The organism is Microbispora sp. NBRC 16548 (assembly GCF_030268985.1).
GTDB lineage: Bacteria > Actinomycetota > Actinomycetes > Streptosporangiales > Streptosporangiaceae > Microbispora > Microbispora catharanthi.
This window is the reverse complement of the sequence record NZ_BSSF01000001.1, coordinates 800,288-857,421: the sequence shown is the minus strand read 5'-3', so window position 1 is coordinate 857,421 and position 57,134 is coordinate 800,288. Positions and strand designations below refer to the sequence as shown.

The window sequence follows — 57,134 nt, the reverse complement described above, 5'->3', positions numbered from 1 at the left end:
CCGTCGCGCGGGCCGAGGGAACGGACGAATGCGCAGGTCACCGAGGATCGGCCAAGGGCGGCTCCCATGACGGCCACACCGGCGCGGCGGGCGCATTCCCTGGTTCGGCGCGGTGTACGGTTCGCGAGTTGCACGTCACGAGCCGTAAGCCCATGTCCCGCCCCGGGAGCCTCTCATGCCCAAGCGTCTCGTCGTGGCGCTCGCGACCGCACTCAGCGCGGTGACCGCCGCCGCGGTTCTCGTCGCGATCCGGGCGGGCACCGCGGACGCGGCCACCGACGGATACGACTTCGCCCACCCGCAGGTCGTCACCACGGGACTGCGTGCACCCTGGGGGATGGCCTTCCTTCCCGACGGCAGCGCCCTCGTCTCCCAGCGCGACACGGCGGACATCATGCGGGTGCGCCGCGGATCCGCGCCCGTGAAGGTGGCCACGGTCCCGAACGTGACGCCCGGGGGTGAGGGCGGCCTGCTCGGTATCGCGGTCTCCCCGGTCTACGCCCTGGACCAGTGGGTCTACGCGTACTACACGAGCGCCTCCGACAACCGGGTGGTCCGGTTCCGGCTGAGCTCGCCCCAGACACAGCAGCCGATCCTCACGGGCATCCCCCGCGCCCAGACCCACAACGGCGGGCGGATCGCGTTCGGACCGGACGGCAGGCTGTACGTGGGCACGGGCGACGCCGGGAACTCGGCCAACGCGCAGAACCTGAACAGCCTGGGCGGCAAGATCCTGCGCATCAGGCCCGACGGCACGGTGCCCGTGGACAACCCGTTCGCCGGCTCGCCGGTCTACAGCTACGGGCACCGCAACGTCCAGGGCCTCGCCTGGGACGAGGACGGCCGGCTGTACGCCACGGAGTTCGGCCAGAACACCTGGGACGAGCTCAACCGCATCCTCCCCGGCCGCGACTACGGCTGGCCGATCTGCGAGGGCGTGTGCTCGGACCCGCGCTTCACCAATCCCCTGGTGACCTGGAGCCCCGCCGAGGCGTCTCCCAGCGGCCTCGCGTACGCCAAGGGCACGCTCTTCGCCGCGGCCCTGCGCGGGACGCGGCTGTGGACCGTGCCGATCAGCGGCGGCACGGCGGGCACCCCGGTGGCCGAGTTCCAGGGGACGTACGGGCGGCTGCGCACCGTGGCCGTCGGGCCCGACTGCTCGCTCTGGATCGCGACGAGCAACCGCGACGGCCGGGGGACGCCGTCCGCCGACGACGACCGGATCATCCGCGTCCGGCCCGCGGCCCGCTGACCTGCCATCACCGCCGCGGAGTCTGAAAGTTTCCTCACCCGGGCCCCGGCGGCGGACGAACACGCAGGCCGGTGGGCGGGCCCGCGCCGGTCCATTGCCTCGGGCGCGGGCGACGCTTTCGATTGAGCCGGTAGCCCCGTCCGCTCCCGGGAGCGTGTGATGCCCAAGCGCCTGTCCGCGGCACTCGCGGCCGTCCTCTGCGCCGTGACCGCCGCCGCGGCAGTCGTCATGACCCGGCCGGTCGCCGCCGGAGCGGCCACCACCGGATTCGACTTCACCAAACCACAGGTCGCCGTCACGGGGCTGCTGACGCCTTGGGGGATGGACTTCCTGCCGGACCGCAGCGCCCTCGTGACCGAACGCGCCACCGCGAACATCTGGCGGGTGTATCCGGGGTACACGCCCACACTGGTGACCACCGTCAAGAACGTGTACGCGGTAGGCGACGGCGGCCTGCTCGGCATCGCCGTGTCCCCCACCTTCACGCAGGACCAGATCGTCTACGTCTACTTCACCACCACCTATGACAACCGCGTGGTCCGGTTCCGGCTGAACTCACCTCAGACACAGCAGGTCGTCCTCGCCGGCATTCCCCGGGGCCCGTCGGACAACGGCGGGCGGATCGCGTTCGGTCCCGACGGCATGCTGTACGTCTCCACCGGCGACGCCGGCAACCCCGCCAACGCGCAGAACGGCACCCTGGGCGGCAAGATCCTGCGCATCAGGCCCGACGGCTCGATCCCTCCGGACAACCCGTTCTCCGGCTCGCCGGTCTACAGCTACGGCCACCGCAACGTCCAGGGCCTCGCCTGGGACACGGGCGGCCGGCTGTACGCCACGGAGTTCGGCGAGGACGCCTGGGACGAGCTCAACGCCATCGTCCCGGGAGGCAACTACGGCTGGCCGGCCTGCCAGGGTATGTGCGGCGACACACGCTGGCGCGACCCGATCGTGACCTGGCACCCGGCCGAGGCGTCTCCCAGCGGCCTCGCGTACGCCAACGGGACGCTCTTCGCCGCGGCCCTGCGCGGGGCACGTCTGTGGACCGTGCCGATCAGCGGCGGCACTCCGGGCACCCCGGCGGCCGAACTCCAGGGAAGGTTCGGACGGCTGCGCACCGTGGCCGTCGGTCCGGACGGCTGGCTCTGGCTGGCGACGAGCAACCGCGACGGCAACGGGACTCCCGTCTCGGGCGACGACCGGATCATCCGGATCCCGCCCGTCATCGGCTCGCCGCCGTCCGGCCCGTCGCCCTCAGCGTCGGGCGGCCCGTCGGTCTCACCGTCGCCCTCGCCGTCCGGTGGCGTCTCGCCATGCCTCTCCCCTTCGCCCGGCCCTTCACCGACGCCGTCACCCAGCCCCTCACCGTCGGTCAGCCCCTCACCGTCGCCCAGTGCCTCCTCTTCGCCCAGCCCTTCACCGTCGCCGTCACCCAGCCCCTCACCGACGCCGTCGCCCAGTGCCTCGCCGTGCCCCTCCCCCACGCCCAGTCCTTCACCGTCGCCCAGTCCTTCACCGTCGCCCAGCCCGTCGCCGTCGGTCAGCCCCTCACCGTCGCCCAGCCCGTCGCCGCCCGCGGGCACACGCTCGTGCGAGGCGACGATCCGTTTCATCCTCACGTGGACGGCGGCCTCCCGGGGCGAGCTGACGGTGCGGAACACGGGAACCCTGCCCATCTCCTCGTGGATGGTCACCTTCAAGGTCCCCAACGGTCTTAGCTACGTGTTGTGGAACGGCGGCTACAGCACGCCGGGAGCCACGGTGACCATCACCAACCAGCCCTGGAACGGCGTGCTGCCGCCGGGCGCGGCGGTGACGACGGAATTCGCGGTCGGCTGGTCTGGTGGCACCGTCGAGGTGCCGTCGCCCATCACCTGTACGGCCGCCTGACGCCTCGGCTACGGGATCAGGCGGTCCGGGGCTCGACGAAGAGGGTCTGCGTCGCCGTGCCGACCTCGCCGGACTGGTCGAACAGCGTGGTGCGGGTGAGCCCGCGTCCCCTGGGGCCGATGGTCGTGGCCGCGTCCAGGCAGATCCACTCCCCCTCCGGGGCGCGGAACAGAGAGATGGTGAGGTCCACGTTGGCGAACAGGTAGGCGCCGAAGTCCAGGACGCCGCTGATGCCGTTGCCGCTGTCGGCGAACATCGCGAGCCGTTCCAGCGGCGTGATCTCCTCACCTTCGACGAGCGCCACCCGTGCCCTGCCCCACGCCACGGCGGGCCCGGCCTCGTCCGGGGAGCCCTTGACGAACCGCCAGTCCGTGGCCCTGCCATACCCGAAGCCCCGCGCGATCCACGACTCCGCGTCGCCCGGGGCCGGCGGCGGGACCGGCGCGGGCGGCGGCGCGGCCTCGCTCGCCGGGCTGCCGGCCTCCCTGATACGCCACGCGGTCGCCCTGACCAGCTCGCGCCCGCCGGAGGTGAGGGACGCGCCGAGGCACTGCACGCGCCTGCCGTCCCTGATCATCTCGGCGCGTACCTCCACCTCCGCCACCGGGACGGGGGCGAACACGTCCACCGCCAGCCGGGCCGGAGGAAGACCGGGGGAACGGCCGGGGACCCGGGCGAACTCGTGCACCAGCAGCGCGGTGACGGGTCCCATGTGCTGCTGCCGTGGATCCCACGGCCCCTGGGTGTGCTCCGTCGCCTGGTATCGGCCCTGACCGAGGGGGACGTACATCGCCATGGAACAAGATTCTAGAGGCGGCTCCGCGGGTCCCCTCGGCCGATGCGCCGCACCGCCAATCGGAGGTCCGCCCGCTGACCCGGCCCGGTCCCGGCCGCTACGCGGAAGCCGTGCCGGAGACCGCATACCCCGAAATCGACGGCCACCGGACGGTGAGCACCACCGACTCCTCTTCGGCGTGCCAGGAGTGATCGACCCCGTGGCCCCACACCACGTAATCGCCCTGATTCGCCAACAGCACGCTTCGCCCAGGGAATTCGACACGAAAACGGCCACTGATCAGTACGAGGAGCGCGGTGCGTTTCTCGCCCGTCACCCATTCCGCGCGCCGGTCACCACGAGGATGCACGTACCACTTGATCTCGACGTCCTCGCTGTGCCTCACATCGTCAGCGGGTTTGAAATGCCCCAGCAGCCACCCGCGGTCGGCGACCGCGTCCAGATGAGCGTTCCCCACATACACGTTCTCCGCCACACCCCCGCACGCTAGCGAAGACGTCACGACCCGCGGACGGGTTTCGGCGCGGTTCTGCGGTGAATGGGCCCGCCGGGGGCGTACCAGCCCGCTTTCTTGCGTACGGCGGGTGACGGGTCGTCGTCGCGACTGCGGATCAGGGCGGCGAGGGCGTCCGGGTGATCGTGCACCCAAAGACCGACGAGTTCGGCCGCCATGGCCCGGACGTGCGGATCGGGATCATGGTGCAGGAGCCGGATGCCGCGAGGAGGGAGCGCACCACGGGCCGAGGGGCGGCGAAAGACCGCGGCGTACGACCGGCTCGTTGAGCACATCATGACAATCGCCTTACCCGCGAACGGCACACAGAGCACTATTTTCGAAATTGTCAACCGCACACAGAGAAGGCATCCGAGAGCTGCCGTCCGCGGAAAAGTCAACAGGATTCTTGGATTTGTTCTCCTACATAACGCGTGATATCCAATTGGTCGCCGATTTCCACCGGCCCGCGCGGAGGGACAACGTCATGAACGAGCACCCGGCCGAGGCCGTCTGGCACGTCGATGACCGCTGCACCAACTGCGACGTCGCCCGGCAGCTCGCACCGGACCTGGTCGCCGAGGTCGACGGCCGCTCCTCGGTCGTCCGTCAGCCGCGCACGGACGCGGAGGAGGACGCGTTGTACGCCGCGGCTTTCGCCTGTCACACCCGATCGATCCGGCGCGGCGCGCGCGGACCGGACCCGGCGCTTGACCCCTTCCCATTCCGCCTTTCCGAGCACGTGCACCTGTGCGGGCACAACTCGCGGCACACCGCGGGCGCGAATTCCTACCTGCTGCGCCGGCCTGCCGGAAACCTCATGATGATCGACACGCCGCGCTGGAGTTCCGCCCTCGCCGCCAAATACGCCGCCCTCGGTCCGATCACCGATGTGCTGCTCACCCACCGCGACCACGCCGCGCACGGCCGCGAATACGCCGACCGTTTCGGCGCCCGCCTGTGGATCCACGAAGGAGACCTGGCCGCCGCGCCGGACGCCGACGGCGTCCTCCGGGGCGCCGAGCCGATCGGGATCGCCGACGGAGTGACAGCGCATCCGCTGCCCGGGCACACCGAGGGCAGCGTGCTGTATCTCGCCGACGAGACCTACTGCTTCAGCGGTGACAGTTTCTACTGGTCCCGCACCGACGGCGACATCGCCGTCGCCGAGTCGGTCACCTGGTACTCCATCACGGAACTGGCCGCGTCGCTGGCCCGTACGGCACCGCGGGTGCGTTTCGAATGGCTGCTGCCCGGCCACGGCGACCGCAAGCGGCTGCCTGCCGACGAGTTCACCCGCCGGATGCACGCCCTGGCCCGCCGCGCCGGGCGGCTCTCACCCCGGCCGATCGACTTCACCGCCCTGCGCTGGTGACTCGCCCCTCTCCCCACCGAGCGGTGCGCCGCCGGCAGCCGCGCCGACAGGCACCGGCGTGCCATACCTAATACTCCAGCCGTAGATGGCGATCTTGCGCGTGGGCTGGTGGCGGAGATGGGGACGGCCACCGCGATCATCGAGTGTTGTGCTGACAATCAAAGATCGGGCGGTGGCCGCAAGCGGTAGCGTAGCGGCCTCGCAGTGGCAGGCGATGTTCGATGAGCTCACCGGCCGGATCGGCAGCAGGTTCTCCCGGGTGGAGCCGCGGCGGCGGGTCCGGGCTCTGCTGGGCGGGCTGCTGTCGGAGTTACCGCGTAAGAATTGCTGGACGCTGGCCGAATATGCCGGAGACCCGTACGCCGGACGGGATGCAGCACCTGCTGTCGCGGGCGGTATGGGACGCCGACGCCGTGCGCGACGACCTGCGCGGCTACGTGGTGGAGCACCTCGGGCAGGACAGGGCGGTGCTGGTGGTGGACGAGACCGGCGACCTGAAGAAGGGCATGAGCACGGTCAGGGTGCAGCGCCAGTACACCGGCACCGCCGGACGGATCGAGAACAGCCAGGTCGCGGCCTTCCTGGCCTACTCCACCCCGGCCGGTCACGCGTTCATCGACCGGGAGCTGTATCTGCCCCGGGCGTGGACCGACGATGCCGGGCGGTGCCGGAGGGCGGGAGTACCCGCCGATCGCCAGTTCGCTACCAAGGGTGAGCTGGCGACGCGGATGGTCGCACGCGCTCTGGACGCAGGCGTCCAGGCGAGGTGGTGACCAGTGATGAGGTGTACGGCCAAAGCCCGCACCTGCGAGCGGAGCTGGAAGCCCGCCAGGTCGGGTACGTGCTCGCGGTCGCCTCCAGCCACAGGGTGACCATCGGCGCCGGGGTCTGCCGAGCCGATCAGGTGATCTTCTCGGTGGCGCAGGCGTCCTGGCAGCGGCTGTCGGCCGGCACGGGCGCGAAGGGGCACCGCTACTACGACTGGGCCGTCGTCGAGATCGACCGCGAAGGGCCAGCACGGCACTGGTTACTGATCCGCCGCAACCGGCGCACCGGTGAGCTGGCCTTCTACCGCTGCTACGCACCGGCCCGGTTCCGCTGGCGGTCCTGGTCATGGTGGCCGGCCGTCGATGGACCATCGAGGAGTCCTTCCAGACCGGCAAGGGCCTGACTGGTCTGGACGAGCATCAAGTCCGCCGGTGGACATCCTGGTACCGGTGGACCACCCTGGCCATGCTCACCCACGCCCTCCTCGCCGCGGTTACCGCCCAAGAACGCGCTGCCCAGCCGGCCGAACCCGAACTGGCGCCGCTGACGCTCGCCGAGATCCGGCGTCTGCTCGTCCCGGTGCTCATCCAGACCGCCCACAGCATGACCCACCTGCTCCGCTGGTCCCGCTGGCGGCGACGCCACCAAGCCCGCGCCCAGGCCAGCCACTACCGGCGGCAAGCTCTTTACGAGCCATGATCAGGAACTACGGCTGGGTACTAGGCCCCGCAAGCAGCGCGGCCTTGCCCAAGGTGACAGTGCCGACATTCAGGCGGACCAGCGACGCCCGATCGAGTGCCTCGAGCACCCGCTGGGCCTCCTCCTCGTCAGGCCGCCCCTCGACGAGCTCGCCGAGGGTTGCGCTGCGCGCCACCTCCTCACCGTCCCGCACGTCTATCAGGCGCAACAGCAGGTCGCGTGCCACCTCGCGCTCGGCAGCGCCGCGTACACCTGCTCGGCGACCACGCCGAGCGCGGGCCCCGCTGCCAGGGAGTCCGGAGGCCGTACGCCCGCGGCGGCCTGCGCGCCGTCGGTCAGCAGGGCGCTTCTCGGCGGGAGAACAGCTCGGGTGCCATGTAAGTGGGGGTGCCCATGAGTCCTTCGGTGATGCCGGCCGTGACCTCGGCCGTGCGGGCGATGCCGAAATCGATGACCCGGGTTGTGCCCGAGCATCCGGGCGGTGCAGAACGGCGGCACCCGCCCGGCCGCCAGGACGTCCTTGGCGAAGCGCCGCCGCAGGGAATGATCCCCGGCGAGGTAGGCGTGCGGTGCTGACCGACAAACGCTGCCGCTTCTCGCAGGCAAAATCAGGCCGCTCAGCTGCACAGATTGCAGCGGTTCAATCTCTGTAGCCGGCCCGCCATGCGCAGCACCTCAACGGCCCGACTAAGTCAATTGCGAGGTTGCGCCGGCATCTGCAGCGGGACACCGACTCGGTTGAAGGCGTTCATCAGAGCCACCTGGACGACCAGCGCGCCGAGTTCCTCGTCGGTCATGAGGTCGCGGACGCCGGCCCAGACCTCGTCGCTGACGCCGTGCGGGGTCAGCGTCGTTGCGGCCTCGGTGTACTCGAGCGCCGCCCGTTCCGCCGGGGTGAACAGCGCCGATTCGCGCCACGCGGACAGCTGGATGATGCGGTTCAGCGATTCGCCCTGCTCCAGCGCATCGTGACTGTGCAGGTCGATGCAGTGCACGCAGTGGTTGATCTGCGAAGTACGCAGCTTGACCAGTTCGCGGATGGTCGGATCGAGTGGCGAGGTGAGAATGGCCTGGTCCGCGGCGTACAGCGCCTTGGCGGCCTTTGGGGCGGCCGTCCGCAGGTCGAGGCGGGGCTCACCGGTGTGCACGTGGGTGGTCATGATTTCTCCTTCAGGCGTGGATATCGCGTTGTTGAGCCAGGCGTGTGCTGGCGGGGGTCACGAGGACTGAGTGGCTGACCAGTCGTCGAAGGTGGTGCGCCCGATCCGGGCGACACCGAGCGGAACCAGCGAGTCCCGCACGATCGGTACGCCGAAGTAGCCGGCGCCGGCGTCCGGCTTGAGGGGGCGCTCATCACCTCGCGCGGCAAGCGCCGAACCGATGAAACGGGCGAACGCCGCGCGCTCCGGCCCCGCGACCTCGACCACGCCGTCGAGCGGGGCGGAGGTGGCTACGTCCACGAGCGCGGCGGCGACGTCGGCCGCAGCGACCGGCTGAAGGTCCGCGGTGGGTGGCACGATCACGTCGTCCTGGGCCATGCCGGCGCCCATGGCCGTCAGGTTCTCGAAGAACTGTGTCGCCCGCACGATGGTGAAAGGGGTGCCCGACTCGGCGACGAGCCGTTCCTGCGCGGCCTTGGCCTCAAGGTAGCCCGGGTGCAAGAGCCGGTCTACACCGACGATCGACAGCACCACATGGTGCCGCACCCCGGCTTCCCGCCCGGCGTTCAGCAGGGTGCGGGTGGAGGTGGTGAAGAAGTCGAGGATCGGCTCGGGTTCGAAGATCACTTTATTGGTCACGTCGACGACCACGTCCGCGCCCTTCAGCGCGTCGGCGACGCCGCGGCCACTGATCGTGTCCACGCCGGTTCCCGGCGCGGCCGGAACGACGTCGTGACCCAGCATCTGCAGCGACTCGACGACTTTCGACCCGATGAGTCCGGTTCCCCCGGCAACGACGATGCGCATGTCCCACTTCCGAATTCGGATAACCGTTGTCCGAGATTCTATTCGGACAACAGTTGTCCGAGTCAAGTAGGCTGGGCGAATGAAGATGTCAGGCGGGGTCGAGTGGGGCTTGCACTGTTGCGTCGTGCTCAGTGGGGCGGGCGCGCCGGTGACGGCGGCCAAGCTCGCCGAGCTGCACGACGTCTCACAGAGCTATCTGGCCAAACAGCTGCAACTGTTGTCCCGCGCAGGCCTTGTGCGCTCGACGCTGGGCCAGTCCGGCGGCTATGTGCTGACTCGGGCTGCGAACGAGATCACGGTGCTGGACGTGGTCGAGGCGATCGACGGCGTCCAGCCGGCGTTCCGGTGTACAGAAGTGCGTCAGCGAGGCCCGATGGCCGTGCCGGCGGAGCGGTGTGACACTCCCTGCCCGATCGCCCGCACGATGGATTCCGCCGACCGCGTCTGGCGGGAGTCGCTACGCAGGGTCACCATTGCCGACCTGATCGCCGACGTCAACCGCACGACGCCACCTGAGATACTCGCGGGGGCCAGGGAGTGGCTGCGCGCCTGAGCAACGGCGACGAGCCGTACATGGCCGCGAACCCATCCGGCTCCGGCACTGCCAGCAGCGAGAGTGTGTCCCGTCAGTGTTGTATCTCGATCTTGTTTGCTTAACTCAACGTTACTCGCCGGAGCAAGCCAGGAGCCAGCGCTCGAGCAAGACCAGCCCGCGGTGAATCCCTACGACCTGGCCGAACACGACACCACTCAGGACTCCCATGCTCGTGGCGGCCACCTATGCGGCCGGTACCCACAGACCGACGATGCGCGAGCGGAAAAGGCTGAACGCATGTAGGCCAGCGGTACGACGACGCCGACGACGTCCATCCTGCCTTCAACGCGTTGTTCGAACCGACCTCCGGAGTGGGAGGGGCCTGAGCCCGACTACCTTAGGTACTACAGCCAGACTTCGTGATCTAAAGTTCTGGATCATGAGTGGGTTGAGTGCGGGCGACCTTCAGCAGTGGGTGGACGGCCTGGATGCGTTGTTCGCGCGGGTGGCGGGTCGGTTCGGGCGGGTGGAGCCGCGGCGTCAGGCGCGGGCGTATCTGACTGGCTTGCTGGCTCCGGTGGAGCGGAAGAACGGCTGGCAGCTGGCCGAGGCGGCTGGCGACGCGACGCCGGATCGGATGCAGCGGTTGCTGGTCAGCGCCCGCTGGGACGCTCGGGGTGTGCGGGCGGATCTGCGGGCTTACGTGGTGGAACACCTCGGGCACCGGGATGCGGTGCTGATCGTGGACGAGACCGGCTTCATCAAGAAGGGCACGAAGTCGGCGGGGGTGCAGCGTCAGTACTCAGGTACTGCAGGCCGGATCGAAAACTGCCAGCTCGGCGTGTTCTTGGCCTATGCATCCCCGCTGGGCCGGGCCCTGATCGATGCGGAGTTGTACCTGCCCAAGTCCTGGCTGGCCGACCGCCAGCGGTGCGCGCAGGCCGGCATCCCTGACGAAGTGGAGTTCGCCACCAAGCCGATGCTCGCCCGGCAAATGTTGGCACGTGCCTTGGAGGCGGGCCTGCCGGTGTCATGGGCGACGGCCGATGAGGCCTACGGCATGGACTACAAGTTCCGCTCTTTCCTGGAGCGGCGCGGTGTCAACTACGTGGTCGCCGTCCCCAAGAACCAGATCGTCGCGGGTGCCACCGTGCGCGCCGATACCCTCGTCGCGGGCGCCCCGCCCGAGGCATGGAAGCGCCTGTCGTGCGGCGATGGGGCCAAAGGGCCCCGGCTTTATGACTGGGCGCTGGCCACTGTGCATTACGAGACCGAGCCCGGCTATCGGCGCTGGCTACTGGCCCGACGCTCCCTGGTCCCAGGCGCCAAAGGCGAACGGGAGATCGCCTACTACCTGTGCTACGCCCCAGTGGGAACGACGTTGGAGGACCTCGTCCGCGTGGCCGGAGCCCGCTGGGCGATCGAGGAATGCTTCCAGACCGCCAAGAACGAGACCGGCCTGGACCATTACCAGGTCCGCCGGTTCGATGCCTGGCACCGCCACATCACCCTCGCGATGCTCGCCCACGCCTACCTCGCCGTCACCGCCGCACACGCCCCAAAAGCCCAGGCGGCCTGGTCCGCCTCACACGAGCAGAAATTCGCCGTCTCCTGGCACACGTGATCGTCCCTGCCGCACGCGCTCTTGATTCTGTATTGGCCTGGTCAACTCACCGACGTGACCATCAGACCCGCGCCCGTCACAGTCACTATTGGCGACGATGGCTACGACATAACGAAGTCAGGCTGTAGTACTAAGCGGCATGGCACGGCTCAGTCTCTTGATCAGCCCTCGGGCATCACATCACGTGAGATCCCGAGGCTAAGGACAGCTGGAAGCGGACTGGGCCTGCACTTCGGCATAGCTGGCATCTTCCACCTTGACGTAGGTGGGCGAAGACAGGCCTATCCGGTTATAGGTCACGGTCTACACCTTTCCCCACCAATTGATGAATTTGATCTTGTAGCACCAACCGGCGTCCACCCGGACGACGTCCCAGTCCCGATTCGCGGGCGTGTGCGCACCCGGGCTGAGGTAATACAAGTCGCCTCCCGCGCACCCCGTGTTGGCGGTGCCGGTCATACCGGAGTCGCACGTCCAGTTGTGCACTGCCGTGACGCCGTCATTGCCGGCGTTGCCGACCTCGGAACACGCGCTACCGCTGCAGTTGGGTCCGGCATAGGCCGCGCCGGTAGTCAACGTATTGGTGAGCGTTGTCGCAACGAGTGCGACAGAGGCGCCTGCGGCCAGCCTCGATGTCCACTTTTTCATGACGGGTCCGATTCCGGAGAACCAGCCTGGCGCCGATCCCGGGAGAAACGCCATTGGATGCTGCCAGAACAATGTCAGGACATGACGAAAGGCGCAAGACTCCCGATTATGGAAGCAATCGGGCGCTTCCCAATTCGATTCCACCGTCCCGGCCGTCCCTGCCCCCTTGGTCGGCCCCCCCGCTCCGCGCACGGGCGGGCACCCGTCCCGCCCGGCGAAGTGATGGGGCAAATGGGGTACTGCCATGGAGTATCGACGACTTGGCACCACCGGGATGAAGGTCAGCAGGATCTGCCTGGGCATGATGAGCCACGGCGAACCGGCCAAGTGGGGCGGCTGGGTCTGGACCACTATGTGCTGGCCACCAAGGTCTACTTCCCGATGGGCGAGGGCAGGAACGACTACGGCCTGTCCCGCAAGCACGTCATGTCGGCCATCGACGCCTCCCTCGCCCGCCTCGGCACCGACTACGTCGACCTGTACCAGATCCATCGGTGGGACGACGAGACGCCCGACGTGCTCATCGCAGTAGGCCCTCATGGGGCGAGCGCGGCCGGACGATCTTCTTGCAGCCCATCGGGACGACAAGGCCGCATACCTCGACCCCCACGGGAGATCGTCACTATAAATCCATAAATGTCCCAAAAAGTGAGTATTAGTCAATGGATGCGTTGACTCGTGGTTGATAAGAGCTGAAACACATGGTCCGAGAGTGACTGTCTGTTCTTAGCCGTAGGCATGGTGCTACGGTGTGTGCCGGTTCACGCTCTGCTGTGAGACGGCACCGCATGGCCGTCCCGTCTTACAGGGAGAACAGCAGGTTCGACGCGGCCTTGTCATGCTCTGCCGCCACCCCGAGGACGCTGATGTCAGTAGATGTACCCCACCGGGCACGGAGAAGGTTTTCACCGAGGGAACTGGTGGTCCTCGCCTTTCTCGGCACCATGATCATTACGGCCTGCGTGTGGTTGTGGGCGATGTCCGCCGCCCCTTATGAGGCCAGAGAGCTGATGGCGCTCGTCGGCGGGGTCTCGGCCGTACTCCTGGCCGGCGCCGTCGCGGCCGCTGTCCACTACTCCGGCACCGGTCGCCGGCTACGTGAGCGGGCCGAGTGGGCCGGCGCGCGGTTCACCTGGCTGGAGCGGGAAACGCTGCGAGTGGCCGAGGAGTCGCTGCCCTCGCTGGGACGTCAGGTGCGGGACGGCGCCTCGATCGCCGACGCGCTCTCCCAGATACCGCAGCCTCCGGACGGCCCGCTGCGGCACCTGCTCGAAGCGGCCGGGCACGAGCTCGAACTGCTCGAACGGGAGCGCGCCGCCGCCCGGACGTCCCGCGATGCGACCGAGGGCGAGATCTCCCGGCTGATCGACGACGCGCTGCCGGAGCTGTTCCGGCGGATCCAGACGGACCGGATGTCGGTGAGCGCCGCACTGGCCGAGATACGCCAGCCGGGGCAGGAGCCGCTACGCGACCTGCTGCGCGAGACGGCGCGGCAGCTCTCCGAGAGCGAGCGCAGGGGCACCGCCGTGATGGCGGCGTGCGCCGGGGCCGCGGCCCGGGTGCAGGCACAGGCCACCAGCCTGCTCGCCCGGCTGCGCGAACTGGAGGAGCAGTACGGCGAGCATGAGGAGGTGTTCGCCGACCTGCTGGACCTGGACCACCGCGTCTCCCAGATGAGCCGGCTGGCGGACAACATCGCGTTGCTGAGCGGCGGCCGTTCCGGGCGGCGATGGACCCGGCCGATCGTCATGGAGAGCGTCCTGCGCGGCGCGATGGGCCGCATCAGCGCCTACCGGCGCATCCGGCTGCACTCCACCAGCACCGTCGCCGTCGCGGGGTACGCGGCCGAGGGCGTGATGCACGCGCTGGCCGAGGTGATGGACAACGCCGCCACGTTCTCGGCGCACGGCACCGAGGTCCACGTGTACGTGGACGAGGAGGACGCCGGCGTCGTGATCACGATCGAGGACAGCGGCCTGGGGATGCGCCCGCGCGAGCGGCAGCACGCCACCAGGCTCGTGTCCGAGCCGCTCGACCTGCGGACGCTGTCCGGTACCCGGCTGGGCCTGGCGGTCGTGGGACGCCTGGTCGACAAGTACGGCCTGACGGTCAGCTTCCGGTCATCCGCCCGCGGTGGCACGGGGGTCGTGATGCTGATCCCGCGTCTGCTGATCACGCAGCCCCTGTCGGCCACCGTGCCGCCCGACGCCGAGGCGTCGGTCCGCCATCCCATGCAGCCCGCCATGCAGGCCGCCGCACAGGCACCGGCCGTACCCGCGCAGGAGGGGCCGGCCGACGAGTCCGAAGATCTGCTGCCCAGGCGGCGCCGGGGGCAGACGCTGGCCGAGGCGACCAGGGCGCGGCAGGCATCGCCGGCCAAGCCCGCGCGCGAGGGGCCTGACTCGGCTGCGAGGTTCGCCGCGTTCCGCCAAGCCGGCGGCCGTGGGCGTACTTCCTCCTCAGCCCCTCCCCCGGCCCCGGGCGACTCTTGACACGCGTCCGCCGACCACCGGACATTTTTGGATTCACAGATGAGGAGGCAGGGGGCGTCCCTCCCGCGCCGAAGGGGCACCCCGTCGTTTCTATGAGCACAACCGACGCTTCGCACACCACCGATCGTGACTTCGACTGGCTACTGGAGAACCTCAAAGAGAAGACCCCAGGGATCAGGCATGTGCTGGTGCTGACCAGGGACGGCCTGAAGATGTGCTTCACCGCCAGCCTCGACCTGGACGGGGCCGACCAGCTCTCCGCTCTGGCCGCCGGGATCCAGAGCCTTTCGCTGAGCGCCTCCGCCGAGTTCGGGGACGGCATCGGAGCAGGGCAGGCGATGGTGGAGTTCGCCGGCGGACTGCTGCTCATCGTGCCGGCCGGGGACGGCGCCCACCTGGCCGTGGTGGCCGAGGAGGACGGCGAGGTGGGGCTTATCGCGCACAACATGAACGAACTGGTGGAGCAGATCGGGGTGTACCTCACTGCGGCGCCGCGGCAAACGGAGAACAGCGACGACCGCGGATGACACGGCGAGCCATCGACCAAGAAGACCCTGACCGGCTCTACACCGTCACCGGTGGGCGTACCAGCGCCGATGAGAAAGCCTTCGACTCCGTCTCCCTCATCGTCAGCGAGTGCGCCCCCACCCCCGGTATGCAGTCCGAGCACATCAAGATCCTACGGATGGCCCAGCGGCCGACGGCGGTGGTGGAGATCTCAGCGGAACTGCGACTGCCGGTCAGCGTGGTGAAGATCCTGCTGTGCGACCTGCTGGACACCGGTCGCATCACCGTCCGTCATCCGTCGATCGCCGCACAGGCCGGACGACCGGATCCCGAAATCCTGAGGCAGGTGCTCGTTGCGCTCCACAACCTCTGACCAGATGGCGGCCACCACGCGAACGCCCCTACGCACGACCGCCGCGGACGCCCTGAAAATCGTGATCGTCGGAGGGTTCGGGGCGGGAAAGACGACCATGGTCGGCTCGGTGAGCGAGATCCGCCCGCTGAGCACCGAGGAGGTCATGACCCAGGCGAGCGTGGGCATCGACGACGCCAGCCGGGTACGGACCAAGTCGACCACCACGGTGGCCTTCGACTTCGGCCGGATCACGCTGAACGCGAGCAAGGTCCTCTACCTGTTCGGCGCGCCCGGTCAGCAGCGGTTCTGGTTCGTGTGGGACCAGTTGTTCGCCGGCAGCCTGGGCGCGGTCGTCCTGGTGGACGCCCGCCGCCTGGAAGATTCCTGGTACTCCATCGACCGGCTGGAGCACCACCGGACCCCGTTCGTCGTCGCGGTCAACCGCTTCACCGACGGGCCCACCCTGGATTCGGTGCGCGAGGCGCTGGCACTCTCACCCGAGGTCCCGCTCATCGACTGCGACGCGAGAGAGCGGTCCTCGTCCAAACACGTGCTGATCACGCTCATCGAGCACCTCACCCGCACCTACGACCAGTTGCCCGCCCGAGAGAGCATGCCGTGACGAACTCCCCTCCCCTGCCCGGCTCCGCAGACCCGTCCGCCGCCTCGCCCGCATCGCAGCAGGCCGAGCAGAGACGGGAGCCGCTGAAGGGATACGCCGACCACGCCGATGCCGTACGACTGCACGCGTCACTGATCGGCGACGACCCGACCGCGCTGTTCCAGGAGATGCGCCGCGAGCACGGCCCCGTCGTCCCGGTTCTCCTCGACGGCATGCCCGTCTGGTACGTGATCGGTTATCGCGAGCTGCACCATGTCACCAGCCAGCCGCGGTTGTTCAGCCGCGACCCCAGGCGCTGGAACCTGCAGGACCACCTCCCCCCTGACTGGCCGGCGCGCCCGTACGTGACATGGCAACCGTCCGTGATGTACACCGAGGGGGCCGAGCACCAGCGGCGGATCGGCGCCATCAGCGACGCGCTGGACAGCGTCGACCGCACCGAGCTCGCCCTGATCTGCGAGCAGATCGCCGACCTCGCGATCGACGAGTTCTCCGGAGACGGTCAGACCGATCTGATCTCCCAGTACGCCGACCGAATTCCGGCTCAGGTCATCACCCGGCTGTTCGGGCTGGCGGAGACCGACCTGCCGGAGCTGGTCGAGGACGTCAACCACGTGCTGAGCGGGGGCGAGGAGGCCCTCTCCGCGGTTTCCCGAATTCTGGACAAACTAAGCCGGCTCATCGCCGACAAGCGCGCCCTGCCGGGCCACGACCTCACCTCGCACATGCTGGCACACCACGCGCGGATCAGCGACGAGGAGATCGTCCAAGACCTGATCATGACGATGATCTCCTCCCATGACAACTGCCGCAACTGGATCGGCAGCACCCTGCGGCTGATGCTGATGGACGACCACTTCTCGATGAGCCTGCAAGGCGGCCGCAGCAGCGTCGGCGAGGCGCTGAACGATGTGCTGTGGAAGGACCCGCCCACGCCGAACATGCCCAATCGCTGGGCCGTGCAGGACTGCGAGCTGGCCGGGCGGCGCATCCGCCGGGGCGACATGCTGGTGCTCGGTATCGCCGCGGCCAATGCGGATCCGCAGGTGCAACCGGCCGCCCATGCCGGCTCCGGCGCCAACCGGGCGCACCTGGCCTTCGGCCACGGCGAGTATGGTTGCCCCTTCCCCGCGCCCGAGCTCGGCGGGATCATCGCCAAGACGGCCGTGGAGGTCCTCCTCGACCGGCTGCCCGACGTCTACCTCGCCGTGAAACCTGACGCGCTGCGCTGGCGCCCTTCGCTGTGGGTTCGCAGCCTGGAGGCCCTGCCCGTACGGTTCAGCCCGACCGTGCCGACGGGCCAGGGCCCGTCGAACACCTGGAACGCCTCCAGGTGAGGTCAGGCCGGAGCGGAGTCCGGCGACCGATGCGCGGCGAAGCCCGTGGCGGACAGGGAGAGCAGACGCTCGAGCCACCGCTGCCGCGCTGACGGTGAGTTGGGGTGAATAGGGTGCTGCCATGGAGTATCGACGACTTGGCACCACCGGGATGAAGGTCAGCAGGATCTGCCTGGGCATGATGAGCTACGGCGAACCGGCCAAGTGGGGCGGCTGGGTCCTGGACGAGGAGCAGGCCGAGCCCATCGTGCGCAAGGCGGCCGAGGGCGGCGTGACCTTCTTCGACACCGCCGACGTCTACTCGGGAGGCGTCAGCGAGGAGGTCACCGGGCGGCTGCTGCGCAAGATCTTCCCCCGGCGCGACGACTACGTGCTGGCCACCAAGGTCTACTTCCCCATGGGCGAGGGCAGGAACGACTACGGCCTGTCCCGCAAGCACGTCATGTCGGCCATCGACGCCTCCCTCGCCCGCCTCGGCACCGACTACGTCGACCTGTACCAGATCCATCGGTGGGACGACGAGACGCCGATCGAGGAGACCATGGAGGCGCTCAACGACATCGTCCGGGCCGGCAAGGCCCGCTACATCGGCGCCTCCAGCATGTGGGCGTGGCAGTTCGCCAAGGCCCAGCACGCCGCGGACAAGCACGGCTGGACCCGGTTCGTCTCGATGCAGAACCACTACAACCTGCTGCACCGCGAGGAGGAGCGGGAGATGATCCCGCAGTGCCTCGACCAGGGGGTCGGGCTCATCCCGTGGAGCCCGCTCGCACGCGGCCTGCTCGCCCGCGCGGGCAAGCCGGCCGACACCGTACGGCAGGTCGGCGACGGCGCCAGGCAGGAGCAGCTGTACGGCGGGCCCACCGACGAGGCGATCCTGGAGCGGGTGGCCCGCACCGCCGAGGAGCGGGGCGTCTCCCCCGCGACCCTCTCCCTGGCGTGGTTGCTCAGCCGCCCGGCCGTGACCGCTCCGATCGTCGGCGCGACCAAGGCGCACCACGTGGACGACGCGCTCGCCGCGGTCGAGCTGAAGCTCAGCGAGGAGGAGATCGCCTTCTTCGAGGAGCCGTACCAGGCGCGGCCGCAGCAGTTCTGATCGAGAGGCCCCACGCTCGCCGGGCCCGGGAAAGGGCTCGGCGAGCGAGACACAGGGCGGGGTCGTCAGCCGTCGGTGGTGCGGCGGCGCCGGGCGCGGCGCGGGTAGGCCTTCGCCGTCTCTGCCAGCCGCGCCGCGTGCTCGGCCTGCTTGCGCCAGTGCCCGTAGGCGTCGCCGCGCTGCGCGAGCCGGTCCAGCTCACGCATCGTGGCCAGCGGGATGAACGCGGGCTCGGCGTCCCGCCACGGCGTGCCGGGCAGCGGCATGAACGTGTGGGTGTGGATGCGCGCCCCGAGATCCGCGAGGTCCGCGGCGAGCCGCAGGGACGCGTCCTGGTCCTCGGATGACTCGCCGGGCAGGCCGAAGATGAAGTCGACGTTCGGGCGGAAACCGTGTTCCACGGCGATCCGCACGGCGTCGCGCACCGGCGCACTGCCGTGGCCGCGACCGGCCGCGGCCAGCACGCGGTCGGAGCCCGACTGCGCGCCGATGATGATGTTGTCGTTCGCCACGTAACGCTTGAGGAGCCGCATCGCCTCCGGCGTCACGTGCTCGGGACGGATCTCGGAGGGGAAACTGCCGAAGAACACCCGCCCGTTCGCCGGCAGCTCCTCTTTCACGCCCGCCAGCAGCTCCTCCACGGCGTCCAGCGCCGGCTCCGTCCCCTGCGTGCCGTACGAGAGGGAGGTGGGGGTGATGAAACGGACGTCGCGCAGGCCGTGGGCGGCCATCCGGCGGACGTGCTCGCGCACGCTGTCCACGCCGCGGTGCCGGAATTTGCCGCCGAACATGAAGGGCGTCTGGCAGAAGCGGCACGTGTAGGCGCAGCCCCTCGTGATCTCGATGGGCCCGAAGTGGCGGCGCCGGTCGGGGAAGGACGGGAAGGCGTCCAGCGGCAACTGCGGGGCCGGTGGCGTGCGCAGCGCCATGCCGTCACCGTCGCGCACCGCCAGCCCGGGGACGGTGGTGAGCGGCCGGTCCGCGCGCAGCGCCTCGACCAGGGCGACGATCGTCGGCTCCCCCTCGCCGATCGCGGCGAGGTCCCAGCCGGCGTCGATGACCTGCTGCGGCTCGGCGGTGGCGTGCACGCCGCCGGCGATGTGCAGGACGCGCGGGTCGTCGGCCAGGGCCCGTACGGTGGCCAGCTCGGCGGCCATCGCCTCGGCGTCCGGCGAGTAGAACGACCAGAGGACCAGGACACGGTCCGCGGGGCTGGCCGCGATGTGCTCCGCGGTTTCCCCGGGGGTGGTCCCGAGCCGCAGATCGCACTCGGCCTTCGCGGTCTCGAGCGCGCCGAGCAGCGCGTTCACGCCGTACGTCACGGCCTTGCGATAGCGGACCACCACGGACACTTCCACGCTCACCCTGGCAGGGTAGTGCCATCGCCCTCCTCTCCCGCACCGCCGATCGGTGATCGAGGTGCCCGCACATCGGCCGAGCGTCTTCCGAGCCGGCGGACGACCGAGGCGGCGGCAAGCCGCCGTCGTCGATGGCTGTGAGCGTTCACAACGCGTCTTCCGATCGGCTCTCCTCTCCATCGGGGTGCTTGGAGGTGGTGTGGGGCGGAGCCAATACGAGGCGGAGAACCGTTGTCAAGGGCCTTGATACGCGTTCGCGTCGCTGTCAGGGGTCTGGGTGTGGCCTGACTGGGCGTTATCGCGACGGCCCACGAGACCGGCGAGAGGCCGATGTTGAAACTTTCATTACCTCTCTCCCGTCCAGCCTACGGTCACCGAAACTTTCGGCCCGCAGATGCCACCTACTTAACCGATTTTGCACACATACCTTGGCCAGGTAGGCCGAAAGTTTCCGTAGAAGCCTTGACAAGTTTCGGGGAGGTTTCCACACTGATCCTCCGAGGCGGTCCCCCGCTCCGGGTGGTGGTGCACGTGCAGGGGGCCGCCGATCACGACGCCCTGGTGGTGTGCGTCCTCAAGCGACGAGGCGCGGCGTCGTTCTCACGGGAACTTGCACGTTCCCCCTTGGTGATTCAGTTATGGAGGCTCAGACATGGGCGAAAACGTCATGTCCCCGCCCGGAACCCGGCTGCGCCGGGCTCTGGTCGCCGGCGCTCTCGGCGTACTCACCGCGGCCACCGCGGTGGTGGCGGTGACGGTCCCCGCCGACGCCGCGGCGAGCACGCTCGGCGCAGCTGCCGCTCAAACCGGCCGCTACTTCGGCACCGCCATCGCCAGCGGCAAACTCGGCGACGGGAACTACACCGGCATCGCGAGCCGTGAGTTCAACATGGTGACGGCCGAGAACGAGATGAAGATCGACGCCACCGAGCCGAACCAGAACCAGTTCAACTTCACCAACGCCGACCGGGTCTACAACTGGGCGGTGCAGAACGGCAAGCAGGTGCGCGGGCACACGCTGGCCTGGTACTCCCAGCAGCCCGGCTGGATGCAGTCGCTGTCGGGCAGCGCGCTGCGCCAGGCGATGATCAACCACATCAACGGCGTGATGGCCCACTACAAGGGCAAGATCCCCTACTGGGACGTCGTCAACGAGGCCTTCGACGACAGCACCGGCGGCCGCCGCGACTCCAACCTGCAGCGCACCGGCAACGACTGGATCGAGGTCGCCTTCCGCACCGCGCGGGCCGCCGACCCCGCGGCCAAGCTGTGCTACAACGACTACAACATCGACAACTGGACCTGGGCCAAGACGCAGGGCGTCTACAACATGGTCAAGGACTTCAAGTCCCGCGGCGTCCCGATCGACTGCGTCGGCTTCCAGTCCCACTTCAACGGCCAGAGCCCCTACCCCGGCAACTACCGCACCACCCTGCAGAACTTCGCCGCCCTCGGCGTGGACGTGGCCATCACCGAGCTGGACATCCAGGGCGGCTCCGCCTCCACCTACGCCAGCGTGACCAACGACTGCCTGGCCGTGCCGCGCTGCGTCGGCATCACCGTGTGGGGCGTTCGCGACAGCGACTCCTGGCTCGGTGCGAACACCAGCCCGCTGCTGTTCGACAGCAACGGCAACAAGAAGGCCGCCTACACCTCGGTCCTGAACGCTCTCAACTCCGCCACGCCGAGCACCTCGCCCAGCCCCGGCACCTCGCCCAGCCCTGGCACCTCGCCCAGCCCCGGCACCTCGCCCAGCCCCGGTGGCGGGAACGGTAGCGGGCCGATCAGGAGTGTCGGCTCCGGCCGCTGCCTCGACGTGCCCAACGCCAGCACCAACGACGGCACCCAGCTGCAGATCTGGGACTGCAACGGCCAGACCAACCAGACCTGGACCTCCACCTCCGCCGGCGAGCTCCGGGTGTACGGCAACAAGTGCCTGGACGCCGCCGGCACCGGCAACGGCGCCAAGGTCCAGATCTACTCCTGCTGGGGCGGCGACAACCAGAAGTGGCGCCTCAACTCCGACGGCTCCATCGTCGGTGTTCAGTCCGGGCTGTGCCTGGACGCCGTCGGACAGGGCACCGGCAACGGCACCCAGATCCAGCTGTACTCCTGCTGGGGCGGAAACAACCAGAAGTGGACCTTCACGCAGTGAGCCCGGCGGGGCCGCTGACCCAGTCCGGCTCCACCTGCTGACCCTTTCCCTCTAGCCGCAAGCGATGGCCTCCGGTGCGCGCGCCGCGCCGGAGGCCATACGCGGGACCGTACGTGTGCTTCTCGGCCCTCCATCAGGGCTTCGCCGCGATGGCGCCGTAGGCCCAGGCGTGACCTCCGGGAATTCGCTCCCGGTCTTTGTACTCGTCAGGCCGCCAGCGCACCACCTCGACCACGCCCGGGTCGATCACCTGCCAGCCCTCGAAGAACCGCAGCACCTGGTCGTGGGTGCGGGGCACCATGGGCGCGGTGCTGTTGTCGTAGGGCTTGGTGAAGTCCTCCTGGCTCACCTGGGGGGCGAAGTCGAGCGTGATGTGCGACAGCAGCAGGTGGCTGCCCGAGGGCACGGCGGCCTTGAAGGTCTCGACCAGGCCGTACGGGTCCTCCTCGTCGGTGACGAAGTGCAGGACGCCCGCCATGATGACGGCCACCGGACGGTCGAAGTCGATCACGGCCCGGACCTCCGGGTGGGACAGGATCGCCTCCGGCTTCCGCAGGTCGGCCTCGATCACCGAGGTCATCCCCGCCGCGCTGCCGGTCAGCAGGGCACGGCCGTGCACCAGGACGATGGGGTCGTTGTCCACGTACGCCACCCGGGCCTCGGGGTTGGCCTGCTGAGCGATCTCGTGGGTGTTGCCCTGGGTGGGAATGCCCGTGCCGATGTCGAGGAACTGCGTCATTCCCGCCTCGGTGGCGAGATGCCGCACCGCCCGGCGGAGAAAGGCGCGGTGGGCGCGGACGCCCTCGCGGGTCCCCGGCGAAATCCTGAGGAGGTGTTCGGCCGCCTCACGGTCGGCCGCGAAGTTGTCCTTGCCGCCCAGCAGGTAGTCGTATATCCGGGCAGGATGCGGAACCGTGGTGTTGATTCGCGGGACGGGCTTGGCGACCGGCTCGGGGTCCGTCAGCTCCGGCATCAGTGCTCCTTACTGCTGTCTCTCGATCGACAGGGGGACACAACGGCACCCGATCGCCGTGTCTGACCGCCACAGAAACTTTCGCAGCATTTTAAGTAATTTTCGGGAGACGCTATTCGCCCCACCGGGATCCGGTCAAGTCATGCGGCCGATCACCGGTCGGCCGCGGCCCGGCTTGCGGCAGGTCAAGCCCTGCGGACTCGAATTTCGCACCAATTCGCTCATAAAGCCGCAAATTAGCTCTTGAGAGCAGTGATATTGGTACTGATGACCAGGTTTGCAGCCGAATCAACCACATCGCGCGACAAAGCCCCGGCGTCTCACTGGCGTTGCCGCCGGAGCGCATGACCGCTCCGCGCGTTCGGATCCGCCTTCCGTGGTCGGCTCGGCCCGTTAATCCCTTGCCGGGTCGCGAGGGCGGGCGGGAGGCTGGGCGGATGCTGATCCGACGGGAGAACCCCGGCGACGTCGAGGCCGTCCGCGCGGTCGCCGCCGCCGCCTTCGCCCCCTACGAAGCGGCCCGCAACCCCGATCGGCCGGACGGGCTGCCGGTCGAGGTGACGTTGCTCGACGAGTTGCGCGCCGACCCCGGCTGGCTGCCGGAGCTGTCACTCGTCGCACCGGCGCCGGCACCGGCAAATGCACCGGGCGGCGGGATCGCGGGTCACGTCGTCTGCACGAGGGCCCACATAGGGTCCGTGCCCGTGCTGGGGCTCGGCCCGCTGGCCGTGCACCCCGCTCACCACCGGCGGGGCGTCGGCTCGGCGCTCGTGCACGCCGTGCTCGGGGCCGCCGAGGCGCTCGGCGAGCCGCTGGTCGCGCTGCTCGGCGATCCCGCGTACTACTCCCGCTTCGGCTTCGAGCACTCGGAGACGTACGGCGTGACGGCCCCCGACCCGAAGTGGGGGACGTATTTCCAGGTCCGGGTGTTCGAGCGGCCGGTCCCGCCGCCGCGCGGGCCTTTCGTCTACGCGAAGCCCTTCTCCAGGGTTGACGGCGGCTGATCGATATGACATCCAGCCCCTCGTGAAGAGGATTCTGACGTGGCTCGTCCTCGTCGTCATGGCGACCGGCTGCCAGAGCACCGCCGAGTCCGCGGCGCCGCCGCCCGTCCGTCCCCCGGGTTCGGCCGCGGTCGTCTCGCACGAGGCCGTGGACGGGCGGACGGACAGACTCGTGATCGACTCCCCGGCCACGGGCGGGAGGCGCTCGGTGTGGGTGGTGAAGCCCGCGGCCTGGAAGCCGGGTTCCACCGGCTGGCGCGCGCTGTACCTGCTGCACGGCTGCTGCGCCGGCGGCGGCTGGGACTGGCTCAGGACGGGCGAGGTGGCTCGGCTGACCGCCCGCCTCGACGCCGTCGTCATCGTCCCCGAGGGCGGTTCGATGGGCTGGTACGCCGACTGGCGTGACGGCCCCGCCTGGGAGACGTTCCACCTGACCGAGGTGCCGCGCCTGGTCGAGCCGCGGTACGGCGTCGGCACGCGCCGCGCGATCGCCGGTTTCTCCATGGGCGGCCACGGCGCGTTCGTCTACGCGGCCCGGCATCCGGGTGTGTTCGAGGCCGCGGCGTCGTTCTCCGGGGTGCTCGACACCCGCGACGACGTCCCCGGATATCGGGCGTTCATGGCGGACAACGGCGTGGACACCGAGGACCTGTGGGGCGACCCGAGCGCCTGGCCGGAGCACAATCCCGCCGACCTGGCCGGGCGGCTGAAGGGCGTGCGCCTCTACGCGTCCGCGGGCGACGGCGAGCCCGGCCCGCTGGACCACGGGGACGGACCGGTCGATCGCACCGAGGCCGCGATCATGCGGCAGAACCTGAACTTCGCCAGGGCCGCGGAGAAGGCCGGGGTGAAGGTGACGACGGATTTCTACGGAAACGGCACCCATACCTGGCCGTACTGGATCCGTTCGTTCGAACGCGCGCTGCCGCTTCTCCTACCCTGAGACGCATGGGACGGGCCAATGACGAGGCAGCCGCGGCGCTGCAGGAGTACGCCGAGCTTTTCGCACTGAACGGCGGGGACGCCTTCCGGGTGCGCAGCTACCAGAAGGCGGCCAAGTCGATCGCGGGATTCCCCGGGGACCTCGGGGAGACCGATGTGCGGTCGATCCCGGGCGTGGGCGAGGCGATCGCCAAGAAGGTCGAGGAGTTCCTCGAGCGCGGCAGCTTCCGCCAGCTCGACGACCTGCGGGGCAAGGTGCCCGAGGGGGTGCGCAGGCTGACCCGGATCCCCTCGCTCGGCCCGAAGAAGGCGCTGTTCCTGTTCCAGGAGCTCGGCATCGACTCCCCCGCCGCGCTGGCCGACGCGATCCGGGACGGCCGTCTGAAGGGCCTGCGCGGCTTCGGCGCCAAGACCGAGGAGAACCTGCTCAAGGGCATCGAGCACATGGAGCGGTCGGCCGACCGGGTCCATCTCGGCATCGCGACGGATCTCGCCGAGCGGGTCATCGCCTCGCTGCCCGCCGACCGGATCGCCTTCGCCGGATCGCTGCGCCGGATGAGCGAGACGATCGGCGACATCGACATCCTCGCCGTCGGCGACCCCGGCCTGATGGAGCTGTTCGCGCGGCAGCCGTACGTCACCGAGATCATCGCGAAGGGCGAGCGGAAGACCTCGGTCAGGACCGACCGCGGCCTGCAGGTCGACCTGCGGCTCATTCCCGCCGAGTCGTGGGGCGCGGCCATGGTCTACTTCACCGGCAGCAAGGAGCACAACGTCCGCATCCGCGAGATGGCGGTCAAGAAGGGCTGGAAGCTGTCGGAGTACGGACTGTTCGACGGCGACCGCCTCATCGCGTCGGAGACCGAGGAGGAGATCTACCAGGCGCTCGGCATGGCGTGGGTGCACCCGGCGCTGCGCGAGGACGGCGGCGAGGTGGAGGCCGCGCTGCGGGGCGAGCTGCCGCGCCTGGTCGAGCTGCACGACCTGCGGGGCGACCTGCACACCCACACCGACCTCACCGACGGCATCGCCTCACTGGAGGACATGGTGGCCGCCGCCGCGATGCGCGGCTACTCCTACTACGCGGTGACCGACCACGCGCCCGACCTGGTCATGCAGCGGATGACCCTCGACAAGGCCCTCGCCCAGCGCGCCCGCATCGCCGAGCTGCAGGCGAAATATCCGGACATGCGGCTGCTGCACGGCAGCGAGCTGAACATCGCCCCGGACGGCTCGGTGGACTGGCCCGCCGAGGTGCTGGCCGGGTTCGACGTCTGCGTCGCGTCGGTGCACTCGCACTTCACCCAGTCACGGGAGGAGATGACCCGCCGTTTCATCGCCGCATGCGAGAACCCGCACGTCCACGTCATCGGCCACCCCACGACGCGGAAGATCGGCAAGCGGCCGCCGGTGGACGCGGACTGGGACGCGGTGTTCCGCGCCGCCGCCAGGACCGGCACGATCATGGAGATCGACTCCTACCCCGATCGGGCCGACCTGCCCTCCGACCTCGTACGGCTCGCGCGCCACCACGGCGTCAGGTTCTCGATCGACAGCGACTCCCACGCTGTCCCGCATCTGGCCCACCAGAGGTTCGGCGTGGGCATCGCGCAGCGTGCCTGGCTCACCCCGGACGACGTGGTGAACACCTGGCCCCTCGACCGCCTGCTGGCCCACCTGGGCAGGGGCTGACCTCACAGCCCCCGTCTCACAGATCCCGGAGAATCGCGCGCAGCATGGTCACGGTGTCGCGGGCCGACTCGGCCTGCACGCTGAGGTCGTTCATCACGGCGGTGTAGTCGTCCACGTCCTCCTGCTTGTCGAGGTACAACGCGCTGCTGAGCTGTTCGAGATAGACGACGTCGGGCAGGTCGGGCTCGGCGAACCGCAGGATGGTGAAGGGGCCGCCCACGGCGGGGTGACCCCCGGCCAGGAAGGGCAGGACCTGCAGGGTGACGTTCGGGCGCGCGGCGGCCTCGATCAGGTGCTCGATCTGGCGGCGCTGCACGTCCCGGCCGCCGAGGGGGCGGCGCAGCGCCGACTCGTCCACCACCGACCACAGGCGGGGCCCGTCGGCCTGGTCCAGGAGCCGCTGACGCCGCATGCGCAGGCCGACGCGCCGGTCGACGTCGGACCCCGGCGCCCCGCGATGCCGCAGCCGGATCGCCGCGCGTGCGTAGTCCTCGGCCTGCAACAGGCTGTGCACGAACTGGACCTCATAGGTGCGGATGGTGGCCGCCGCCTCCTCCAGCCCGACGTAGACCTCGAACCAGCCGGGCAGCAGGTCGTTGTACTGGTGCCACCAGCCGGGGGTGCCGGCCTGCTCGGCGAGCGCCAGCATCGTCTCCCGTTCCCCGCTGTCGACGACGCCGTACAGCGTGAGCAGGTCGGCCACGTCGCGCCGTTTGAAGGGGGTGCGGCCCAGCTCCAGCCGGCAGATCTTCGACATGGAGGCGCGGATGACGTGCCCGGCCTGCTCACGGCTGATGTTCCTGGCCTCGCGGAGCCGGCGCAGCTGGGCGCCGAGCATCATGCGCACCACCGTCGGCCCGCCCCGCGGCTGCACCGGCCGTCCGTCCGGAGAAGTCGCAGCCTCCGGTCGAGCCGAGATCATCCCTGTCCTCCCCGATATGGGTCTCACCGGTGCCGGCCGTACGCCGACGCCTCCAGGTGACGGGATGGTATCGGGGCGACCGCGGCCTTAACCGCACTTTTCAGCCCGACCCGTGTGGTTGCGTGCCGGAGCTTGATCGGAAAGGATGGGCGCGACGCGCGATCCGCCAGCAACGAGCGGAGATCACTGACGCGGGTGCGGTCGTCTCTCCGTTCCGACCACTCCGAGGCCCCCCATGAGCGACACTCCTCGCGACACTCCTTCCGCCGACGACCCCGGCGTCCGCAGGATCGACAGCAGCGTGCCGCACTCGGCTCGCGTCTGGAACTACTTCCTGGGGGGCAAGGACCACTACCCCGTCGACAGAGAGGCGGGGGAACGGATCCGCGCAGTCTTCCCCGGAATGGTGGACATCGCCCGCCAGTCCCGGCAGATGCTCGTGCGCACTGTAGGACACCTCGCCCGCGAGGCGGGGATCCGCCAGTTCCTCGACATCGGCACGGGCCTGCCCACCGTCGGCAACACCCACGAGGTCGCCCAGCGGCTGGCCCCGGCGTCCCGGATCGTCTACGTCGACAACGACCCCCTGGTGCTGGTGCACGCCCAGGCGCTGCTGACCAGCACCCCCGAGGGGGCCACCGACTACATCGAGGCCGACGTACGCGACCCCGGCCGCATCCTGCGGGAGGCGGCCGGAACGCTGGACTTCGAGCGGCCCACCGCACTCATGCTGATGGGCATCCTCGGCCTGGTGGCGGACTACGACGAGGCGCGGGAGATCGTGCGCCGACTGCTGGCGGCCCTACCCTCCGGCAGCTATCTCGCGCTCTACGACGGCTCCGACACCGACCCGGCGTACGTCAAGGCGCTGGGCGGCTACAACGCGGGCAGCGGCGCCACCCCCTACACGCCGCGAAGCCCCGAGCAGATCGAGGGCTACTTCACCGGCCTGGAACTGCTCGAACCCGGCATCGTCTCGGTGTCGCGATGGCGGCCGGAGGACAACCCGTGGGGCGAGCCCCGCGAGGTGGCCTGCTTCGGCGGCCTCGCGCGCAAGCCCTGACCCGGATCCGCACCTCCGGCGCCGGCCACCCCTCACGCCGCTGCTCCGGCGCTTCCGGCTGTCCGCTTCCTCGTCGAGGAAGGACATCGACGGGGAACCTATTTCACCTGCTGCTGGCCGCATTCGTCAGGATCAGCCGAGCATGCGGTGGTCATGAAGCCCAGACACCTGACCAGTTTTGAACCTTTACGCCCTTGACTTCATAGTTTACGCTCCGCGTGGATCATTTGTCGATCTTCGATGTCAGGCACGCTGGAGCAAAGGAGTGCAGTGCGAAGGAGTCAAAGGCCGGGCACACGCGCCAGCCGATTTACCGTGGGCCTCATCGCCGTCCTCGCAACTTTCCAGACCCTCGTCCCCGCATCAGCCGCCCCCTCTCCGGACACGACCCCCGCTTCTCCCGCCCGAACGCTCCTTCCACGTCCGGCTGACAAGGTCGCAAGCCACACCGCCATGGCGACCGCGCTGGCCGACGCAAAGAAACGGGGCCAACCGGTTCACGTCTCCGCGGCCACGTCGGAAACCTCGGATACCATCGCCTATCCCGACGGGCACCTTATGACGACCGTGAACAGTGGGCCTGTCCGAGTGAAACAGGCAGACGGCACCTGGTCTGCGATCGACACCACGTTGGTGGAGTCCCACGGTGCGCTCCGGCCCAAGGTCTCCAAGGCCGACGTGCAGCTGTCAACTGGGGGAAACGCACCCTTTGCCCAGTTGGCTTACGACGGCGGGAAGACGTTCGCGCTTCGCTGGCCGTCAACCCTGTCCACACCGACGGTGCGTGGCAACACTGCCGTCTACCGGGGAGCAGCCGGGCCTACAGGAGATCTCGTCGTCACGGCCCTACCCACTGGTCTTCGCTTCGATATCGTGCTTCGCGAACGTCCCGGCGCCCCCGTCGAGATCAAGGTCCCGTTTACGCTCAATGGCCTGAACATGGAGGCGGCGGCCGACGGGCGATTGAGTTTGTCCGGCGGCGAGAAGAAACCGGTCGCGTTATCGACCAAGCCGGAGATGTGGGAGTCAGGTCCTTCCGGCGAGACCGCTGGAATCCACAGTCGCCACGGGGACAAGGGCCGCCACGGCAAGATCACGGCCAGAATCGCAACCGGCGATGGCGGAAAAGCACTGATACTGAAGCCAGACGCCTCGTTCCTCAATGACCCGGCCACCCGGTATCCCGTCACGGTCGACCCGAGTGTGCTGCTGCCGCTCAACGACGACACCGACGTCAACAGCGTCTTCGACTGGAACAACGTGGACGGCCCGTATCTGAGCGTGGGGTCACGCGAGCGCGACGAGCTGTCGCGCGCCTACCTTCGCTTCAACACCGCGGGCCTGCCATCGTCGATCACGTCGGCGGAGCTCGCTCTGCAGAATGTGGATGCCCCCAGCTGCGGAACCTCCGTCGGAACCGGCGTCCAGGTGCGCCGGGTCACCAGTGCGTGGGACGCCACCACCCTGACCTGGTCTCCGCAACCGACGAACACAACCGAGGACGCGGTCATCAGCAAGGAGGGCTCCCAGGAGGGTTTCTGCGGGAGCGGATTCATGCGCTGGAACGTCACCGGGATCGTGCAGGACTGGCAGGCGGGCTCGCCCAACCACGGCGTTGTACTCCAGGACCCGGCGGAGCCGAAGACGGGCAATTACCGCGTTTTCACCTCGTCGGAGGGGGCCGGGGAGTCCGGCACCCCGCCCACGCTGACCGTGACGTACAAGCTTCCTCCAGCCATTCCCGAGGTGACGCTGAGCAGTGCGGACTCTGTCACCGGGAACGACGTCGTCTCACGCAGCGGCCAGGTGAAGGTGGCCTACAGCTCGACCACGTCCGGAGGGGAGAATGTCGACTACTTCGTGACGGTCTCGGATGCCTCGGGCCCGATCGGCAATCCACCACCGTTGACGAACGTGCCGTCGGGACAGGTCACGGAATACACCTTCGCCATGGGCAACCCCGATACCTTCAAGGTGTCCTTCAAGGCCTGCGTCAGCGGTTCCACCGTACTGTGCAGCCAGACTCCCGCTTATCGGATCACCTCTGACGCACCTCACGCGCCCACCGATCTGGCCACCGGATTGACGGAACCGACCAACCCGATCCTCTCGGGAATCGTCTCGCGTCCCTCCGGAGAACTGGTCACCGGACGGTTCTACCTTTACGACGCCCAGGGCGCCCCTGTCGGCGCAACCCCCTTCGGCGAGGGATCGGTCAAGGGCGGCACCCGCGTTTCACTGCGAGTTCCCGACGGTGTCCTTTCCGCGAACGCCTCCTACAGCTGGCAGATGGAGGCATGCGTGGAGGAGGTCTGCTCGGCCAAGACGCCTGCCATACGTTTCAGCACCAGTGGCTCGGCACCGCAGGAACCGGTCGGGACGGATACCGTCGTCCTCGACAAGAGCAAGCTGACCATCCGAACGGCCAAGACAGCGGCAGACGCATGCGACGGCGGGCCCTGTGCCCTTGTGGATGCAGCCGCCGTGCAGGTCGGCGGAGCCGGAGCGGACCGTCGTATCTCTCTGGTGAAGGCCGATCTCGCCCGTGTCCCGGCGGGCGCCCAGATCACGTCGGCGATCCTCAAGCTGGGAAGCGCCGACTGCGGCGGACCGTGCCCCGCGGGCGCGAAGATCTCCGTCTACGCCAAGAAGACCGAATTATCTGACTCCCCTGACGGCGCCGAACTCGCCGGCGACCTCGTGGCGGCTCCGGAGCAGCAAGCCGATCTGAGCGCGGCACAGGTGGACGTGACAGGCACCGTGCGGCAGTGGCGGCAGGAGACCACCGGCGACTACTTCGTCGACCCTGGACTCGTGCTGCTTGCCGACGAGACCCTGCCGCCGACGACCCTGGGCGACGCCTCCGGACAGGTACCGATCTCACTCACCATCGAGTACCTTCCACCGACCGCCCCCGGAAAGATCACTGATATCAGGTCCCGCGCGGGAGACGCAGGTGTCCTGCTCGCTTGGGGAAAGCCGGAGACTCTCGGGGCAGACGCTCCTGTCGACAGCTACGACATCCAAGTTCTGAACGCCGACGGCAACGTGCTGCGCACGCTGAGCAGCGAAGTGGACCGCGCCATCGTCGACGGCCTGACCAACGGAATGAGCTACCGATTCCAGGTCAGAGCCCGGACGGCATACGGAAGCGGCCCATGGCAGACCTCCGCTCCCGTAACACCTCAGGCCGTCGCGAACGCCACGAGTTTCGTCGAGGCGGTCGAGCAGTTCGTCGACGCCACTCAAGGTATGCGCGACAAGCGCTACGAGAACACGGGCGATGCCACCGACGGCGACTCGCAGGCAGTGGCGATCGCTCCCATCCTCTACACCAACGAGAACAATCTCCTGACCGACGGAGCCCCCAATAGGGATACCTCACAGATCGGGCTCTCCCACACCCTGGTCTCGGCTGCCGCAGACGGCAGCATAATCGTGCGAACCGGGATCACCGGAAAGACGACTTACGGCACCGACGGCGCTCCTTTGGTGAATGGCTGGGAAGAGCAGAGCGACTTCGTGTTCACCACGGGCAGCTCGGGCCTCCGACTGACCCGCCAGAACAGTAGTGGAGCCGTCGACGCACCGGTCGACATCGATGAAGTGGAAATAAACGCCTGGGCCGGAGGCGTGCCCGATGATCCAGCCCCTGCTCTGACGGCGCTGCAGGCGGACAACGACCTCCGCGCGAACGTCACCGCGGCGGTCAGCCCTAGCGCTGCCGCGGCGTGGGCGGTCGCCAACGTGGGAGCCCCCACAAGGGCAGGCTGGGAGTACCCCAACGACTGCGCGAACTTCGTCTCCAAGGCGCTCGCACGAGGAGGACGCTACCGGCAGATACACGCCGCCTCGTGGTTCGGCTGGCTCGACCAGCGGCACAACGGTTCCTGGTGGGAGAGCCACGAATGGGGCAAGGACTCCTGGACGTTCTCCGCCGCCCAGAAGAACTACAATCACTTCGCAGGGCAGCACCGGGTTACGGTGCGCAAGACTATTGCCGAGGCTCAGGTAGGAGACATCATCTGGTTCATCAACCGGAAGACGGACCAGATCTCCCACATGGGAATCGTGACCTACCGCTACTCCACGGTCCGCGGTAAATGGGATATCTTCTTCGCCCAACACGGCGGCCATGGCGGCACCGGAAGCGGTCCGTACATGAACCTGGGCGACCGATATGACGCCACGGAGTTCAAGGGGCTGATCTTCGCCAAGGTGAACTGGTAGACAGAGGAAGCTCCGTACCTAATCCGATCGACTCCATTTCCGCCGGCGGGCATCCATCGTGGACGCCCGCCGGCGGGCCGGGATCTCCAGATGAAGAAACTAAGGATCTTTCTCGCGCTTGTCCTGCCGGCCATTCCCATCGGATCGATCAGTGGCTGCGGGACGTGCGGGCAGGACGTCGAGGTGCGGCACGTGGCACCGCCACCGAAAGACGCCTCCCCGCGCGAAATCGTCCAGAGCTATCTCCAAGCCCTCGCTGGTCACGACAAGCAGACCGGGCGATCGATGTGGGATCACAGCAGTCCGCAGTACGAAGCCGAATTCGCGGATCCGGTAAGCAACTTCACGAACTGGACCAGCCTTACCGATGTCGAGATCGGCGAGCCCGAAGCGGAGAGCTGCGGCGACATCCAGCGATGCGTACGAGTGCCGGTCAGCTACACCTTCGAGCAATGCGAGTTTTACACCGGTGACGACGGCCCCTACAGCGAGAGGTTCTTCCTGGACAAGATCGATGGCCGGTGGCTGATCAGCGGGCACGGCCAGGGCTGAACCGGAACCGGCGCGACAGGCGCCGCCTGCGTCCGGCTCCCGGGCCGCGCTCAGCCCCGGCCGCCGACCGTCTCGGGACAGTCACGGGCGCGCCTGAACATCCCCCGGCGGCACGTGGGAGAAATGCGGCGGTAACGCGGAGCGGCGATGATGGTCACGGTGCGCAGGCGGGCGATTATCCTGCGCCAGGGGATCGCCGCGGGCGGGCGGCCCCCGGCGTACGGCGCCGGGGCCGTGGGCCCCGGGCGGCGGGGCCGGCCGCGGACCGGGCGGCGTGAGCGGGAGGATGACGAGATGCGCCAGTTGACGGCACTCGACGCGCAGTTCCTGAGCGTGGAGTCGGCGACGACCGCGGCCCATGTGGCGGGCGTCGCCATACTCGACCCGTCGACCTCGCCCTCCGGCGCCCTGACCAGGGAGGCACTGCTCGCCCTGTTGCGCGAGCGGCTGCACCTCGCCCCGCCGCTGCGGATGCGGCTGGCCGACGTGCCCTTCGGGCTCGACCGGCCGTACTGGCTGGACGACCCTGACGTGGACCTCGACGCGCACGTGCACGAGACCACTCTCCCGGCGCCCGGCGGGGAGCGGGAACTGGCGGCGTACGTGGCGGGCGCCCACGCGCGGCGGCTCGACCGCGGGCAGCCGCTGTGGGAGGCGCACCTCATCCACGGCCTGGAGGGCGGCCGCTGCGCCCTCTACACGAAGGTGCACCACTGTGCCATCGACGGCGTGTCGGGCTCGGAGATCCTGACCGCGTTGCTCGACCCGTCGCCGCAGCCGCGCCGGGTGGAGGCGCCCCCGGCCCCGGCCCCGGCGTCGCCGCAGCCGCCCGGGCTGCTCGCGATGCTCGCCGGGGCGATCACCCGGTCGATCGTCCAGCCGGTGGAGACGCTGTGCTCGCTCGCCCGCGCCGCCGCCGACCTGGACGCGATCCCGGTGTTGGCGGCGCTGCCCGACGCCCGGCTCGTGGCCCAGGCCGCCCGCGCGCTCGCGGGAGACGCGCGCCCGCTGCCCGAGACGCCGCCGCTGGTCGCGCCGCGCACACCGTTCAACGGCCCGATCTCCGGGGAGCGGGAGGTCGCCCTCGGCTCCGTGCCGCTGACGGAGGTCAGGAGGGTGGCCAGGGCCTTCGGCATGGGCCCGAACGACGTGGTGATGACGCTGTGCGCCTCGGCGCTGCGGCGCTGGCTGCTCGCCCACGACGCGCTGCCCGACCGGCCCCTGGTGGCGGCCGTGCCGGTGGCGTTGCGCTCTCAGCGGTCGCCGGGCACGGGCGGGCCGCCCCGGGACGCCGCGGACGGGCGGGTCGGCAACCGGATCTCAGCCATGATCACGCCGCTGGCCACGGACGTCGCCTCCCCGGGGGAGCGCCTCGCCGCCGTCCGCTCGGCGCTGGCCGCCGCCAAGCGGCGCTTCGCCGTCTCCCACCGCACCTGGCTGGACGACGTGTGCGCGATGGTGCCGAACGCCTTCGCGGCGCTGGCCACGCCGGTGGTGTTCCGCCTCGCGGGCGTCGCCGGGGCGGGCGTCAACCTCATCGTGTCGAACGTGCCGGGCCCCCGCCTGCCGTTGTACCTGTGCGGCGCCCGGATGCTCGCCTACCACCCGCTGTCGGTGGTCACCGACGCCACCGGGGGGATCAGCATCACCTGCGCGTCGTACGACGGGCGGCTGGACTTCGGCGTCGTCGCCTGCCCGACCCGGTTGCCCGATGTCCGGAGCGTGATCGGCCACCTGCGCGAGTCGATGGACGAACTCCTGGCCCTGCTCGACGACTCCCCGGACGACCCGGCCCCCCATGACCAGGCTCCCCACGACCACGCGGCTCCCGTACGGCCGCGGGAGGAGCGGGAGGAGCGGGAGGAGCGGGAGGAGATGGTGCCCGCCTGACCGCCCTGCATCGCGCCTGGGTCGCGCCGGAGGCGTGCCGGGAAGCAACGCGCCAGAGGCGTGCCGGGAAGCGACGCGCCGGAGGCGTGCCGGGGGAAGCACGACCCTCGTCAGTGCAGGGCGTTGGCGATCAGTTCCGCGACCGCGTCGGGGTCGATGTGATGGCCGGTGAGCAGGCAGATGCTCTCCTGGTAGAGCAGGACCGCGGCGAAGGTCGCGGCGGCGGCCTCCAGCCGGGCGGCGTCACCGCGCCCGCCCGGCAGGGCGAGCTCCAGGGCGAACCTGGCCCGATGGATGATCTCGGCGTTGAGGCGGCTCAGGCGCTCCCGTACGGACAGGTGGGTGTCGGCCTCCCGGAACAGGATGCGCCGCATCGCGGGGGACGCGCGCAGCGGCAGCCTGCGGGCGAGCCGCGACAGCGCGCCGGCCGCGTCGCCGGGGACCGCCTCGACCTCCTCCTCGACCACCACGGTGCGCTCGTCCACCAGCGAGATCAGTACGTCGATCTTGCGGGGGAAGTAGTGGAAGACCAGGCCCTTGGGCACGCCGGCGAGTTCGGCGATGCGCGCGGTCGGCGTGGCCTCGTAGCCGCCGCCCGCGAACAGTTCCTCGGCGGCGTCGAGGATGCGGGTGCGGGCGTCGCCGTCGGGCGGCTGTTTCCTTCTCCGCGAGCGTGACCACGCCTTGGCGGTCTGGAGAGGGCTGTCCACGGACCGAACCATAACCAGAGTGGGTGTCCCAACACCATGACGCGAGGGACAGGGCAGGCATACGCCCGCCCGCCGGCGGTGAGCCGGCGACCGGGCGTACGGAGGCGCCGGCTTCCCGGCGGCGGTGGGAGGCACCGCCGGGAGGCCGGCGACGTGTGAAAGGCGACGTGTGGCCGGAAGCTGGCGTCAGTGACCCGTGGCCTGCTCGGCGCCGAGGCCGGTGAGCGAGCGGACCTCGATCTCGGCGTACTTCGACGCGTTGTACTCCTTGCTCAGGATCGTGCCGAGGTAGCCGCACAGGAAGCCGATCGGGATCGAGAAGATGCCCGGGTTCGACAGCGGGATCAGGTGGAAGTCGGCGTCGGGGAACATCGCCGTCGGCGCGCCCGAGACGACCGGCGAGAAGATCACCAGCACCACGGCGGAGATCAGGCCGCCGTAGATGGCCGAGACCGCGCCCGCCGTGTTGAACCTCTTCCAGAACAGGCTGTAGAGGATCGCCGGGAGGTTGCCCGACGCGGCCACCGCGAAGGCCAGCGACACGAGGAACGCCACGTTGAGCGACTGGGCGAAGATGCTCAGCGCGATCGCGACCGCGCCGATCACGAACGCGGCGACGCGGGCGACCACGACCTCCTGGCGCTCGGTGGCGGCGCCCCGCTTGAACACGTGGGCGTACAGGTCGTGGGCGAAGCTGGAGGAGGACGCGAGGGTCAGGCCCGCGACCACCGCGAGGATCGTGGCGAACGCGACCGCCGCGATGACCGCAAGCAGGACCGTGCCGCCGACGTCGCCGAAGATGTCCTGGCCCACCTTCTGGGCGAGCAGGGGAGCCGCCGTGTTGCCGGCCTTGTCGGCCGCGGCGATCGTCTTGGAGCCCACCAGGGCCGCGGCGCCGAAGCCGAGCACCAGCGTCAGCAGGTAGAACACGCCGATGATGCCGATGCCCCACAGGACCGACTTACGGGCGTCCCTGGCGGTGGGCACCGTGTAGAAGCGGATGAGGACATGCGGCAGGCCCGCGGTGCCGAGCACCAGGGCCAGGCCGAGGCTGATCAGGTCGATCTTGCCCCAGGTCCCCTGGGCGGCGGTGCCGTACTTGAGGCCCGCGTTGAGGAAGGCGTCGCCCTTGCCGCTCTGGGTGGCGGCGTCGCCGAGCAGCCCGGACAGGTTGAATCCGAACTTCCCGAGCACCAGCAGGGTGATCAGGGCGGCGCCGACCATCAGCATGACGGCCTTGACGATCTGCACCCAGGTGGTGCCCTTCATGCCGCCGAACACGACATAGATGATCATCAGCAGGCCGACCGCGATGATCGTCCAGATCTTGCCCGCCTGGGAGTGGACGCCGAGCAGCAGGCCGACGAGCGCGCCCGCGCCGACCATCTGCGCGAGCAGGTAGAAGATGCTGACGACGATCGTGGACACTCCTGCCGCCGTACGGACAGGGCGCGGCGACATCCGGAACGCCAGCACGTCGGCCATCGTGTACTTGCCGGAGTTGCGCATGAGCTCGGCGACGAGCAGCAGCGCCACCAGCCAGGCGACGAGGAAGCCGATCGAGTAGAGGAAGCCGTCGTAGCCCGACAGCGCGATGATGCCGGCGATGCCGAGGAACGACGCGGCCGACATGTAGTCGCCGCCGATCGCCAGGCCGTTCTGCAGGCCGCTGAACGACCGGCCGCCGGCGTAGAAGTCCGCCGCGCTCTTGGTGTTGCGGCTGGCCCAGAACGTGATCGCCAGCGTGAGGGCGACGAAGACCAGGAAGAGGATGGTGGACAGCGTCTCGTGACTCACTTGGCGCCCTCCCCGACCTCGTCACGGGTCTCGTTCCCGTCGCGCAGCTCGTCGGCGATCGGGTCGAGCTTGGCCGCCGCGTGCCGCGAGTACGCCCAGGCGATCAGGAACGTCGACACGAACTGCAGCACGCCGAAGACGAGGGCGACGTTGATGTTGCCGAACAACTTGGTGCCCATGAAGTCCCGGGCGAAGCCGGAAAGCACCACGTAGAGCAGGTACCACACCAGGAAGGCGATGGTCATGGGGAAGGCCCAGGACCGGTAGCGGCGGCGCAGCTCCTGGAACTGCTCACCCGCTTGTATACGTTCGTAGACCGATGGATCGTGCTGGACGGTCACAAGATCTCCTTCGGCAAGTGATCTGGATCACTTCAACGTAGGAGCGCGCCGTGTCCGCCGACGAGTCCCGGGGGGCGCCGAGTCGCCCAGCCGTACCGCCCGCTCGTTCACATGGCGCATCCGTGCGACGAATGGTCGGTTGCACGCGCCGAACGGTCACGCGCCGCGTTACATGAAACGCCAGGCCGCAGCGGAACGCCCGGCTACATGAAACGCGGGCGCCAGTCGCCCCGGTCGACGTTCAGCGTCTCCGGCGTGTGCAGGCGGACCATCGTGCGCGCTACGCCGCGCGGCACCCGCGACGGCGTCAGCAGCGACACCACCACCATGACCGTGAACGACACGGGCACCGTCCAGGCCGCCGGCTCGGCCAGCAGCGACCCCGCCCAGCCGGTGTGGGGGCCGCCGATGATCGTGATCACGACCGCCGCGCAGGCCAGCCCTCCCCCGGCCAGCAGCCCGGCCATCGCCCCCGCCGTCGTCAGCCTGCGCCACCAGATGCCGAGCACGAGCAGCGGGCAGAACGACGACGCGGCCACGGCGAACGCCAGCCCCACCACGGTCGCCACCGGCAGCGACCGGGCCGCGCCCGCCAGCGCGAACGGCACGAGCACCGCGAGCACGGTCGCGACGCGGAACGCGCGCACCCCGCCGCGCAGGATGTCCTGCGCGATCACCCCGGCGACCGACACCGTCAGCCCGGACGAGGTGGACAGGAAGGCCGCGAACGCCCCCGCGGTCACCAGTGCGGTCAGGAACTCGCCCACTGACCCGCCGACCAGCCGCCCCGGCAGCGCGATGACCACGGTGTCGCTCTCCGGCATGCCGTAGACGTGGCCGAGGTAGCCGTACACCGCGGGCATCAGGTAGAAGGCGCCGAGCAGCGTCAGCACGACGAGCGTGGTGCGGCGGGCGGCCCGGCCGTCCGGGTTGGTGTAGAAGCGGACGAGCACGTGCGGCAGCCCCATCGTCCCGAGGAACGTCGCCAGGATCAGCGAGTACGTCTCGTAGACGGGGTGATCGCGGCCGTGGAGCGGCAGCACCCACTCGTCCCCCGGGGCGAGCCCCGGCCTTCCGTCCGACCACCAGGCCACCAGCATGAACGCCAACGGCACCGCCAGAGCGGTCAGCTTGAGCCAGTACTGGAACGCCTGGACGAACGTGATCGACCGCATGCCGCCCGACAGCACGTTGGTCGCGACCACCACCGCCACCAGCAGGCTGCCCGTCCACGGCGGCGCCCCGGTGATCGTACGGAAGACCAGCCCGGCGCTCTGGAACTGCGGCATGAGGTACAGCCAGCCGATCAGCACGACGAGCACGCTGGACAGCCGCCGCACCGCCATCGACTCCAGCCGCGCCTCGGCGAAGTCGGGCAGCGTGTAGGCCCCCGACCGCCGCAGCGGCGCCGACACCAGCACCAGCAGCACGAGGTAGCCGCCGGTCCAGCCGACCGGCAGCCACAGCATGTCCGCGCCGAAGGTGAGGATCAGCCCCGCGACGCCGAGGAAGGACGCCGCCGACAGGTACTCCCCGCCGATGGCCGAGGCGTTCCACACGGGCGAGACCGTGCGGGAGGCGACGTAGAAGTCCGACGTGGTGCGGGACACCCGGATGCCGAACGCGCCGATGAGGACGGTCGCCAGCATCACCAGGACGACCGCGGCGATCTGACTCACCGGCGCACCGTCCTCATCCCTGTGCTGTCCTCATCGGCTTACCGTCCGCACCGGCGCTCCGTCCGCATCGGCGCTCCGTCCTCATCGGCGCTCCACGAGGTCGGCGAAGTCGCGCTCGTTGCGTTCGGCCTGCCGCACGTACAGCCAGGCGCCCCCGACGAGCGCCGGGTAGATCAGCCCCGCGAGCACGACCCACGGCAGCGGCAGGCCGAACAACTCGGCCGCGCGCAGCTCCGGGGCCAGCAGGAACAGCAGCGGCAGCCCGCCCACGACGCAGGCGAGCAGGCTGCACACGAACAACGCCAGGCGGAACTGGGTCCGCACCAGGGAGCCCATGTAGACCTCGCCCAGGCGGGTCTGCTCGTCGATCTCCCGGGTGAGCGGGTGCCGCGGCCTGCGCGCCGCCGCCGTGCGCGGGCTGGTCACCACCACCCTGCGGGGTTTGCCGGTCGTCGCCGCACCCTCGCCCTGTCCGCGCGCGCCGGTCGACGCCGCCCTGCGGGGCTTGCCGGTCATCGCGCCCTCACCGTCCGCTCACCGGGTCTGGCCCCTGCGGGCCCGGCGGACAAGCAGGTCGCGCAGCTCCCGGGTGTGGCGGCGGCTCACCGGGATCTCGGTCTCCCCCACCCGCACCACGCACTTGCCCGAGTCGATGTGCAGCTCGTCGATGTGCTTGACCGCGACGAGGTGGCTGCGGTGGACGCGCAGGAACCCGGCCGACGCCCAGCGTTCCTCCAGCGTGGCCAGCGGGATGCGGACCAGGTGGCTGCCGGTCGCCGTGTGCAGCCGCGCGTAGTCGCCCTGCGCCTCGACGTAGCGCACCTCCGTGCTCGCCACGAACCGGGTGACGCCGCCCAGCTCGACCGGGATCGTGTCCGCCTGCGGCCCCTCCCCCGGCTCGCCCCGGCTGCCGCACACCCGGCGGATCGCCTCGGCGAGCCGCTCCGGCCGTACGGGCTTGAGCAGGTAGTCCTCGGCCTTCAGCTCGAAGGCGTCCACGGCGTGGTCCTCGTACGCCGTCACGAACACGATCTTCGGTGGACGGGTGAACTGGGTCAGCAGCCGGCCCAGCACCACTCCGTCGAGCCCGCGCATGCGGATGTCGAGGAAGACCGCGTCCACCGGCCTGCCGTCCGCGATGGCGCGGTCGAGCAGCCGGAGCGCGGCGGCCCCGTCGCGGGCGGTGAGCACGTCGCCGATGCGGGGATCCGCGCGCAGCAGGTAGGCGACGTCCTCCAGCGCGGGCTGCTCGTCGTCCACCGCCAGAACCCGCAGACCGCTCACGATCACCCCTCTCACCGACCGATCCCCTAGAGAGTGATGACCGGAACGTGCGGAAGTCAACGCCTCCCCATCACGACCGCATCACGGCTCGGGGTCCCGGCGGTCCGAGGTCAGCCCGGACGGCGGCGGAGCAGCGCCCCCGGGTCGAGCGTCACGGTCCACGGGTACATCGTCCCGCGCTGGTCGAACTCGATCGTCACGCTCATTCCTCCGGCAAGGGGCGGCCTGACCGGTACGAACACTAAAGGTAATCACATGGATACGCACAGCTTTTCGAAAGGTCGGGCGCGGCCGCCGGGGTGGTATTCCGAGTGGCACTCGCCAGGCACCGCGTCGACCGACTCGCTCGCTGCGCTCGCTCACGCCTGGACTCCGGGGTGGTATTTGGGAATCCGCACGGTGACCTTGGTGCCGGCGCCCTCGCCGGTCTCCACCACTAGGCCGTACTCGTCGCCGTAGACCTGGCGCAGCCGCTCGTCCACATTGGCCACGCCGATGCCGCCCGCGCCCGAGCGGTCCTCCCCGGCGAGCACCCGCCGCAGCCGTTCGGGGTCCATGCCGACGCCGTCGTCCTCGACGGTGATGCCGCACTCCGCGCCCGCGTCCTCGGCGACGATCGTGATGCGGCCCACGCCGGGCTTGGCCTCCAGACCGTGCCGTACGGCGTTCTCCACCAGCGGCTGCAGGCACAGGAACGGCACGGCCACGGGCAGCACCTCCGGCGCGATGCGCAGCGTGACCTGCAGCTGGTCGCCGAACCTGGCCCGCTCGAGCGTGAGGTAGCGGTCGATCGAACGCAGTTCTTCGGCGAGCGTGGTGAAGTCGCCGTGCCGCCGGAAGGAGTAGCGGGTGAAGTCGGCGAACTCCAGCAGCAGCTCCCTGGCGCGCTCGGGGTCGGTGCGGACGAACGACGCGATGGTGGTCAGCGAGTTGTAGATGAAGTGGGGCGAGATCTGCGCCCGCAGCGCCCGGACCTCCGCCTCCATCAGCATCGTCCGGGAGCGGTCGAGCTCGGCCAGCTCCAGCTGGGAGTCGACCCACCGCGCGACCTCCTGCGCCGCCCGCACGAGCCCCGCCGAGGCGTGGTCGCCGTACGCCGCGAGCGAGCCGACGACGCGGTCGTCGGTGGTGAGCGGGACGACGACGGCGTGCCTGACGGGGCACTCGGGCCGCGTGCAGTCGAGCGCGAGCACCTGGGTGCGGCCGTCCTTCAGCGTCTCCGCCGCGTGCTCGAACGCCTCGGCCGCGTGGTGGTCGCCCGCGCCGTCGTAGACGAGCAGCTCCTCGCCGTTGGTGACGGCGATGGCCGGGGAGCCGAGCAGCTCGCGCAGGTGCCGCGACGCCTTCAGCGCCCCGGCCTGGGTCAGCCCGGCGCGCAGCGGCGGCGCGGCCAGCGACGCGGTGTGCAGCGTCTCGAACGTCGCCCGCTCGGCGGGGCTGCTGCCGAGGTCGCGCCGGCCGCGGAGCACCCGCCACAGCACGACCGCCGGCACTGCGACGAGGACGGCGACGACGAGCGCGGTGACGACCGGTTCCACGCCGCCGCAGCCTACTCCCGAGCCGATTCAGCAGTGGACGCAGATCTGGGTGATGTCGTGGTTGGCCGGGTAGTAGTACCACTTGCCGTCGCCGCGGAGATCCTCGAACCAGCCGTCGGTCGAGCCGCGGAGGTACATCTTCATCCAGCCCCAGTCGAGGGAGCTGACCGCGCTCACACCGTTGATCCGGTACCCGAGGTAACCGGTGCCGGTGAAGCATGTGTGGAATCCGCGCGAGTCGATGATGTCGACCTTGCGGTTCGGATTGCTGCAACTCGTGACGGCCGTGGCCGCCGTCGCAGTGGCCATCGCCGGTGAGGTCGTGGCGACGACCGCGCCGGGGCCGAGGAGCAGCGCTCCGATGAGTGCGGCCACTCGTGCCGTTCTGGGCGAAGGGCCCGCGCCGTTCTTCATGTGCTTCCTCCTGCTGCCGATGGGACATGGGGCGTGGCTCGGGCCGGCAGCCGGACGAGCGGCGGCTGCGGCGGCCGATCCGGTCACCATCCAGCCAGCACGGCGCTTTGATGTCCCGTTGCGCAGTCGACACGAATCGCAACCGGCCATTCGCGCACCAACCGGCGAGCGAGATGAACGGCGGGGCGGCAGGAGACCGGCCTCGGGACGGCCGGCGCGTGAGGCCGCGCCGCCGTCCTCAGCTCACCGGACCTACCGGGCAGCCGTCTCGTGGACGAAGGCGGCCACGGCCTCGCCCAGCTCGCGGCCCGCGTCCTCCTGCAGGAAGTGGCCTGCGCCGGCGATGACGGGGTGAGCGAGCCCGGCCGCGCCGCGCATGGACTTCTTCAGGATCGGCGCCATCCCGCCGGTGATGGGGTCGCGGTCGGAGAACGCGACGAGGAACGGCAGGTCGAGGGTGACGAGGGTCTGCCAGGCGGCGCGGTTGGCGGGAGCGGCCGGGTCGTCGGGGGTGATCGGCACCAGGCCCGGCATCGCCCGCGGCCCCGCCTTGAACTCCTCCGAGGGGTACGGCGCGTCGTAGGCCCGTCGTACGGGCTCGGGCAGGTCGGTGACGCAGCCCGACTGGACGAACCGGGCGATGTCGAGCACGGGCGCCTTCTCGACGGCCTCCCGGAAGCGGTGCCACACCTCGGGCATCGGGATGTCGCCGGTCGGCAGGCCGGTGTTGGCGGCGACGACCCGGGCGAAGCGGTCCGGGTGCTCGGCGACGAGCCGCAGCCCGATCAGCCCGCCCCAGTCCTGGCCGACCAGCGTCACGCCGCGCAGGTCGAGCGCGTCGAAGGCGAGCGATCGCACCCACTCCACGTGCCGGGCGTACGTGTGGTCCTCGGGGCGGGACGGCTTGTCCGACCGGCCGAAGCCGACCAGATCGGGAGCGACGGCCCGGCAGCCCGCGTCGGCCAGCACGGCCATCACGTGCCGGTAGAGGAACGACCAGCTCGGCTCCCCGTGCAGCAGCAGCACCGGCGGGCCGTCCGCCGGGCCCGCCTCGGCGTACGCCATCCGGGCGCCGCCGGTCACCTCGGCATATCGGGGTTCGTAGGAAAAGTCAGGCAGGTCGGCGAAGCGCTCGTCGGGGGTGCGAAGGAAGTCCATCCGGTTGCCTTTACGTTGTAGATTCACAGGTGGGGAGGTTCGTTCAGCGCGGCGCGGATGCGGGCGGCGTAGTCCTCGATCTCGGCGTCGCCGTCGTACTTCACCCGGGGCCAGAAGAAGCCGCGCAGGCCGTCCTTGCGGTTGCGCGGCACGACGTGGACGTGCAGGTGGGGCACGCTCTGGCTGATCCGGTTGTTCATCGCGACGAACGTGCCGGCCGCGCCGGTGCCCGCCTCGACCGCCCGCGCGACGGCCTGGACCCGGGCGAAGAACGGTCCGACCTCCTCCGCCGGAAGGTCGGGCAGCGTCTCGACGTGGCCGCGCGGCACGACGAGCACATGCCCCTTGAACACCGGCCGGGTGTCGAGGAAGGCCGCCGCCACCTCGTCGTCCAGCACCACACAGGCGGGCCGCTCCCCCGCCGCGATCTCGCAGAACAGGCAGCCGTCCACGGTCACCAGCCGAGCGTGGCGTCGCCCTCGACGAGGGCCTTGGCGATGATCAGCCGCTGCACGTCGTTGGTGCCCTCCCCGATCGCCATGAGCGGCGCGTCCCGGTAGAGACGCTCGACCACGAACTCCTGCGAGTAGCCGTACCCGCCGTGGATCCGCATCGCCTCCATCGTCGCTCTGAGCGCCGTCTCCGAGGCGAAGTACTTCGCCATCGCGGCCTCGCTGCGCACCGGCCCCGCCTCCGACCGCACGGCGGCCCAGTACGTCATGAGCCTGGCCGCCTGGATGTCGGTCGCCATGTCGGCCAGCTTGAGCTGGATCGCCTGGAAGCCGGCGATCGGCTGCCCGAACGCGTGCCGTTCCCGGGCGTAGCCCAGGGCCGCGTCGTAGGCGCACTGGGCGACGCCGACGGCCCGGGCGGCGATGTTGAGACGGCCGAGTTCGAGCGCCGACAGCACCTGCTGCATGCCGCGCCCCTCCGTGCCGCCGAGCAGCCGCGACGCCGGCACGCGCACGCCGTCGAGGACGACCTCGCATGTCTCGGTGCCCTTGTAGCCCAGCTTGGGCAGGTCGCGGCTCACGGTCAGGCCCTCGCTGGCGGCGTCCACCAGCAGCACCGACATCCCGCGGTGGGCGGGCGTCTCGATCGAGGTCTTCACCAGGACGGGCAGCGGGTCGGCGTGCCGCGCGTTGGTGATCCACGTCTTGGTCCCGGTGACGACGTAGTGGTCGCCGTCGCGGACCGCCCGGGTGGCGATGCCCTGCAGGTCGGTGCCCGCGCCCGGCTCGGTCAGCGCGATCCCGGTGCGGCGGGCGCCGGTGGCCAGGTCGGGCAGGTAGTGGCGGCGCTGCTCGTCCGTGCCGTATTCGGCGATCATCCAGGTGGACAGGGAATGGGAGCCGAGGATGCCCGCCACGCCCATCCAGCCCCGGGCGATCTCCTCGAAGACGAGGGCGAACGACACCCGGTCGAGGTCGAGCCCGCCGTACTCTTCCGGGACGGTGATGCCGAACAGTCCCAGTTGCGCGAACCGCCGGACGATCTCCTCCGGGTAGCGGCCGGTGCGCTCCCACTCGGAGGCGACGGGGACGATCTCCTTGTCCACGAACTCCCGCAACGTCTGCCGGAACAGCCGCTGCTCCTCGTTGAGCTCGAAGTCCACTACGCCTCCATCGGGCCGGTCTTGGCACGCGGGAAATACCCCTTGTCGTGCGGCGCGTCGCGCTTGTAGACCATCACCGCGCGCCGCCAGGACATCACCTCGTCCCCGTCCTGGTTCAGGCCCCGGGTGCGGCAGGTGACGATCCCGGCGTACGGCCGGGACCTCGACTCGCGCTTGTCCACCACGATCGACTCGGCGTACAGCGTGTCGCCCACGAAGACCGGATGGGTCAGCCGGATCTCGTCCCAGCCGAGGTTCATCATGGCCGTCTGGCTGACGTCGATGACCGACAGCCCGAGCACGATCGCCACCGAGAGCCCCGAGTTCACGATGATCTTCCCGACCGGAGCCCGAGCGGCGAAGTGCGCGTTGAAGTGGTTCTGGTTGGTGTTCATCGTCAGCAGCGTGAACCAGGTGTTGTCGGCCTCGCTGACCGTCCGGCCGAGCGGATGCTGGTAGACGTCGCCGACCACGAAGTCCTCGTAATAGCGCCCGATGCGGGCTTCATGGACCGTCACACCAGAATACTATTCTGGATCAGCTCCCGGCGGGGTGAGCCCGGGCCCGCGCCGGCCGAGCCCCTTCCCCGGGTTCACGGCCGCCGCCAGCCGACCGCGAACGCCCGGGCCGGATTCTCGACGAAGATCGCCGATGCGACGCCGGGGCCGAGCTCCCGCTCGATCCGCGGGCGCAGGCCGCCGAGCAGGAACGGCATGCCCGGACCGTCGGCGCCGGAACGGGCCGCCGCCGTGACCGTGTCGCCGCCGAGCAGGATCTGGTGGGAGTGTCCCGCGCCGGCGAGCGCTTCCAGGCAGTCCAGAAGGCGCCAGTCACCGGTGTGGTGCGCCCGCGACGGACCATCGAACGCCAGGAACGCACCGGCCTCGGCGGCCTCCCTGTGGACGCGCGCGTCCGGGAACCGGTGCAGGTGCCCGAGGATCACGCGGTGCGGAGGGACACCGTGCGTACGGCACAGCAGGTCGAGCACGTCCATGGCCGCGGTTCCGGCCTCCAGGTGGACGCCGATGGGCGCGTCGGTGGCGTGGTGCGCCTCGGCGGCGGCCGCCATGACGTGCCGCGCGTGGTCGTCGAGCCGGTGATAGGCGCCGGCGACCTTGATCAGGCCGGCTCTCACGGGAGCGGCGGTCAGCTCGCGGACGAACAGGCCGGCCAGCCCGCCGCGGACGCGCCGCAGCTCGTCCGGGTCGTAGTGCCTGGCCTGGTGGAGGCCGGTGGCGGAGACGACGTGCACACCGGACCGCCGGGACAGGCCCGGCAGTTCTCCCGCCCGCGGCCCCAGCCCCCAGGGGGTCCACTGCACCACCGCACGTCCGCCAAGAGCGGCGAAGGCGTCGAGTTCGGCGAGCGCAGCCCCGGCGTCGTCCAGCTCCTGACCCGGCAGGGCCGGCGAGGCGAAGAACAGATGATCGTGGGCGTCGCAGACCCCCAGCTCCTCGGGCGGTATGTCCCCGAGCACGGTCCGGACGGCCGCCGTCATCGTCCGTCCTCCCGCTCCGCGTCGCCCAGCGCCGGGGCGGCGGCGCACAGCCCCGGCGCCGGCACGCCGATGCAGGGGGATCCCTCCTCGCGATCCAGCCGGGTCCGCCCCAGCCGCTCCCGCTGCACCCGCCTTGTCGTCATGTCCCACTCCTCCTCACCGAAGTAACGCCTTGGACGTTACGAGGAGGACTGTAGGGACGTAACGGCTGAAGCGTTACCCTGATGTCGTGACCAAGGACGACAGGCTCGCCTTCCGCTTCGACTGCGGCGCCGTCTGGTTGAACCTGCTCGCCACCAGAGGCCGAACGTTCAGCGCGGCGCCCGTGGAACGGCTGGCCACTCCCGCCCGCCTGGCGGAGTGGCTGGAGCGGTGCGAGCTGTCCCCGGCCCGGCCGCCGGGACAGGACGACCTGCACCGCACGTGGGCGCTGCGGGAGGCGCTGCGTTCGCTCGCGCTGGCCACCGTCGAGGAGCGGCCGCCACCGGCGGACGCCGTGACCCACCTGTCCACCTTCCTCGGCGAGCACGACGATCCGGTCCGGCTGAGCGCGGACGACCGGCTGCGGCGCGAGCCCCCGGCGACCACGGCGCACGCCCTGGCCCGGATCGCCCGTCAGGCGGTGGACCAGATGACCGGCTCCGACCGGCTGGCCCTGAAGAGCTGCCCCGAGCCCGACTGCAGGGGCGTCTTCGTCGACCCGCCGGGGCGCCGGCGCTGGTGCCCGTCCCCCGCGTGCGCGAGCCGGGGCAGAGTTCGCGCGCTCCGCGCCCGCCGCAACGCCGCCCCGTCCGCCGCGCCCGGCGCGCCCGGCGCGGACGACGGCCGGTCTCCGGCGCCTCAGCCATGAGAAGCGCCGCAGTCATGAGAGAGCCCGGCACCGGGCCGGGCCTGTCTCACAATGTCTCTCCGGCAGCGAGGCATCGATGCCGGGCGCGCCGCCTTATGGCGCGTCGGCTTCCTGGCGCGCTGCACGCCGTGTCCCTGGAACCTCGCTCAGGCCTTCCTCGGGCTCGGGGTTCTTCGGGGGATCACGGGGGTCGACGTACGGCTCCGCAGGGGACTCACCTTCGGCGATCTTGCGGCCGCGCTGGAGCTCGGCGTCGAGTTCCGCGCCGCTCAGGATGACGATGTTCGACAGCCACAGCCAGACGAGGAAGACGACCACGGCCGCGAGCGTGCCGTACGTCTTGTTGTAGGAGCCGAACCGCGCGACGTACAGCCCGAAGCCGGCGGACACCACGACCCAGGCCACGACGGCGAACAGGCTGCCGGGGCTGAGCCACCGCACGCCGGGCTGGCGGACGTTGGGCGCGGCGTAGTAGAGCAACGTGATCATGCCCGCCGCGAGCAGCACGAGGACCGGCCACTTCACGATGCCCCAGACGGTGACCGCGGCGGGCCCGAGGCCGAGCAGGTTCCCCGCGATCTCGGCGAGACGGCCGGTGAAGGTGACGGCGAGCACGGAGACCGCCATCAGGATCACCAGCAGCAGCGTCAGCCCCACCCGGAGCGGGGTCACCTTCCAGAACGGACGGCCCTCGCGGATGTCGAAGATCGCGTTGGTCGCCCGGATGAACGCCCCCATGTAGCCGGAGGCCGCCCACAGCGCGAGCAGCAGACCCGTGATGGCGAACACCCCGGCGGTGCCCTGGTGCTGCTGGACGTTGGCGAGGCCGGTCTGCAGCATCTGCTGGACCGGCCCCGGCGTCAGCGACTTGATGTTCCCGAGCAGCGGGCCGGTGGCGCTCTGCCCCAGCAGGCCGAGTATCGACACCAGCACGATGAGCCCGGGGAAGATCGAGAGGACGGCGTAGTACGTCAGCGAGGCCGCCCAGTCGGGGACGTTGTCCTCCTTGAACTCCTTGGCCGTGCGCTTGACCACTCCGATCCAGTCGCGGCGCGACAGCCTCTCCAGCGGCCCCTGCTCGTCCTCGGGGTCGGTCATCGGTGAGCGAACCTCCGCATGAGCGTGCGACGTGGCTGCGGGAACATCCGGCGACCGCCGAACACGCGGGACCGGCCGAACATGCCGCGCATGCTCGTCCCGCCGAACCTGCTCTTGCGGCCGAACATGCTCATGCCACCGGGCGTCCTCTTCCCGCCGAACATGCTCATGCCACCGGGCGTCCTCTTCCCGCCGAACGCGCCCTTGCCGCCGAGCGGGCCGATGCCGCCGAACCTGCTCTTGGCGCCGAACATCCGGGAGCCGAACATCCGGAATCCGCCGCGCGGCATGCCGATCTTGCCGGACGTGCCGAGCATCCCTCTGCCCGTGCGGGCTCCGCCGAAGCCGCGCATCCTCGACACGCCCCCCTTGCCAGAGATGCCCGGCTTCTGGAACATGCCGGACACACCGGGCCTCGTCATACGGCCCTGGCTCCGGGTGATCCGGCGCAGCAGCAGCAGCGCGGTGCCCGCGGCTCCGGCGGCGGCGATCAGGCCGGAACGACGCTTCGCCTGCTCGCCGACCCTGCCTGCGGCTCCGCGCAGCGGCTGCGGCGTGGCCTCGCGCACGCGGCCGGTGACACCGGCCACCCTGGCCCGCGCGGCCGCGGTGGTCGCGTGCACGCGTTCCTGCGCCCGTGCCTTCACGTCGGCCTTGGCGGCCAGGGCCTCGATCGTGTCGCCGAGGTGGTCGCGGGTCCGCTCGATCTCCTGGCGGACCTCGGCGATCTCGTCGTGCCCCTTCTCCTCGTGTTCGCCCCTGGTCTCGGTGTCCCGGGCCGCGGCGACGGGCTCGGGGCCGGGCCGCGACTGCCGTACGGCGTTCAGCGACTCCGGCTCGGTGACAGGCTCGGACACGTCCTGTCTGTGCACACCCACGGTCCCGGCGTTCGGCCGGGCCGCTCCGGGTTCGGTCTCGGTCATCTGCGCGCACTCTCCTTCATGACGTCGATGTCTGCTTTGAGGCTGCGCATCGCCTCGTCGGGAGTGGGCGGCGCCGCACGGGACACCTGCTCCTTGCCCACCAGGGCGAGCAGCCCGGCGAGCGCCAGCAGCGCGACGCCGATGATCAGGGCGCTGGCCCAGGCCGGCAGCACGAGCGCGAGCGCCAGGATCGCCGTGGCCACGAGGGCTCCTCCGCCGTAGAACGCGATGAGACCCGCGGCGCCGAGCAGGCCCGCGCCCATGCCCGCGCGTTTGCCCTTTCGAGTCATTTCCAGCCGCGCCAGCCGCAGTTCGTCGCGGATCAGCCGGGAGACGTCCTCGGACAGCCGGCGGACGAGTTCGCCCGTGGACAGCGACTCCTTCTGGATGGTCATGGCCTGCCTCCCTTCCAGGGTTGGGAAGCGCCTACCCGCAGCCGAGAGCCCTAACCACGGGGCTCGGCGGGGTGAACGGCCAGGCTGTTACACATGAAAGTTTCAGTTATGAATTAGCGCCACATCCGCCAGAGGCGGGCAAAAGGCCAGCAAGGGGCCCCGGCTCACCGCCCGAGGAGGTCACCGCGTGAGGCGTCGGCAACCCGTCATTGACATACCGGGGGCCCAATCCACAATCCTGAGGTGGGAGCGCTCCCATCGTATCGGTTCAGATCCACCCTTGCCCGCATCGGTCACGAAATCCGCTACCTGGCATTTCTTCACCCGATGCTCCCACCCCCAACCCACTTTGGAGACCCTCCTCAAATGCGAACGAGAGCTCTGAGTACGGGAGCGCTCCCACGATCGCGGAAACGGCTCGCCCTGCTGGCGGCCGCCTCCGTGTCGGGCGGCCTCCTCGTCGGGCTGGCGCAGACCCCCGCGTCCGCCGCCGTGTCCTGCGACGTCCAGTACGCGCTTAACTCCTGGGGTTCCGGATCGGGCGGTTTCACGGCCAGCCTGGACATCAAGAACCTGGGCGACTCGATCAGCAGCTGGACGCTCAAGTTCAACTTCCCCAACGGGCAGAAGCTGTCGAACGGCTGGTCGGCCAACTGGAGCCAGAGCGGCGCCACCGTCACGGCCACGAACATGTCGTGGAACGGGAACCTCGGCACCGGCGCGACGACCAACATCGGGTTCCAGGGAACGTGGTCCGGCAGCAACAACAAGCCCACCTCGTTCTCCATCAACGGCGTGACCTGTGGGGCGACCGTCAGCCCGTCCCCGAGCCCGTCCCCGAGCCCCTCGGCCAGCCCGTCCGCGTCGCCGTCCGCGTCGCCGTCGGCGTCTCCCTCCGCCTCGCCTTCGGCGTCGCCCTCCGCGTCGCCGTCGACGAGCCCCTCGCCGGGGGACAACCAGTACATCAACAACTTCATGACGATGTACAACAAGATCCACGACCCGGCCAACGGGTACTTCTCGCCCCAGGGCGTGCCGTACCACTCGGTCGAGACGCTGCTCGTGGAGGCTCCCGACCAGGGCCACGAGACGACGTCCGAGGCATTCAGCTACTACCTGTGGCTGGAGGCGATGTACGGCAAGATCACCGGTGACTGGTCGAAGTTCAACACCGCGTGGACGACGATGGAGAAGTACATCATCCCGTCGCACACCGACCAGCCCACCAACGACAAGTACGACGCCAGCAAGCCGGCGACGTACGCGGGTGAGTGGAACGACATCAGCCAGTACCCGTCGAAGCTGGACAACAGCGTCAGCGTCGGCAGCGACCCGATCGCGGGCGAGCTGAAGTCCGCCTACGGCACCTCCGACATCTACGGCATGCACTGGCTGCTGGACGTCGACAACACCTACGGCTACGGCCGCTGCGGCGACGGCACCACCAAGCCGGCGTACATCAACACCTACCAGCGCGGGCCCGAGGAGTCGGTCTTCGAGACCATTCCTCAGCCGTCGTGTGACACCTTCAAGTTCGGCGGCCCGAACGGGTACCTCGACCTGTTCACCGGCGACAGCAGCTACGCCAAGCAGTGGAAGTACACCAACGCGCCGGACGCGGACGCCCGCGCCGTCCAGGCCGCCTACTGGGCGCTGACCTGGGCGACCGAGCAGGGCAAGCAGTCGCAGATCTCCACCTCCGTGGCCAACGCCGCGAAGATGGGCGACTACCTGCGCTACGCGATGTACGACAAGTACTTCAAGCAGCCGAACTGCACCAGCACCTCCTGCCCGGCGGGCACCGGCAAGAACGCGTCGAACTACCTGCTGTCCTGGTACTACGCCTGGGGCGGCGCGTACGACACGTCGGCCGGATGGGCCTGGCGCATCGGCTCCAGCCACAACCACGGCGGCTACCAGAACCCGATGGCGGCCTGGGCGCTGTCGAACGTCAACGCGCTGAAGCCCAAGGGCGCCACCGCGGTCAGCGACTGGTCGACCAGCCTCACCCGGCAGATCCAGTTCTACAAGTGGCTGCAGTCGGCCGAGGGCGCCATCGCCGGTGGCGCGACCAACAGCTGGGAGGGCCACTACGCCGCCCCGCCGTCGGGGCTGCCGAAGTTCTTCGGCATGGCCTACGACTGGCAGCCGGTCTACCATGACCCGCCGTCGAACCAGTGGTTCGGCTTCCAGGCGTGGTCGATGGAGCGCGTGGCCGAGTACTACTACGCCACGGGCAACGCCGACGCCAAGTCGGTGCTCGACAAGTGGGTCACCTGGGCCCTGTCCGGCACCACGGTGAACTCCGACGGCACCTTCCAGATCCCGTCGACGCTGCACTGGACCGGCCAGCCGGACGCCAGCTTCAGCGGCACCGGGATGCCGCCGGCCAACACCGGCCTGCACGTGACCATCGCCGACTACACCGACGACATCGGCGTGGCCGGTTCGTACGCCAAGACGCTGATGTTCTACGCGGCCAAGTCGGGCAACGCCCAGGCCAAGAGCACGGCCAAGGCGCTGCTCGACGGCATCTGGAAGAACGACCAGGACGCCAAGGGCGTGTCGGTGGCCGAGACCAAGACGGACTACAACCGCCTCGACGACCCGATCTACGTCCCGTCCGGCTGGACCGGCAAGATGCCGAACGGCGACCCGATCAACAGCAACTCGACCTTCATCTCCATCCGGTCCTGGTACAAGAACGACCCGGACTGGCCGAAGGTCCAGTCGTACCTGAACGGCGGATCCGCGCCGGTCTTCCACTACCACCGCTTCTGGGCGCAGACCGATGTGGCCACCGCGCTCGGACAGTACGGCCTGCTCTTCCCCAACGGCTGAGCACGCCCCGTAAGCCGGGGTGCGGTGTCGCCTGACCCTTCACCGCACCCCAAGGAAGTGTCCCGGCGGGACACGACCGAGTAAGCCGGGGCGCGGCGGCGCCTGACCCGCCGCCGCGCCCCCGACCCCCCACCCATGTGAGGCACATCTTCATGCGGCGTACGTTCCCGGCACTGGCGGCGCTGATCATCTCCACCGCGGTCGTCCCGGCCGCGGTCCCCATGTCGGCTTCCGCGGCCCCCGCGTTCAACTACGGCGAGGCGTTGCAGAAGTCGCTCTTCTTCTACGAGGCCCAGCAGTCCGGCAAGCTGCCGTCCACCAACCGCGTCACCTGGCGCGGCGACTCGGCGCTCAACGACGGCAAGGACGCCGGCCTGGACCTGACCGGCGGCTGGTACGACGCGGGCGACCACGTCAAGTTCGGCCTGCCGATGGCGTTCAGCACGACGATGCTCGCGTGGGGCGCGGTGGACTACCGCGACGCCTACGCCTCGTCCGGGCAGCTCACCTACCTGCTCAACAGCCTGCGCTTCGTCAACGACTACTTCGTCAAGGCGCACCCCTCCCCCAACGTCCTGTACGGCCAGGTCGGCAGCGGCAACGCCGACCACGCCTGGTGGGGGGCGGCCGAGGTGCTGCCGATGAGCAGGCCCTCGTACAAGATCGACTCCTCGTGCGGCGGAGCCGACCTGGCCGGTGAGACGGCGGCCGCGATGGCGGCCTCCTCGATCGTCTTCCGGCCCACCGACCCGTCGTACGCCGACAAGCTCCTCACCCACGCCAAGCAGCTGTACACGTTCGCCGACACCGTGCGGGGCAAGTACAGCGACTGCATCACCGACGCGGCCAACTTCTACAAGTCCTGGAGCGGCTACAACGACGAGCTGGTGTGGGGCGCCATCTGGCTCTACCGCGCCACCCAGGACTCCTCCTACCTCGCCAAGGCCGAGTCGTACTACGCGAACCTCGGCACCGAGCCGCAGTCGACCACCAAGTCGTACAAGTGGACGATCGCCTGGGACGACAAGTCGTACGGCTGCTACGTGCTGCTGGCCAAGCTGACCGGCAAGCAGCAGTACGCCGACGACGCGAACCGGTGGCTCGACTGGTGGACGGTCGGCGTCAACGGGCAGAAGGTGAACTACTCCCCCGGCGGCCAGGCCGTGCTCGATTCGTGGGGCTCGCTCCGCTACGCCGCCAACACCGCGTTCGTCGCGCTCGACTACAGCGACTGGCTGACCGACACCACCCGCAAGACCCGCTACCACGACTTCGCCGTGCGGCAGATCAACTACGCGCTCGGCGACAACCCGCGCAAGTCGTCGTACGAGATCGGCTTCGGGACCAACCCGCCGCGCAACCCGCACCACCGCACCGCGCACGGCACCTGGACCAACAACCTGAACGGCGAGCCGGAGCAGAGCCGGCACATCCTGTACGGCGCGCTGGTCGGCGGCCCCAAGTCGGCCGACGACGCCTACACCGACAGCCGTGCCGACTACACGATGAACGAGGTCGCCACCGACTACAACGCCGGCTTCACCAGCGCGCTGGTGCGGCTGTACAAGGAGTACGGCGGCACGCCGCTGGCGAACTTCCCGGTCGCGGAGACCCCCGACGGCCCGGAGATCTACCTCCAGGCGGCGCTCAACGCCACCGGCCAGAACTTCACCGAGATCAAGACGCTGGTCTACAACCACTCGGCCTGGCCCGCCCGCGCGCTGACCGACGGTTCGTTCCGCTACTACTTCACCCTCGACGGCGACACCACGCCGAGCCAGATCACGCTGACGGCCAACTACAACCAGTGCAAGCCGCCGACCGGCCCGACGCAGTTCTCCGGCAAGGTCTACTACGTCACGATCGACTGCTCGGGCCAGGTCATCGCGCCGCAGGGACAGTCGGAGTCGCGGCGTGAGGTGCAGTTCCGCATCGCCAGCTCGGGTTCGTGGGACCCGTCGAACGACTGGTCGTACACCGGGGTGTCCACTACGCCGTCCACGCCGGCGACGGTGCAGAACATGACGCTCTACTCGGGGTCCACCAAGATCTGGGGCAACGCGCCGGGCACCGAGCCGTCCCCGTCGCCCAGCCCCTCGGTCTCCCCGTCCGCGTCCCCGTCGCCCAGCCCCTCGGCCTCGCCGTCCGCGTCCCCGTCTCCGTCGCCGTCGCCCAGCCCGTCCGTCTCGCCGTCCCCGTCCCCGTCCCCGTCGCCGTCGCCGTCGCCGTCGCCGTCGCCGTCGCCGGTGACCGGCAAGGCGTGCACCGCGACGTACAAGGTCACCAACTCGTGGCAGGGCGGCTTCCAGGCGGACGTCACCGTACGCAACTCCGGCACCTCGGCCGTCTCCGGCTGGACGGTGGCCTGGTCGTTCCCGAACGGCCAGACCGTCTCCCAGCTGTGGAGCGGCACCGTCAGCCAGAGCGGGTCGAACGTCACGGTGAAGAACCTGTCCTGGAACGGCAGCCTGAGCGCCGGCGCCACCACGAGCTTCGGCTTCACCGGCACCGGCTCGGACACCGTCCCGTCGTCCGTCACCTGCACCCCCGCGTAGCCCGCGTTCCCGGGCTCGCCCAAGTCCGCCCGCCTTCCCCAGACGGACCCCTCTCTGGGGAAGGCGGGTATCCACGTCAGCGCCGAGAAAGGGAGAGATCGATGATCAGACGGACGATCGCCACGGCAGCCCTGGTCCTGGCGACCGCGGGGATCACGGCCGTCCCGGCGGCCGCGGACTCGATCGGCTGCACGGCGACCTACACGATCACCACCGTGTGGGGCGGTTCGCAGAGCCACGGCGCGATCGCACAGGTGACCGTGAGCAACAGCGGGTCGTCGGCGATCAAGGGCTGGCGCGTGTCGTTGCGTTACACCGACGGCACCGTCGTCACCCAGGTAGGGGGAGCCGTGTCGCTTCCGGTGATCGGCCTGCCGGGCGTCTACGCGTTCGGCAACGAGAGCTACAACGGCGACATTCCGATGGGCGGCTCGACCGCCTTCGGCCTCATGACCAGCGGGGGCGGCGGCGGCAGAGCTCCCAGCATCAGCTGCACGCCCGTCTGACGCCCCGCGCGGCGGCAACCGGCCATGCCTACACAGACGATCCCCCGGGACACACTCCCGGGGGATCGTCGTCTTCCGTTAGACGAACCAGACGCAACCGGATATGTCACACTGTGTCATGCCGGATCACCACGACTCCGGAGGCAGGTTCACGTCGCCGACACGGTCGTAGATGACGGTCTCGTCCGCCAGCCTGACGACCACAACGCGGCGGGCGAGCCCCGCCCTCTCCAGCGCCTTCGCCGACTCCACGGCGTTCTTGGCGTAGTGGTAGCGATCACGGCTACCGGTGAACGGGCTCTCCCTGTCGCACCTGACCTCGTAGCGGTCATCCGGCCAAGGGTGGGTAAGCCCGTCAGCAGTGCGGCGCTCGGTAGCGGTCGCGGTCATTGCACACCTCTCTTGTCGCGGAGGGACCTCCGCTCAGAAAGACCCCCCTGCCCCCCCAACGTCTAAGTATTCCTCATATGCAACATTTGTTTCACAGCACCCCCTCAAACAGGGGGGGTATAGGTCACGTGCTCGTCCGGCGGGCCCCACCCGCGGGCAGCAGCAGGGCGGGGACCACGGTGAGCGCGACGACCACCAGAATCGCCCAGAACGCCGAGGGGAATCCCGAGTTCAGGTTCGCGACGCCGGGGACGGTGGACCATCCCAGCACCACCGCGATCAGCGCCGTCCCCGCCGCGCCGCCG

Annotated in this window: 52 protein-coding genes and 1 pseudogene (1 of these 53 cut by a window edge); 25 read left to right on the top strand and 28 right to left on the bottom strand. The window is 69.7% G+C overall.

Translation table 11 applies throughout. The features are described from left to right. The first annotated feature begins 175 nt into the window (after positions 1 to 175). A complete protein-coding gene (locus tag QSK36_RS03800; protein ID WP_183536701.1) occupies positions 176 to 1,252 on the top strand; it encodes a PQQ-dependent sugar dehydrogenase in 1,077 nt (358 codons plus the stop codon). 159 nt (positions 1,253 to 1,411) lie between these two features. Beyond that, complete coding sequence (locus tag QSK36_RS03795; protein WP_285781342.1) at positions 1,412 to 3,142, top strand: PQQ-dependent sugar dehydrogenase; 1,731 nt, start codon at positions 1,412 to 1,414, stop codon at positions 3,140 to 3,142. Between the two features lie 16 nt (positions 3,143 to 3,158). Here the strand turns inward: QSK36_RS03795 and QSK36_RS03790 are convergent, their stop codons facing one another. The 3 genes from QSK36_RS03790 to QSK36_RS03780 form a co-directional block, all read right to left on the bottom strand. After that, positions 3,159 to 3,938 (bottom strand): thioesterase family protein, encoded by a 780-nt coding sequence (locus tag QSK36_RS03790; RefSeq protein WP_183536698.1) that lies wholly within the window; start codon positions 3,936 to 3,938, stop codon positions 3,159 to 3,161. A 97-nt stretch (positions 3,939 to 4,035) separates the two neighbouring features. Further along, positions 4,036 to 4,413, bottom strand: a complete 378-nt coding sequence (locus QSK36_RS03785) for a cupin domain-containing protein (protein WP_285781341.1) — start codon at positions 4,411 to 4,413, stop codon at positions 4,036 to 4,038. Positions 4,414 to 4,436: 23 nt separating this feature from the next. Further along, positions 4,437 to 4,730: a HEAT repeat domain-containing protein gene (locus QSK36_RS03780; RefSeq protein WP_285781340.1), complete on the bottom strand. Its 294-nt coding sequence runs from the start codon at positions 4,728 to 4,730 to the stop codon at positions 4,437 to 4,439. A gap of 188 nt (positions 4,731 to 4,918) precedes the next feature. On the opposite strand from QSK36_RS03780, the gene QSK36_RS03775 reads away from it, so the two are divergent. Continuing rightward, positions 4,919 to 5,806 carry a 4Fe-4S domain-containing protein gene (locus QSK36_RS03775; protein WP_285781339.1) on the top strand — a complete coding sequence of 296 codons (888 nt, stop codon included), beginning with the start codon at positions 4,919 to 4,921 and terminating at the stop codon, positions 5,804 to 5,806. Positions 5,807 to 6,020: 214 nt separating this feature from the next. Further along, positions 6,021 to 7,273: pseudogene (locus tag QSK36_RS03770) on the top strand (IS701 family transposase). 7 nt (positions 7,274 to 7,280) lie between these two features. Here QSK36_RS03770 and QSK36_RS03765 read toward each other — a convergent pair. From QSK36_RS03765 to QSK36_RS03755, 3 genes are all read right to left on the bottom strand, one after another. Further along, complete coding sequence (locus tag QSK36_RS03765; protein ID WP_183536692.1) at positions 7,281 to 7,499, bottom strand: hypothetical protein; 219 nt, start codon at positions 7,497 to 7,499, stop codon at positions 7,281 to 7,283. 466 nt (positions 7,500 to 7,965) lie between these two features. After that, the gene (locus tag QSK36_RS03760; RefSeq protein WP_183536688.1) at positions 7,966 to 8,433 is read right to left on the bottom strand and encodes a carboxymuconolactone decarboxylase family protein; all 468 of its coding nucleotides are present in this window, start codon (positions 8,431 to 8,433) and stop codon (positions 7,966 to 7,968) included. Positions 8,434 to 8,490: 57 nt separating this feature from the next. Next, entirely contained in the window at positions 8,491 to 9,240 is a 750-nt protein-coding gene (locus QSK36_RS03755) for an SDR family oxidoreductase (RefSeq protein ID WP_183536687.1), read from the bottom strand. A gap of 79 nt (positions 9,241 to 9,319) precedes the next feature. Here QSK36_RS03755 and QSK36_RS03750 point away from each other — a divergent pair, with 79 nt between their 5' ends. The 9 genes from QSK36_RS03750 to QSK36_RS03710 all read left to right on the top strand — a co-directional run bounded on the left by QSK36_RS03750 (position 9,320) and on the right by QSK36_RS03710 (position 18,456). Next, positions 9,320 to 9,793: an RrF2 family transcriptional regulator gene (locus QSK36_RS03750; protein ID WP_076443271.1), complete on the top strand. Its 474-nt coding sequence runs from the start codon at positions 9,320 to 9,322 to the stop codon at positions 9,791 to 9,793. Between the two features lie 421 nt (positions 9,794 to 10,214). Further along, on the top strand, positions 10,215 to 11,399 hold the full coding sequence (locus QSK36_RS03745) for an IS701 family transposase (protein ID WP_285781338.1): 1,185 nt from the start codon (positions 10,215 to 10,217) through the stop codon (positions 11,397 to 11,399). Positions 11,400 to 12,374: 975 nt separating this feature from the next. Beyond that, complete coding sequence (locus QSK36_RS43685) at positions 12,375 to 12,683, top strand: aldo/keto reductase (protein ID WP_502883277.1); 309 nt, start codon at positions 12,375 to 12,377, stop codon at positions 12,681 to 12,683. A 308-nt stretch (positions 12,684 to 12,991) separates the two neighbouring features. Beyond that, positions 12,992 to 14,539 (top strand): sensor histidine kinase, encoded by a 1,548-nt coding sequence (locus tag QSK36_RS03735; protein WP_285781337.1) that lies wholly within the window; start codon positions 12,992 to 12,994, stop codon positions 14,537 to 14,539. Between the two features lie 92 nt (positions 14,540 to 14,631). Beyond that, on the top strand, positions 14,632 to 15,066 hold the full coding sequence (locus QSK36_RS03730; protein WP_182899263.1) for a roadblock/LC7 domain-containing protein: 435 nt from the start codon (positions 14,632 to 14,634) through the stop codon (positions 15,064 to 15,066). Next, the gene (locus QSK36_RS03725) at positions 15,063 to 15,419 is read left to right on the top strand and encodes a DUF742 domain-containing protein (protein ID WP_182899264.1); all 357 of its coding nucleotides are present in this window, start codon (positions 15,063 to 15,065) and stop codon (positions 15,417 to 15,419) included. The genes QSK36_RS03730 and QSK36_RS03725 overlap by 4 nt, the downstream gene beginning before the upstream one ends. Before the next feature lie 4 nt (positions 15,420 to 15,423). Beyond that, a complete protein-coding gene (locus tag QSK36_RS03720) occupies positions 15,424 to 16,023 on the top strand; it encodes a GTP-binding protein (RefSeq protein WP_183536681.1) in 600 nt (199 codons plus the stop codon). Next, complete coding sequence (locus QSK36_RS03715) at positions 16,020 to 17,360, top strand: cytochrome P450 (protein ID WP_285781336.1); 1,341 nt, start codon at positions 16,020 to 16,022, stop codon at positions 17,358 to 17,360. The genes QSK36_RS03720 and QSK36_RS03715 overlap by 4 nt, the downstream gene beginning before the upstream one ends. Before the next feature lie 121 nt (positions 17,361 to 17,481). Further along, on the top strand, positions 17,482 to 18,456 hold the full coding sequence (locus QSK36_RS03710; RefSeq protein ID WP_285781335.1) for an aldo/keto reductase: 975 nt from the start codon (positions 17,482 to 17,484) through the stop codon (positions 18,454 to 18,456). A gap of 65 nt (positions 18,457 to 18,521) precedes the next feature. Here the strand turns inward: QSK36_RS03710 and QSK36_RS03705 are convergent, their stop codons facing one another. After that, entirely contained in the window at positions 18,522 to 19,820 is a 1,299-nt protein-coding gene (locus QSK36_RS03705) for a TIGR04013 family B12-binding domain/radical SAM domain-containing protein (protein ID WP_285781334.1), read from the bottom strand. Between the two features lie 646 nt (positions 19,821 to 20,466). Between QSK36_RS03705 and QSK36_RS03700 the strand changes: the two genes are divergently transcribed. After that, positions 20,467 to 21,969, top strand: a complete 1,503-nt coding sequence (locus QSK36_RS03700) for an endo-1,4-beta-xylanase (protein WP_285781333.1) — start codon at positions 20,467 to 20,469, stop codon at positions 21,967 to 21,969. A 133-nt stretch (positions 21,970 to 22,102) separates the two neighbouring features. On the opposite strand, the gene QSK36_RS03695 is transcribed toward QSK36_RS03700, so the two are convergent. Next, the gene (locus tag QSK36_RS03695) at positions 22,103 to 22,942 is read right to left on the bottom strand and encodes an SAM-dependent methyltransferase (RefSeq protein ID WP_285781332.1); all 840 of its coding nucleotides are present in this window, start codon (positions 22,940 to 22,942) and stop codon (positions 22,103 to 22,105) included. A 437-nt stretch (positions 22,943 to 23,379) separates the two neighbouring features. On the opposite strand from QSK36_RS03695, the gene QSK36_RS03690 reads away from it, so the two are divergent. The 3 genes from QSK36_RS03690 to polX are packed head-to-tail and all read left to right on the top strand — an operon-like array spanning position 23,380 to position 26,580. Then, entirely contained in the window at positions 23,380 to 23,946 is a 567-nt protein-coding gene (locus tag QSK36_RS03690) for a GNAT family N-acetyltransferase (RefSeq protein ID WP_285781331.1), read from the top strand. A gap of 22 nt (positions 23,947 to 23,968) precedes the next feature. Further along, the gene (locus QSK36_RS03685) at positions 23,969 to 24,889 is read left to right on the top strand and encodes an alpha/beta hydrolase (RefSeq protein WP_183536667.1); all 921 of its coding nucleotides are present in this window, start codon (positions 23,969 to 23,971) and stop codon (positions 24,887 to 24,889) included. Positions 24,890 to 24,894: 5 nt separating this feature from the next. Beyond that, positions 24,895 to 26,580 carry a DNA polymerase/3'-5' exonuclease PolX gene (polX, locus tag QSK36_RS03680; RefSeq protein WP_285781330.1) on the top strand — a complete coding sequence of 562 codons (1,686 nt, stop codon included), beginning with the start codon at positions 24,895 to 24,897 and terminating at the stop codon, positions 26,578 to 26,580. Between the two features lie 16 nt (positions 26,581 to 26,596). On the opposite strand, the gene QSK36_RS03675 is transcribed toward polX, so the two are convergent. After that, a complete protein-coding gene (locus QSK36_RS03675; RefSeq protein ID WP_285781329.1) occupies positions 26,597 to 27,502 on the bottom strand; it encodes a Sco1979 family transcriptional regulator in 906 nt (301 codons plus the stop codon). 235 nt (positions 27,503 to 27,737) lie between these two features. Between QSK36_RS03675 and QSK36_RS03670 the strand changes: the two genes are divergently transcribed. From QSK36_RS03670 to QSK36_RS03655, 4 genes are all read left to right on the top strand, one after another. Beyond that, the gene (locus tag QSK36_RS03670; RefSeq protein ID WP_183536661.1) at positions 27,738 to 28,565 is read left to right on the top strand and encodes an SAM-dependent methyltransferase; all 828 of its coding nucleotides are present in this window, start codon (positions 27,738 to 27,740) and stop codon (positions 28,563 to 28,565) included. Positions 28,566 to 29,018: 453 nt separating this feature from the next. Continuing rightward, on the top strand, positions 29,019 to 32,795 hold the full coding sequence (locus QSK36_RS03665; protein WP_285781328.1) for a DNRLRE domain-containing protein: 3,777 nt from the start codon (positions 29,019 to 29,021) through the stop codon (positions 32,793 to 32,795). A 90-nt stretch (positions 32,796 to 32,885) separates the two neighbouring features. After that, positions 32,886 to 33,347, top strand: a complete 462-nt coding sequence (locus QSK36_RS03660; protein WP_183536657.1) for a hypothetical protein — start codon at positions 32,886 to 32,888, stop codon at positions 33,345 to 33,347. 147 nt (positions 33,348 to 33,494) lie between these two features. After that, positions 33,495 to 35,237, top strand: a complete 1,743-nt coding sequence (locus QSK36_RS03655; RefSeq protein ID WP_352239607.1) for a wax ester/triacylglycerol synthase family O-acyltransferase — start codon at positions 33,495 to 33,497, stop codon at positions 35,235 to 35,237. Between the two features lie 110 nt (positions 35,238 to 35,347). Here the strand turns inward: QSK36_RS03655 and QSK36_RS03650 are convergent, their stop codons facing one another. The 14 genes from QSK36_RS03650 to QSK36_RS03585 all read right to left on the bottom strand — a co-directional run bounded on the left by QSK36_RS03650 (position 35,348) and on the right by QSK36_RS03585 (position 47,414). After that, positions 35,348 to 35,947, bottom strand: coding sequence for a TetR/AcrR family transcriptional regulator (locus tag QSK36_RS03650; RefSeq protein WP_285781327.1), 600 nt, complete (start codon positions 35,945 to 35,947; stop codon positions 35,348 to 35,350). 186 nt (positions 35,948 to 36,133) lie between these two features. Further along, positions 36,134 to 37,744 carry a monocarboxylic acid transporter gene (locus QSK36_RS03645; RefSeq protein WP_139574926.1) on the bottom strand — a complete coding sequence of 537 codons (1,611 nt, stop codon included), beginning with the start codon at positions 37,742 to 37,744 and terminating at the stop codon, positions 36,134 to 36,136. Then, positions 37,741 to 38,085 (bottom strand): DUF485 domain-containing protein, encoded by a 345-nt coding sequence (locus tag QSK36_RS03640; RefSeq protein ID WP_183536651.1) that lies wholly within the window; start codon positions 38,083 to 38,085, stop codon positions 37,741 to 37,743. Before QSK36_RS03640 ends, QSK36_RS03645 begins: the two co-directional genes overlap by 4 nt. A gap of 203 nt (positions 38,086 to 38,288) precedes the next feature. After that, on the bottom strand, positions 38,289 to 39,734 hold the full coding sequence (locus QSK36_RS03635) for a sodium/solute symporter (RefSeq protein ID WP_183537469.1): 1,446 nt from the start codon (positions 39,732 to 39,734) through the stop codon (positions 38,289 to 38,291). A gap of 111 nt (positions 39,735 to 39,845) precedes the next feature. Continuing rightward, positions 39,846 to 40,280 carry a DUF485 domain-containing protein gene (locus QSK36_RS03630; RefSeq protein ID WP_205825762.1) on the bottom strand — a complete coding sequence of 145 codons (435 nt, stop codon included), beginning with the start codon at positions 40,278 to 40,280 and terminating at the stop codon, positions 39,846 to 39,848. An 18-nt stretch (positions 40,281 to 40,298) separates the two neighbouring features. Continuing rightward, the gene (locus QSK36_RS03625; RefSeq protein ID WP_139574924.1) at positions 40,299 to 41,048 is read right to left on the bottom strand and encodes a LytR/AlgR family response regulator transcription factor; all 750 of its coding nucleotides are present in this window, start codon (positions 41,046 to 41,048) and stop codon (positions 40,299 to 40,301) included. Between the two features lie 359 nt (positions 41,049 to 41,407). Next, positions 41,408 to 42,586, bottom strand: coding sequence for a sensor histidine kinase (locus tag QSK36_RS03620; RefSeq protein ID WP_285781325.1), 1,179 nt, complete (start codon positions 42,584 to 42,586; stop codon positions 41,408 to 41,410). 27 nt (positions 42,587 to 42,613) lie between these two features. After that, entirely contained in the window at positions 42,614 to 43,000 is a 387-nt protein-coding gene (locus QSK36_RS03615; protein WP_285781324.1) for a hypothetical protein, read from the bottom strand. A 252-nt stretch (positions 43,001 to 43,252) separates the two neighbouring features. Beyond that, positions 43,253 to 44,158: a haloalkane dehalogenase gene (locus tag QSK36_RS03610; RefSeq protein WP_285781323.1), complete on the bottom strand. Its 906-nt coding sequence runs from the start codon at positions 44,156 to 44,158 to the stop codon at positions 43,253 to 43,255. A 23-nt stretch (positions 44,159 to 44,181) separates the two neighbouring features. Continuing rightward, positions 44,182 to 44,616, bottom strand: coding sequence for an HIT family protein (locus QSK36_RS03605; RefSeq protein WP_310739086.1), 435 nt, complete (start codon positions 44,614 to 44,616; stop codon positions 44,182 to 44,184). Further along, on the bottom strand, positions 44,613 to 45,773 hold the full coding sequence (locus tag QSK36_RS03600; protein ID WP_285781322.1) for an acyl-CoA dehydrogenase family protein: 1,161 nt from the start codon (positions 45,771 to 45,773) through the stop codon (positions 44,613 to 44,615). Before QSK36_RS03600 ends, QSK36_RS03605 begins: the two co-directional genes overlap by 4 nt. Then, on the bottom strand, positions 45,773 to 46,291 hold the full coding sequence (locus tag QSK36_RS03595) for a MaoC family dehydratase (protein WP_182899286.1): 519 nt from the start codon (positions 46,289 to 46,291) through the stop codon (positions 45,773 to 45,775). Before QSK36_RS03595 ends, QSK36_RS03600 begins: the two co-directional genes overlap by 1 nt. Before the next feature lie 74 nt (positions 46,292 to 46,365). Beyond that, complete coding sequence (locus QSK36_RS03590; RefSeq protein WP_285781321.1) at positions 46,366 to 47,271, bottom strand: phosphotriesterase family protein; 906 nt, start codon at positions 47,269 to 47,271, stop codon at positions 46,366 to 46,368. Continuing rightward, positions 47,268 to 47,414: a hypothetical protein gene (locus tag QSK36_RS03585; RefSeq protein WP_285781320.1), complete on the bottom strand. Its 147-nt coding sequence runs from the start codon at positions 47,412 to 47,414 to the stop codon at positions 47,268 to 47,270. Before QSK36_RS03585 ends, QSK36_RS03590 begins: the two co-directional genes overlap by 4 nt. Positions 47,415 to 47,500: 86 nt before the next feature. On the opposite strand from QSK36_RS03585, the gene QSK36_RS03580 reads away from it, so the two are divergent. Next, positions 47,501 to 48,121, top strand: coding sequence for a CGNR zinc finger domain-containing protein (locus QSK36_RS03580; RefSeq protein ID WP_285781319.1), 621 nt, complete (start codon positions 47,501 to 47,503; stop codon positions 48,119 to 48,121). Positions 48,122 to 48,214: 93 nt separating this feature from the next. On the opposite strand, the gene QSK36_RS03575 is transcribed toward QSK36_RS03580, so the two are convergent. From QSK36_RS03575 to QSK36_RS03565, 3 genes are read right to left on the bottom strand one after another with little or no spacing between them, the layout of a single operon-like run. After that, positions 48,215 to 49,219, bottom strand: a complete 1,005-nt coding sequence (locus tag QSK36_RS03575; RefSeq protein WP_183536638.1) for a YihY/virulence factor BrkB family protein — start codon at positions 49,217 to 49,219, stop codon at positions 48,215 to 48,217. After that, positions 49,216 to 50,142, bottom strand: a complete 927-nt coding sequence (locus QSK36_RS03570) for a DUF3618 domain-containing protein (protein ID WP_285781318.1) — start codon at positions 50,140 to 50,142, stop codon at positions 49,216 to 49,218. The genes QSK36_RS03575 and QSK36_RS03570 overlap by 4 nt, the downstream gene beginning before the upstream one ends. Continuing rightward, positions 50,139 to 50,537, bottom strand: a complete 399-nt coding sequence (locus QSK36_RS03565; RefSeq protein ID WP_139574913.1) for a phage holin family protein — start codon at positions 50,535 to 50,537, stop codon at positions 50,139 to 50,141. Before QSK36_RS03565 ends, QSK36_RS03570 begins: the two co-directional genes overlap by 4 nt. 366 nt (positions 50,538 to 50,903) lie before the next feature. Here QSK36_RS03565 and QSK36_RS03560 point away from each other — a divergent pair, with 366 nt between their 5' ends. From QSK36_RS03560 to QSK36_RS03550, 3 genes are all read left to right on the top strand, one after another. After that, positions 50,904 to 53,378 (top strand): glycoside hydrolase family 48 protein, encoded by a 2,475-nt coding sequence (locus QSK36_RS03560; protein WP_183536632.1) that lies wholly within the window; start codon positions 50,904 to 50,906, stop codon positions 53,376 to 53,378. A 152-nt stretch (positions 53,379 to 53,530) separates the two neighbouring features. Continuing rightward, positions 53,531 to 55,933 (top strand): glycoside hydrolase family 9 protein, encoded by a 2,403-nt coding sequence (locus QSK36_RS03555; RefSeq protein ID WP_352239600.1) that lies wholly within the window; start codon positions 53,531 to 53,533, stop codon positions 55,931 to 55,933. 101 nt (positions 55,934 to 56,034) lie between these two features. Then, positions 56,035 to 56,439: a cellulose binding domain-containing protein gene (locus QSK36_RS03550; protein ID WP_183536628.1), complete on the top strand. Its 405-nt coding sequence runs from the start codon at positions 56,035 to 56,037 to the stop codon at positions 56,437 to 56,439. Between the two features lie 126 nt (positions 56,440 to 56,565). On the opposite strand, the gene QSK36_RS03545 is transcribed toward QSK36_RS03550, so the two are convergent. Both QSK36_RS03545 and QSK36_RS03540 read right to left on the bottom strand, forming a co-directional pair. Then, positions 56,566 to 56,829: a hypothetical protein gene (locus QSK36_RS03545; protein WP_139574909.1), complete on the bottom strand. Its 264-nt coding sequence runs from the start codon at positions 56,827 to 56,829 to the stop codon at positions 56,566 to 56,568. A gap of 124 nt (positions 56,830 to 56,953) precedes the next feature. After that, positions 56,954 to 57,134, bottom strand: partial view of a DHA2 family efflux MFS transporter permease subunit gene (locus QSK36_RS03540; RefSeq protein WP_285781317.1) — the final stretch only. Its footprint extends 2,210 nt past the window's final position; 181 of the gene's 2,391 nt are visible here — the last part of the coding sequence; the start codon falls outside the window, past its right edge — the gene reads right to left on this strand; the stop codon is at positions 56,954 to 56,956.

Coding starts and splice junctions, on each gene's coding strand:
- QSK36_RS03800 (WP_183536701.1), top strand. CDS start 176: ATGCCCAAGCGTCTCGTCGTGGCGCTCGCGACCGCACTCAGCGCGGTG.
- QSK36_RS03795 (WP_285781342.1), top strand. CDS start 1,412: ATGCCCAAGCGCCTGTCCGCGGCACTCGCGGCCGTCCTCTGCGCCGTG.
- QSK36_RS03790 (WP_183536698.1), bottom strand. CDS start 3,938: ATGGCGATGTACGTCCCCCTCGGTCAGGGCCGATACCAGGCGACGGAG.
- QSK36_RS03780 (WP_285781340.1), bottom strand. CDS start 4,730: ATGATGTGCTCAACGAGCCGGTCGTACGCCGCGGTCTTTCGCCGCCCC.
- QSK36_RS03775 (WP_285781339.1), top strand. CDS start 4,919: ATGAACGAGCACCCGGCCGAGGCCGTCTGGCACGTCGATGACCGCTGC.
- QSK36_RS03760 (WP_183536688.1), bottom strand. CDS start 8,433: ATGACCACCCACGTGCACACCGGTGAGCCCCGCCTCGACCTGCGGACG.
- QSK36_RS03755 (WP_183536687.1), bottom strand. CDS start 9,240: ATGCGCATCGTCGTTGCCGGGGGAACCGGACTCATCGGGTCGAAAGTC.
- QSK36_RS03750 (WP_076443271.1), top strand. CDS start 9,320: ATGAAGATGTCAGGCGGGGTCGAGTGGGGCTTGCACTGTTGCGTCGTG.
- QSK36_RS03745 (WP_285781338.1), top strand. CDS start 10,215: ATGAGTGGGTTGAGTGCGGGCGACCTTCAGCAGTGGGTGGACGGCCTG.
- QSK36_RS03735 (WP_285781337.1), top strand. CDS start 12,992: ATGATCATTACGGCCTGCGTGTGGTTGTGGGCGATGTCCGCCGCCCCT.
- QSK36_RS03730 (WP_182899263.1), top strand. CDS start 14,632: ATGAGCACAACCGACGCTTCGCACACCACCGATCGTGACTTCGACTGG.
- QSK36_RS03725 (WP_182899264.1), top strand. CDS start 15,063: ATGACACGGCGAGCCATCGACCAAGAAGACCCTGACCGGCTCTACACC.
- QSK36_RS03720 (WP_183536681.1), top strand. CDS start 15,424: ATGGCGGCCACCACGCGAACGCCCCTACGCACGACCGCCGCGGACGCC.
- QSK36_RS03710 (WP_285781335.1), top strand. CDS start 17,482: ATGGAGTATCGACGACTTGGCACCACCGGGATGAAGGTCAGCAGGATC.
- QSK36_RS03700 (WP_285781333.1), top strand. CDS start 20,467: ATGGGCGAAAACGTCATGTCCCCGCCCGGAACCCGGCTGCGCCGGGCT.
- QSK36_RS03695 (WP_285781332.1), bottom strand. CDS start 22,942: ATGCCGGAGCTGACGGACCCCGAGCCGGTCGCCAAGCCCGTCCCGCGA.
- QSK36_RS03690 (WP_285781331.1), top strand. CDS start 23,380: ATGCTGATCCGACGGGAGAACCCCGGCGACGTCGAGGCCGTCCGCGCG.
- polX (WP_285781330.1), top strand. CDS start 24,895: ATGGGACGGGCCAATGACGAGGCAGCCGCGGCGCTGCAGGAGTACGCC.
- QSK36_RS03675 (WP_285781329.1), bottom strand. CDS start 27,502: ATGATCTCGGCTCGACCGGAGGCTGCGACTTCTCCGGACGGACGGCCG.
- QSK36_RS03670 (WP_183536661.1), top strand. CDS start 27,738: ATGAGCGACACTCCTCGCGACACTCCTTCCGCCGACGACCCCGGCGTC.
- QSK36_RS03665 (WP_285781328.1), top strand. CDS start 29,019: ATGGCGACCGCGCTGGCCGACGCAAAGAAACGGGGCCAACCGGTTCAC.
- QSK36_RS03660 (WP_183536657.1), top strand. CDS start 32,886: ATGAAGAAACTAAGGATCTTTCTCGCGCTTGTCCTGCCGGCCATTCCC.
- QSK36_RS03655 (WP_352239607.1), top strand. CDS start 33,495: ATGATGGTCACGGTGCGCAGGCGGGCGATTATCCTGCGCCAGGGGATC.
- QSK36_RS03635 (WP_183537469.1), bottom strand. CDS start 39,734: ATGCTGGCGACCGTCCTCATCGGCGCGTTCGGCATCCGGGTGTCCCGC.
- QSK36_RS03630 (WP_205825762.1), bottom strand. CDS start 40,280: ATGACCGGCAAGCCCCGCAGGGCGGCGTCGACCGGCGCGCGCGGACAG.
- QSK36_RS03615 (WP_285781324.1), bottom strand. CDS start 43,000: ATGAAGAACGGCGCGGGCCCTTCGCCCAGAACGGCACGAGTGGCCGCA.
- QSK36_RS03610 (WP_285781323.1), bottom strand. CDS start 44,158: ATGGACTTCCTTCGCACCCCCGACGAGCGCTTCGCCGACCTGCCTGAC.
- QSK36_RS03590 (WP_285781321.1), bottom strand. CDS start 47,271: ATGACGGCGGCCGTCCGGACCGTGCTCGGGGACATACCGCCCGAGGAG.
- QSK36_RS03585 (WP_285781320.1), bottom strand. CDS start 47,414: ATGACGACAAGGCGGGTGCAGCGGGAGCGGCTGGGGCGGACCCGGCTG.
- QSK36_RS03575 (WP_183536638.1), bottom strand. CDS start 49,219: ATGACCGACCCCGAGGACGAGCAGGGGCCGCTGGAGAGGCTGTCGCGC.
- QSK36_RS03570 (WP_285781318.1), bottom strand. CDS start 50,142: ATGACCGAGACCGAACCCGGAGCGGCCCGGCCGAACGCCGGGACCGTG.
- QSK36_RS03565 (WP_139574913.1), bottom strand. CDS start 50,537: ATGACCATCCAGAAGGAGTCGCTGTCCACGGGCGAACTCGTCCGCCGG.
- QSK36_RS03560 (WP_183536632.1), top strand. CDS start 50,904: ATGCGAACGAGAGCTCTGAGTACGGGAGCGCTCCCACGATCGCGGAAA.
- QSK36_RS03555 (WP_352239600.1), top strand. CDS start 53,531: ATGCGGCGTACGTTCCCGGCACTGGCGGCGCTGATCATCTCCACCGCG.
- QSK36_RS03550 (WP_183536628.1), top strand. CDS start 56,035: ATGATCAGACGGACGATCGCCACGGCAGCCCTGGTCCTGGCGACCGCG.
- QSK36_RS03545 (WP_139574909.1), bottom strand. CDS start 56,829: ATGACCGCGACCGCTACCGAGCGCCGCACTGCTGACGGGCTTACCCAC.